Annotated in this window: 50 protein-coding genes and 2 rRNA genes; 28 read left to right on the forward strand and 24 right to left on the reverse strand. The window is 54.6% G+C overall.

What is annotated here, in order from left to right:
• The first annotated feature begins 559 nt into the window (after positions 1-559).
• The 3 genes from LAO76_25765 to LAO76_25775 all read left to right on the forward strand — a co-directional run bounded on the left by LAO76_25765 (position 560) and on the right by LAO76_25775 (position 3,379).
• On the forward strand, positions 560-2,410 hold the full coding sequence (locus LAO76_25765; protein MBZ5494347.1) for an ATP-binding protein: 1,851 nt from the start codon (positions 560-562) through the stop codon (positions 2,408-2,410).
• A 359-nt stretch (positions 2,411-2,769) separates the two neighbouring features.
• A complete protein-coding gene (locus LAO76_25770; GenBank protein MBZ5494348.1) occupies positions 2,770-3,051 on the forward strand; it encodes a type II toxin-antitoxin system RelE/ParE family toxin in 282 nt (93 codons plus the stop codon).
• 13 nt (positions 3,052-3,064) lie between these two features.
• A complete protein-coding gene (locus tag LAO76_25775) occupies positions 3,065-3,379 on the forward strand; it encodes a HigA family addiction module antidote protein (protein MBZ5494349.1) in 315 nt (104 codons plus the stop codon).
• Positions 3,380-3,737: 358 nt separating this feature from the next.
• Here the strand turns inward: LAO76_25775 and pyrH are convergent, their stop codons facing one another.
• The 5 genes from pyrH to LAO76_25800 all read right to left on the reverse strand — a co-directional run bounded on the left by pyrH (position 3,738) and on the right by LAO76_25800 (position 8,277).
• Entirely contained in the window at positions 3,738-4,448 is a 711-nt protein-coding gene (pyrH, locus tag LAO76_25780; protein MBZ5494350.1) for a UMP kinase, read from the reverse strand.
• A gap of 164 nt (positions 4,449-4,612) precedes the next feature.
• Positions 4,613-5,743: a metallophosphoesterase gene (locus tag LAO76_25785; GenBank protein MBZ5494351.1), complete on the reverse strand. Its 1,131-nt coding sequence runs from the start codon at positions 5,741-5,743 to the stop codon at positions 4,613-4,615.
• Between the two features lie 140 nt (positions 5,744-5,883).
• A complete protein-coding gene (locus LAO76_25790; GenBank protein ID MBZ5494352.1) occupies positions 5,884-6,678 on the reverse strand; it encodes an SDR family oxidoreductase in 795 nt (264 codons plus the stop codon).
• A gap of 47 nt (positions 6,679-6,725) precedes the next feature.
• Positions 6,726-7,922: a tRNA preQ1(34) S-adenosylmethionine ribosyltransferase-isomerase QueA gene (gene queA / locus LAO76_25795; GenBank protein MBZ5494353.1), complete on the reverse strand. Its 1,197-nt coding sequence runs from the start codon at positions 7,920-7,922 to the stop codon at positions 6,726-6,728.
• A 154-nt stretch (positions 7,923-8,076) separates the two neighbouring features.
• Positions 8,077-8,277: a cold-shock protein gene (locus tag LAO76_25800; protein ID MBZ5494354.1), complete on the reverse strand. Its 201-nt coding sequence runs from the start codon at positions 8,275-8,277 to the stop codon at positions 8,077-8,079.
• 206 nt (positions 8,278-8,483) lie between these two features.
• Here LAO76_25800 and LAO76_25805 point away from each other — a divergent pair, with 206 nt between their 5' ends.
• The 5 genes from LAO76_25805 to LAO76_25825 all read left to right on the forward strand — a co-directional run bounded on the left by LAO76_25805 (position 8,484) and on the right by LAO76_25825 (position 16,069).
• Positions 8,484-8,864 carry a holo-[acyl-carrier-protein] synthase gene (locus LAO76_25805; GenBank protein MBZ5494355.1) on the forward strand — a complete coding sequence of 127 codons (381 nt, stop codon included), beginning with the start codon at positions 8,484-8,486 and terminating at the stop codon, positions 8,862-8,864.
• 197 nt (positions 8,865-9,061) lie between these two features.
• Positions 9,062-11,503, forward strand: a complete 2,442-nt coding sequence (locus tag LAO76_25810; GenBank protein ID MBZ5494356.1) for a hypothetical protein — start codon at positions 9,062-9,064, stop codon at positions 11,501-11,503.
• A 124-nt stretch (positions 11,504-11,627) separates the two neighbouring features.
• A complete protein-coding gene (locus LAO76_25815) occupies positions 11,628-12,701 on the forward strand; it encodes an MlaD family protein (GenBank protein MBZ5494357.1) in 1,074 nt (357 codons plus the stop codon).
• Positions 12,702-12,788: 87 nt separating this feature from the next.
• A complete protein-coding gene (locus LAO76_25820) occupies positions 12,789-14,819 on the forward strand; it encodes a M13 family metallopeptidase (GenBank protein MBZ5494358.1) in 2,031 nt (676 codons plus the stop codon).
• 89 nt (positions 14,820-14,908) lie between these two features.
• Positions 14,909-16,069 carry a hypothetical protein gene (locus tag LAO76_25825; GenBank protein MBZ5494359.1) on the forward strand — a complete coding sequence of 387 codons (1,161 nt, stop codon included), beginning with the start codon at positions 14,909-14,911 and terminating at the stop codon, positions 16,067-16,069.
• Here LAO76_25825 and lipA read toward each other — a convergent pair.
• Positions 16,066-16,998: a lipoyl synthase gene (lipA, locus tag LAO76_25830; GenBank protein MBZ5494360.1), complete on the reverse strand. Its 933-nt coding sequence runs from the start codon at positions 16,996-16,998 to the stop codon at positions 16,066-16,068. The two genes, LAO76_25825 and lipA, sit on opposite strands and share 4 nt — an antisense overlap.
• A gap of 113 nt (positions 16,999-17,111) precedes the next feature.
• Here lipA and LAO76_25835 point away from each other — a divergent pair, with 113 nt between their 5' ends.
• A complete protein-coding gene (locus tag LAO76_25835) occupies positions 17,112-17,609 on the forward strand; it encodes a hypothetical protein (GenBank protein ID MBZ5494361.1) in 498 nt (165 codons plus the stop codon).
• 1 nt (position 17,610) lies between these two features.
• Positions 17,611-17,937, forward strand: a complete 327-nt coding sequence (locus LAO76_25840; protein ID MBZ5494362.1) for a hypothetical protein — start codon at positions 17,611-17,613, stop codon at positions 17,935-17,937.
• A 21-nt stretch (positions 17,938-17,958) separates the two neighbouring features.
• On the opposite strand, the gene LAO76_25845 is transcribed toward LAO76_25840, so the two are convergent.
• A complete protein-coding gene (locus LAO76_25845; protein ID MBZ5494363.1) occupies positions 17,959-18,318 on the reverse strand; it encodes a cytochrome c in 360 nt (119 codons plus the stop codon).
• A 65-nt stretch (positions 18,319-18,383) separates the two neighbouring features.
• Between LAO76_25845 and LAO76_25850 the strand changes: the two genes are divergently transcribed.
• Positions 18,384-18,812: a DUF488 family protein gene (locus LAO76_25850; GenBank protein MBZ5494364.1), complete on the forward strand. Its 429-nt coding sequence runs from the start codon at positions 18,384-18,386 to the stop codon at positions 18,810-18,812.
• Positions 18,812-19,582, forward strand: coding sequence for a DUF3891 family protein (locus LAO76_25855; GenBank protein MBZ5494365.1), 771 nt, complete (start codon positions 18,812-18,814; stop codon positions 19,580-19,582). Before LAO76_25850 ends, LAO76_25855 begins: the two co-directional genes overlap by 1 nt.
• A gap of 123 nt (positions 19,583-19,705) precedes the next feature.
• Here the strand turns inward: LAO76_25855 and LAO76_25860 are convergent, their stop codons facing one another.
• Positions 19,706-20,494 (reverse strand): hypothetical protein, encoded by a 789-nt coding sequence (locus LAO76_25860; protein MBZ5494366.1) that lies wholly within the window; start codon positions 20,492-20,494, stop codon positions 19,706-19,708.
• A gap of 124 nt (positions 20,495-20,618) precedes the next feature.
• Here LAO76_25860 and LAO76_25865 point away from each other — a divergent pair, with 124 nt between their 5' ends.
• Positions 20,619-21,176, forward strand: a complete 558-nt coding sequence (locus LAO76_25865) for a hypothetical protein (GenBank protein MBZ5494367.1) — start codon at positions 20,619-20,621, stop codon at positions 21,174-21,176.
• A gap of 7 nt (positions 21,177-21,183) precedes the next feature.
• Here LAO76_25865 and LAO76_25870 read toward each other — a convergent pair whose 3' ends face one another.
• Both LAO76_25870 and LAO76_25875 read right to left on the reverse strand, forming a co-directional pair.
• Positions 21,184-22,707: an ABC transporter permease gene (locus LAO76_25870; GenBank protein MBZ5494368.1), complete on the reverse strand. Its 1,524-nt coding sequence runs from the start codon at positions 22,705-22,707 to the stop codon at positions 21,184-21,186.
• A gap of 13 nt (positions 22,708-22,720) precedes the next feature.
• Positions 22,721-23,038, reverse strand: coding sequence for a PadR family transcriptional regulator (locus tag LAO76_25875; protein ID MBZ5494369.1), 318 nt, complete (start codon positions 23,036-23,038; stop codon positions 22,721-22,723).
• A 177-nt stretch (positions 23,039-23,215) separates the two neighbouring features.
• Here LAO76_25875 and LAO76_25880 point away from each other — a divergent pair, with 177 nt between their 5' ends.
• The 3 genes from LAO76_25880 to LAO76_25890 all read left to right on the forward strand — a co-directional run bounded on the left by LAO76_25880 (position 23,216) and on the right by LAO76_25890 (position 26,790).
• Positions 23,216-23,983, forward strand: a complete 768-nt coding sequence (locus LAO76_25880) for an ABC transporter ATP-binding protein (GenBank protein MBZ5494370.1) — start codon at positions 23,216-23,218, stop codon at positions 23,981-23,983.
• Positions 23,980-25,728, forward strand: coding sequence for a hypothetical protein (locus LAO76_25885; protein MBZ5494371.1), 1,749 nt, complete (start codon positions 23,980-23,982; stop codon positions 25,726-25,728). Before LAO76_25880 ends, LAO76_25885 begins: the two co-directional genes overlap by 4 nt.
• Before the next feature lie 108 nt (positions 25,729-25,836).
• The gene (locus LAO76_25890; GenBank protein ID MBZ5494372.1) at positions 25,837-26,790 is read left to right on the forward strand and encodes a S1/P1 nuclease; all 954 of its coding nucleotides are present in this window, start codon (positions 25,837-25,839) and stop codon (positions 26,788-26,790) included.
• Positions 26,791-26,802: 12 nt separating this feature from the next.
• On the opposite strand, the gene LAO76_25895 is transcribed toward LAO76_25890, so the two are convergent.
• Together LAO76_25895 and LAO76_25900 are read right to left on the reverse strand one after the other, a co-directional pair.
• The gene (locus tag LAO76_25895) at positions 26,803-27,867 is read right to left on the reverse strand and encodes a D-alanine--D-alanine ligase (GenBank protein ID MBZ5494373.1); all 1,065 of its coding nucleotides are present in this window, start codon (positions 27,865-27,867) and stop codon (positions 26,803-26,805) included.
• A gap of 57 nt (positions 27,868-27,924) precedes the next feature.
• Entirely contained in the window at positions 27,925-28,941 is a 1,017-nt protein-coding gene (locus LAO76_25900) for a putative zinc-binding metallopeptidase (protein MBZ5494374.1), read from the reverse strand.
• Positions 28,942-29,079: 138 nt separating this feature from the next.
• On the opposite strand from LAO76_25900, the gene LAO76_25905 reads away from it, so the two are divergent.
• Positions 29,080-30,072, forward strand: a complete 993-nt coding sequence (locus tag LAO76_25905; protein ID MBZ5494375.1) for a hypothetical protein — start codon at positions 29,080-29,082, stop codon at positions 30,070-30,072.
• Positions 30,073-30,076: 4 nt separating this feature from the next.
• Here LAO76_25905 and LAO76_25910 read toward each other — a convergent pair whose 3' ends face one another.
• The gene (locus tag LAO76_25910; protein MBZ5494376.1) at positions 30,077-30,334 is read right to left on the reverse strand and encodes a hypothetical protein; all 258 of its coding nucleotides are present in this window, start codon (positions 30,332-30,334) and stop codon (positions 30,077-30,079) included.
• Positions 30,335-30,584: 250 nt separating this feature from the next.
• Between LAO76_25910 and LAO76_25915 the strand changes: the two genes are divergently transcribed.
• Together LAO76_25915 and LAO76_25920 are read left to right on the forward strand one after the other, a co-directional pair.
• Positions 30,585-30,845, forward strand: coding sequence for a hypothetical protein (locus LAO76_25915; GenBank protein ID MBZ5494377.1), 261 nt, complete (start codon positions 30,585-30,587; stop codon positions 30,843-30,845).
• Between the two features lie 106 nt (positions 30,846-30,951).
• Entirely contained in the window at positions 30,952-31,449 is a 498-nt protein-coding gene (locus LAO76_25920; protein MBZ5494378.1) for a hypothetical protein, read from the forward strand.
• A 103-nt stretch (positions 31,450-31,552) separates the two neighbouring features.
• Here the strand turns inward: LAO76_25920 and LAO76_25925 are convergent, their stop codons facing one another.
• Positions 31,553-33,937 carry a hypothetical protein gene (locus LAO76_25925; GenBank protein ID MBZ5494379.1) on the reverse strand — a complete coding sequence of 795 codons (2,385 nt, stop codon included), beginning with the start codon at positions 33,935-33,937 and terminating at the stop codon, positions 31,553-31,555.
• A 430-nt stretch (positions 33,938-34,367) separates the two neighbouring features.
• Here LAO76_25925 and LAO76_25930 point away from each other — a divergent pair, with 430 nt between their 5' ends.
• The 4 genes from LAO76_25930 (at position 34,368) to LAO76_25945 (ending at position 38,162) form a co-directional block, all read left to right on the forward strand.
• Positions 34,368-36,299: a DUF2207 domain-containing protein gene (locus LAO76_25930; GenBank protein MBZ5494380.1), complete on the forward strand. Its 1,932-nt coding sequence runs from the start codon at positions 34,368-34,370 to the stop codon at positions 36,297-36,299.
• A 105-nt stretch (positions 36,300-36,404) separates the two neighbouring features.
• A complete protein-coding gene (locus tag LAO76_25935) occupies positions 36,405-36,818 on the forward strand; it encodes a hypothetical protein (GenBank protein ID MBZ5494381.1) in 414 nt (137 codons plus the stop codon).
• Between the two features lie 220 nt (positions 36,819-37,038).
• Complete coding sequence (locus LAO76_25940) at positions 37,039-37,530, forward strand: RNA polymerase sigma factor (GenBank protein MBZ5494382.1); 492 nt, start codon at positions 37,039-37,041, stop codon at positions 37,528-37,530.
• The gene (locus LAO76_25945) at positions 37,527-38,162 is read left to right on the forward strand and encodes a hypothetical protein (protein ID MBZ5494383.1); all 636 of its coding nucleotides are present in this window, start codon (positions 37,527-37,529) and stop codon (positions 38,160-38,162) included. The genes LAO76_25940 and LAO76_25945 overlap by 4 nt, the downstream gene beginning before the upstream one ends.
• A gap of 114 nt (positions 38,163-38,276) precedes the next feature.
• Here LAO76_25945 and LAO76_25950 read toward each other — a convergent pair whose 3' ends face one another.
• A complete protein-coding gene (locus LAO76_25950; GenBank protein ID MBZ5494384.1) occupies positions 38,277-39,416 on the reverse strand; it encodes a succinylglutamate desuccinylase/aspartoacylase family protein in 1,140 nt (379 codons plus the stop codon).
• Positions 39,417-39,444: 28 nt separating this feature from the next.
• Here LAO76_25950 and LAO76_25955 point away from each other — a divergent pair, with 28 nt between their 5' ends.
• Positions 39,445-41,076: a long-chain fatty acid--CoA ligase gene (locus LAO76_25955; GenBank protein MBZ5494385.1), complete on the forward strand. Its 1,632-nt coding sequence runs from the start codon at positions 39,445-39,447 to the stop codon at positions 41,074-41,076.
• 5 nt (positions 41,077-41,081) lie between these two features.
• Here the strand turns inward: LAO76_25955 and LAO76_25960 are convergent, their stop codons facing one another.
• The 3 genes from LAO76_25960 to LAO76_25970 all read right to left on the reverse strand — a co-directional run bounded on the left by LAO76_25960 (position 41,082) and on the right by LAO76_25970 (position 44,399).
• Positions 41,082-41,297 (reverse strand): YcxB family protein, encoded by a 216-nt coding sequence (locus tag LAO76_25960; protein MBZ5494386.1) that lies wholly within the window; start codon positions 41,295-41,297, stop codon positions 41,082-41,084.
• Between the two features lie 339 nt (positions 41,298-41,636).
• Positions 41,637-42,992 carry a cytochrome P450 gene (locus LAO76_25965; protein MBZ5494387.1) on the reverse strand — a complete coding sequence of 452 codons (1,356 nt, stop codon included), beginning with the start codon at positions 42,990-42,992 and terminating at the stop codon, positions 41,637-41,639.
• An 831-nt stretch (positions 42,993-43,823) separates the two neighbouring features.
• On the reverse strand, positions 43,824-44,399 hold the full coding sequence (locus LAO76_25970) for a hypothetical protein (GenBank protein MBZ5494388.1): 576 nt from the start codon (positions 44,397-44,399) through the stop codon (positions 43,824-43,826).
• Between the two features lie 409 nt (positions 44,400-44,808).
• Between LAO76_25970 and LAO76_25975 the strand changes: the two genes are divergently transcribed.
• Positions 44,809-45,540 (forward strand): DUF4440 domain-containing protein, encoded by a 732-nt coding sequence (locus LAO76_25975; protein ID MBZ5494389.1) that lies wholly within the window; start codon positions 44,809-44,811, stop codon positions 45,538-45,540.
• Positions 45,541-45,735: 195 nt separating this feature from the next.
• On the forward strand, positions 45,736-46,656 hold the full coding sequence (locus LAO76_25980; protein ID MBZ5494390.1) for a hypothetical protein: 921 nt from the start codon (positions 45,736-45,738) through the stop codon (positions 46,654-46,656).
• Between the two features lie 286 nt (positions 46,657-46,942).
• Here LAO76_25980 and LAO76_25985 read toward each other — a convergent pair whose 3' ends face one another.
• From LAO76_25985 to LAO76_26000, 4 genes are all read right to left on the reverse strand, one after another.
• Positions 46,943-47,305 carry a hypothetical protein gene (locus LAO76_25985; GenBank protein ID MBZ5494391.1) on the reverse strand — a complete coding sequence of 121 codons (363 nt, stop codon included), beginning with the start codon at positions 47,303-47,305 and terminating at the stop codon, positions 46,943-46,945.
• A gap of 78 nt (positions 47,306-47,383) precedes the next feature.
• A complete protein-coding gene (locus tag LAO76_25990; protein ID MBZ5494392.1) occupies positions 47,384-48,193 on the reverse strand; it encodes an SDR family oxidoreductase in 810 nt (269 codons plus the stop codon).
• Between the two features lie 147 nt (positions 48,194-48,340).
• Positions 48,341-48,502, reverse strand: coding sequence for a hypothetical protein (locus LAO76_25995; protein ID MBZ5494393.1), 162 nt, complete (start codon positions 48,500-48,502; stop codon positions 48,341-48,343).
• Positions 48,503-48,809: 307 nt separating this feature from the next.
• A complete protein-coding gene (locus LAO76_26000) occupies positions 48,810-49,223 on the reverse strand; it encodes a YdeI/OmpD-associated family protein (protein ID MBZ5494394.1) in 414 nt (137 codons plus the stop codon).
• A 277-nt stretch (positions 49,224-49,500) separates the two neighbouring features.
• Here LAO76_26000 and LAO76_26005 point away from each other — a divergent pair, with 277 nt between their 5' ends.
• Positions 49,501-50,568: a hypothetical protein gene (locus tag LAO76_26005; GenBank protein MBZ5494395.1), complete on the forward strand. Its 1,068-nt coding sequence runs from the start codon at positions 49,501-49,503 to the stop codon at positions 50,566-50,568.
• Between the two features lie 389 nt (positions 50,569-50,957).
• Positions 50,958-51,986, forward strand: a complete 1,029-nt coding sequence (locus tag LAO76_26010) for a sel1 repeat family protein (GenBank protein MBZ5494396.1) — start codon at positions 50,958-50,960, stop codon at positions 51,984-51,986.
• A gap of 98 nt (positions 51,987-52,084) precedes the next feature.
• On the opposite strand, the gene rrf is transcribed toward LAO76_26010, so the two are convergent.
• Together rrf and LAO76_26020 are read right to left on the reverse strand one after the other, a co-directional pair.
• A 5S ribosomal RNA gene (rrf, locus tag LAO76_26015) occupies positions 52,085-52,201 on the reverse strand.
• A 437-nt stretch (positions 52,202-52,638) separates the two neighbouring features.
• A 23S ribosomal RNA gene (locus LAO76_26020) occupies positions 52,639-53,177 on the reverse strand; the annotation flags it as partial.

The following is a 53,177-nucleotide window of genomic DNA, read 5'->3' on the forward strand; positions in this document are numbered from 1 at the left end:
GCAATTTGCTGGAAACTCGGATGAAAATCACAGCCTATAATCTTCATTGGCGGCTCCTTTCGTTCCGAGTCTTGGTTTTCGTCAACTCAAGTTTACTCGGCACTCGTTAGGAGCCGTCGTTGTTATGAAATCAAGCCGAGCGCTGCTCAGCGACGTGGATCGTCCACAATCTTTGGGCGCGCAGGCGAGGGATCGGCTCCGCTGCTCTAATGGGACACCGAAACCTTTTTCGCTTTTTGCGAAAGGGCACGAATTCAACGCTTAACCTCAAAGGGAAAGAAGATGCGCTACCAGACGAAGATGCAGCGCCGTTAGGCGCGACAGCGAGTAGGTCTGGGCTTTAGCCTGGACTGAGCCCGAAGGGCGAAACGAAGCGTGGTCCGAGGTGCAACGCGCTGAAGGGGTAAGCGCTGGGTAAGCAAGTAAAAAAATCTTTCCTTGCGCCGCAGGCCCGGGGCCCCGACGCGCGATTCGCGTGAAGGGGTGGAGATACACGCCCAGCACAGCGGAGCGGCAGACTTCAAGTATTGCTGCGCGCTGGATAGAATAAAAACCAATTATGAAAATTCGCGCGTTTGCGGCGGGTAACTACAAGAGCATTTACATAATGGAACCATTTGCGCTCACCAATGGCTTTAATATTGTCATCGGCCAAAATGCGGCGGGTAAAACAGCTCTTTTAGAAATATTGAGCCTTCAACTTTCACCAAAACCACATCGCAGTGAAAAGACCGTTCCCAATAGAGGTGACATTACTGAAGGCCATTCTATGGCTGATGTCGAATTGGAATTTGCTAATTCGGAAATGAAGAGGCTACTCAGAAATACCCGAGCGAACGTGAATCTTCCAGTTCCAGCTGCAGGAAGCGATTTAGCTGCTGAGCTGGGAGTCAACATTTGGGATGGCCCCGCTGTCGACAAGCTAATACGTTGGTGGCTCAACCAGCCGATTTATGTTTTTAAATTGAAATTTAGCAGTTCCGGTGAAGTTCTTTCTAACCGTAGCTATCAGTCTTTTGTCACATACCCGCTACTCTTAAATAGTAGCAGGGATTATCTTCATATACCTTTTCAGCTCGATCTAGCTGAAAACCTAGTGCTCAGTGGGACGCGCTGGAATTCTAGCCTCCCTGATCTGGGGGCGAATCTTGCCAATAATTTTCGGCAGCTTATATACCGATTCAGTTCAGAACGTCCGGTTAAGGCCCGGTCGCCACATGGCATAAATCCTCAGCTCGCATCCAACGCCGAAAACCTCGCTGAGGTTTTGCATGTTCTGCAATCGAACGCTGTTGTATTTGAAGAATTCAACAGTTTGGTTTCTGAAATTTTCCCTCAGGTGAAGTGGGTTAGCACGCGGCCTATTACCTCCGGGAATGAAGTAGTTATATGGAACCTTGATAAAGCCAAAAGGAGAGACGATCTGGCTGTTCCCTTAGACGAAACTGGGACGGGAATAGGTCAGGTGCTCGCAATTCTTTATGTGGTATTTACGTCGAATGAGCCCAGTGCAATCATTATTGATGAACCGCAGAGCTTCTTGCACCCAGCATCAGCAGTAAAATTGATTCAAGTGCTGCGAAGGTACTCTCAACATCAATTTATTCTTGCGACTCATTCACCTTCAATTATCTCAGCTGCTGGCCCGAGCAATATCATAGCTCTAACATATGATGGTGAAACTCACGTCGAAACATTTGATCTTACTAAAACAGCTTCTTTCCAATCTTTTTTGGATGCAACGGGACTTGAGATGCAAGATACGTTTGGGGCAGACAGAATTCTTTGGGTAGAAGGTCCGACGGAGGCGAAGGCTTTTCCTGAGATTATTGAGCGGCTTTGCAATGCTCCTTTGATGGGGACACGGGTCTTACCCGTAAGTGCGACTGGCGATTTGGAGGGGAAAGATGCAGTCCGAGTCTTTTCCATGTATCGGACACTCACCCAAGGCAATCCGCTTCTTCCGCCTGCGCTCGCGTTCATACTAGATCGAGAGACACGTAACCAACAACAGATCAATGAACTTGTTCGTCAGAGCAATGACAAGGCGATGTTTTTGCCAAGGCGTATGTTCGAAAATTATTTATTGAGACCAGTCGCAATTGCAGCCGTAATGAATTCACTTCAGGGCTTCAGCCCCGAACCAATCACTGAGGCCGTAATTCAGGATAATCTCAATAGGATGGCGACGGACGCTCGCTTCTTCACTCCATTAACTGTTCAAGACCAATGGGAAGCAACGATTCATGCTGGTAGGGTCTTAGAGTTTCTCTTTGGCGATCTTTCCGAGCACAGAGTTGAATATCTTAAGACTCGCGATTCAGTAGCGCTGGCAAAATGGTTGCTTGAAAATCATCCTGAGGACCTGTCGGAGGTGGCAGGAATCATAAAGACAGCGTTGACACGGTAATTCGCTGATGCCATTTTTCGCATTCAGCAAAGCCGCTGGGTACCCCATCCCTTCGCAAAAGCTGGCTCTTGTTTTTTTAGGTTCTACGGTAAGGGTGTCGCACGCTTCAGTCCACGAGCCAAGTGTCAGGGCACGACTTTAGCGTTTTGCTTGAGCCGAGCGAAGCGATGCGAAAGCAGCGTAGTCGTGCCGTAAAGACGGGCTGAAAGCGATTCTTCCTTGCGCGCAGGCCGTCGCGCAGCGCAGCGGAGCGACCTGAGAAGCTTCCGCAGGCCCGACGGGGGGCACAATAGTCATGAAACGCATGCATCATGCTTGACATGATTAGTCCTACCGGCTAATATCATCCGGGATCAACCGTGATTCACTCGTTTGCCGATGAAGGAACTCGGAAATTCTGGGAGACTGGCAAAGGTGGCAAGACGCCTCCAAATTTACGTTCTGTTGCCAGGCGAAAATTACAGATGGTCGATGCCGCAACGCGGTTGGATGATCTCAAAGTTCCTCCGGGGAATAAGCTTCATTCCCTTAAAAAGGATCGCGCAGGGCAACATGCAATTTGGATCAATCGCCAATATCGCGTCTGTTTTCGCTGGAAAGATGGGCACGCTTATGACGTGGAGATAACTGATTACCATTAGCAGGGAGATCATGATGGCCTATGAAAGACGAGGGTCCGCTGCCTGGGCCGTGCATCCGGGCGAGATTCTAAAGCATGAGTTTCTCAAGCCCATGAATATAACCGGATATCGGCTTTCCAAAGCAATCGATGTGAACGCCCAGAGAGTCAATGACATTCTTCTGAAGAAAACCGGCGTCAGCGCTGATATGGCCATAAGGTTGGGAAAGTTTTTCGGGACATCCGCGGAGTTCTGGATGAACCTGCAGGCCGCTTACGAGCTTGTCACGGCAAAGAAGATATTGGGCAGCAAAATCACAAAGATCAAGACCATGACCGGCGCTGCATAAAATTCCGGCAGCTCGGAAGAGCCTGTTGAGACAATGAAAGAGATCACTGTCGCGTGTTTGCCGGTTGTATAATCCGCCCTAGTGATCCTCAAACTTGCCTTACTCATGTGGTTTATTGCCCTGTGCATCTCTTTCGTGGCCACAGGCAAGAGCAGGTCTTGGATGCCGCGGCTTTTTCTGGGCGGATTCATTCTCCTGTTGCTGGGCTTTTTTCTGAAGCTTATTTCGCGGGTGATCTGACAGGGCGTGAAGACAGTACGCGCTACGCCGAAACCAGCGATCCTACCTTGAGCCGACTTGCGGGCGTGAGCGCAGCGGGAGCCCGCAGGCGAAATCCTGAGCGCAGCGAAGGATCTTCCTAAGCGGAAACCAGCGATCCTACCTTTTCACCCGTAACCACGCGCTTGATATTGCCGTGGACATTCAGGTTGAAAATCACGATCGGCAGGCTGTTTTCCTGGCAGAGAGAGATTGCGGTGGCGTCCATCACGCGCAGTCCGCGCTTGAGCACGTCAAGATAGCTGATGGATTCGATCATCGTCGCGGTGCTCACCAGCTTGGGATCGGCGTCATAGATGCCGTCCACCTTGGTGGCTTTCATGATTACGTCAGCCTTGATTTCCATGGCGCGCAGTGAAGCCGCTGTGTCCGTGGAGAAATAAGGATTGCCGGTGCCGCCGGCAAAAATCACCACGCGGCCTTTTTCCATGTGCCGCAGCGCGCGCCGCCGGATAAATGGCTCCGCCACCTGGTTCATCTCCAGCGCGGACATCACGCGGGTATGCACGCCCTGTTTTTCCAGCGCATCCTGTAAGGCCAGTGAGTTGATTACCGTGGCCAGCATGCCCATGTGGTCGGCAGAGACGCGGTCCATGTCGCGCGCCTGCTCGGCCACGCCGCGGAAAAAATTGCCGCCGCCCACCACCAGCGCGATCTCCACACCGAGTTCGTGCACTTCCTTGATTTCGCCGGCGATGGAGTGAATACGGCTGGTTTCGACGCCAAAACCTTTGTCCCCGGCCAGGGCTTCACCGGAGAGCTTGAGAAGAATACGTTTGAAGGCAAGCATGCTGATTCAGTATAGAGCAATCAGCGATCTTTCCGCAGTCCTGGAATTCGCAAGGGTCTTCTGTTTGCCTCGGTCGCCATCTGGCAAAGGTTCTTGTCGGAATACGTAAAGGGCTGAATGCTGACTGCTGAGTGCCGAGTGCTGTTCTGGCCAATTGCTAAGTGCTAATTGCCGGCTGCTTCGAACGTGATCAGCACGATTTCCGGCCGCGTTCCCACCCGCAACGGCGGACCCCATGTGCCGGTGCCATAGGTTGTGTAAACCTGTAAAGCGCCGAACCGTTGCAGTCCGTGGATGAATTTTTTCCAGACACGCTGGGCAATCAGCGTCCACGGAAAGAACTGCCCGCCATGAGTATGGCCGGAAAGCTGCAATGATATGCCTTCTTCCTCGCTGATAGGTAGCCGCACCGGCGCGTGCAGCAGCAGAACGCTGGCGCGGTTGCGATCGAGGTTCATGCGCCGCAGTATTGAGCGGTACTGGTCTGCGTTTACGGCATCACGATAGTGCACACCGATGAGCTGCAGCCCATCGACCTCAACTTTTTCGTTGTTTAAGACACGTATGCCTGCCCGCAGCAGTGGTGGCAGATATTCCGCATTGCGATAAAACTCTTCATGATTTCCCGCGATGTAATAGACGCCCAGCGCTGCCGCCTTGGGTGACGCGACCAGGTCCGCCCACGGTCGCGCTAGCTTTTCAAAGTCTCCGGCAACGCCGTCGTAGAGATCGCCCGCCACAAAGACGATGTCATTCTGAAGTGCCAGCAGCTTGTTCACCATGCGCCGCACAAAGCGGCCATTGCGCACATGTCCCAGATGGAGATCGCTGACCAGCGCCGCTGTTCGTCCGCGCCACTGCGTTGGCAGGTTAGGCAGTGTGACTGAAATGCGCACCACCCGCGGCCACGCCGCATTCAGAATTCCGTAAAGACCTGCTGCCATAGCGGCGGCGAATGTCGCATCGGCGATCCACGCCGGGGGCCAGTTCAAGCCGCCGACGGCGCTCACGCCATATACGATCCAACTGGCAATGGACGCGAGAAAGAAGTAACTGGCAAATCCCATCCAGAGCGCGGAGATCAGATAGAAGAAACGCACCGGAGGGCTATACGAATACCAGCCAAGCAGAGACGCCGCCACAAAGCTCATGGAAAGCAGCGCGAATGCCAGCTTCATCTGCCATGATGCGGCCCAGCCACCCCAGAAGCACGCCACCGTGGCGTACACGAACCAGTGCGCTGAAAAGAGAATCGCCTGCACGATGCTGACAAAGACGAAGAGCCGGGATCGCAACCTGTTATGGGTCCTTTATTGAAGAAGAGAGAAGCCGCCGCAATTTGAGTCTACAAGCTTAGACGATGAAGGCGTCGACCACGATTCACAAAGCTGCGCGCGAAAGTCCATCAAACGGCCCTCGACCAATTTCTACATTTCTACACGATTGCCCTCACTACGCCGCCATCCACGCGCACTGCGGCGCCAGTCGTTGCTGATGCCTGCTCAGACGATAAATAGACCACCATGTTCGCTACCTCTTCATTCGTTGCAAACCTCTTAAGCAGCGATGACGGCCGCATGGTGCGAAAGAAATCTTTTTCCGTCTGCTCAAAACTCTTGCCCGATTGCTTTCCCACTTGCTCCACAAATTTTTCCACGCCCTCAGACCGCGTAGGGCCGGGCAGCACCGCGTTTACGGTAACGCCGGTCCCGGCAACCGTCTCCGCGAGCCCGCGGGAAACCGCAAGCTGCGCGGTCTTTGTCATGCCGTAATGAATCATCTCCGCCGGAATCTGCACGCCAGACTCGCTGGAAATAAAAATCACGCGCCCCCACTTGCGCTCCACCATGCCTCTCGTGTAATGCCGCGCCAGCCGAACGCCGCTCAATACGTTCATGCGAAAGAAGCGCTCCCAATCTTCATCGGGAATATCGAAGAACGGCTTGGGCTCGAAGATGCCCAGATTGTTGATCAGAATGTCAGCTTCAGGCACTTGCTTAATCAATTCCTGCGCGCCTTCGGCTGTTCCAAGGTCGGCGGCAAGACCTTTTACGTCGGCCTTTGGAAGTGCGGCCTTGATCTTCTCGACCGCTTGCTGCACTCGCTCCTGCGTGCGCCCGTTTACGATCACCGAAGCTCCGGCTTCCGCCAGCCCATGCGCAATTGCATGTCCGATCCCCGCCGTTGACCCGCTCACAATCGCGCTCTTATCCTTGAGATTGATGATCATCTTTATTCCTTTCGACTAACAGAAGATGTTCTGCTGTAAGAATCGATTCATTCCACAAACATGCAATCGCCATAGGAAAAGAACCTGTATCTCTCCTCGACGGCATGAGCGTATGCCTTCAGCACGTTTTCCCGGCCGGCAAAGGCTGCCACCAGCATCAGCAGCGTGGATTTGGGCAGATGAAAGTTCGTGAGCAGTGCGCCGACCACGCGGAATTGGAATCCAGGATAGATGAAAATGTCGGCTTCGCCCGAACCGGCGCTGACAGTCGCTGTTCCCGCCGAACTCAAAGCATTTTGCGAGGCCGCAAATTCCAGCGTCCGTACCGTCGTCGTCCCCACCGCCACAACGCGGCGTTTCTCCGCCAGTGCCCGATTGATCTGCGCGGACGCAGTTTCAGAAATCGAATAGCTCTCGCGATGCAGCTTGTGCTCTTCCACATTCTCCACATGCACTGGCTGAAACGTCCCCAGACCGACGTGGAGAGTCAGTTCGGCAATCTCAATGCCGCGCTGGCGTATGTCGGCAAGGACCTGCGGCGTAAAGTGCAGGCCTGCGGTGGGCGCGGCTACGCTGCCAGTAGTTTCTGATCGTGCATAGACCGTCTGGTAGCGCTCGCGATCTTCCTGCCGGTCTTCACGCGCGATATAAGGTGGCAGCGGAACATGCCCCAGCTTCTCCATTATGGCAAAAAAATCAGGCACGGGATCAAAACGCAAAGTGCGTTCCCCGAACTCCCCTCGGGCAATCACTTCCGCAGTCAATTCCGCGGCCTGCGCCGTCACCGCCGCATCCGGATCACCAGGCCGCGATGCGAACATGGCTGCGTTGTCCCTTGCGCCCCCGCGTTGAGGGTCTTCCAAAGAAAAGAATATTTTCTCTCCCACCCCTATCTTCCGGCCCGGACGCACCAATGCCTGCCACTCCAGTAGTCCCAATTGGCGAGTGAGCATCACCTCGACGCGGCCATGAAGAAAATCGCGAGATGCGGGATTTCTGGAGCTGAGCGGCTGCGCGTGCAGCCCGGCGCGGTGGCCGTAAAGGCGCGCCGGAAAAACGCGGCTGCTGTTCAAAACCAGCAGGTCGCTGGGACGAAGCAGGCCGGGCAAATCAGTGAACTTTCGATCTTCAAAATGGCCGCTCGACCGCGAGAGATGCAACAGGCGGGAGCTGCTGCGGTCGGCAAGGGCCTCCTGCGCGATCAGCTCTTCCGGGAGGTAAAAGTCAAAGTCAGAAACCAGCACCAGATCGATTATAGGTCGTGAAGAAGAAAGTTTCGGAAAAGGTACCAGCCGATTGTCCGGGAGCGCCCGCGCATTGGAAAGACTGTTGTCGCTCCCTCCAAACTGAAAAAGGCGGCCCATTTCTGGCCGCCTCAATCTCAAAATCTGTTGCGTCTTACAACACCTGTACGTTTTCTGCCTGCCACCCTTTTGGACCTTTGACGACGTTGAAAGTAACTGGCTGGCCTTCTTTCAGGCTGCGAAAACCGTTGGACTGAATCGCGGAAAAGTGAACGAACACGTCCTCACCGTTTTCCCTGGAAATAAAGCCGTAACCCTTTGCGTCATTGAACCACTTCACTGTTCCTTGTTCCATGTGTCGCACGCATTCCTTGTTTCTGAAATTTGCGCCTTTCTGAGGGTAGTGCAGACAGGTTGCAGGGGGTGCATTGCTGCTGTACAACGCTTCTGAAACAACGCGAGGGGTATTATACCCTCGAAAATCCTGAGTTGTCTCTAATAAATAAGGCTTGGCTTAGAACCGGGTAACCAACGATATGGTACCTTGGCATAGGGACCTAAATGATTGTAGGGACTGGAGTTGACATCACTGAAGTGGATCGCATCCAGGCTGCCGTACAGCGCTTTGGCGACCGTTTTCTTAAGCGTGTCTTTACTTCAGCCGAGCTGCGGTACTGCATGGCCAAGCCCAACGCCGCGGAGCGTCTGGCCGCCCGTTTTGCCGCCAAGGAGGCCGGGATGAAGGCCATCGGAACCGGGCTGCGCCACGGCGTAACCTGGCAGGATGTAGAGGTCGTCCGGATGCCCGGCCAGCGTCCGCTGTTGGAATTTCACGGCAAGGCGGCGGAGTTCGCTGCGAGACTCGGCTGCAAGCGTACACATCTTTCGCTGAGCCACACTAAGGAGCAGGCGATTGCTCACGTGATTTTGGAAGGTGAATGAAATCCCGACCTTGAGCCTGTGAAAGAGGAGGGATCTCTACATCCTTTCAACCTGCCTGCCTTGAGCCAAAACCCTTCCTGCCGATTTCGCTTTGGCTCCTTCTCGTTTGTTGCTCAAAGGCTTTTTAGCCAGCAGCGATCCTCCGCCTTCGGTGTCGGGATTCACAAAAACTCTTCCCTGTGAGAACCTGAATCGAGATGGCCCAATCCACCTTCGCTGCTGATCCTCAAATTGCCCCGGTCCAAACGTTGTCAGGTTCCACCATGCTGGCCGTCGCCCTTGTCAGCCTTTCCAGCCTGCTGCTGGAATTGGCGCTTACGCGGCTATTCAGCGTGGTGCTTTTCTATCACTTTGCTTTTTTTGCCATCTCCGTGGCGTTGCTGGGTCTGGGATCGGGCGGCGTGTTTGCCCACATTCGCCAGGAATGGCTGACGCGCTTTGATATGCGAACCCTGGGCGCATGGCTATGCCTGCTGAACTCGATCTTTATCCTGTGTTCGGTGGAAGTGGTGCTGCATACCCCGGTTTCGCTTGAAGTTACGGGCCGGAACTTTGGCAAGCTCACGATTATTTATATCGCAGCAGCGGTGCCCTTCTTCCTCACCGGACTTTTGTTCTCCGTGCTGTTTGCCAGGTCGTCTGATCACATCTCGCAACTTTACGGCGCCGATCTTGCCGGAGGCGCAACAGCCTGCCTGGCAGTTGTGCCATTGCTGAACTTTGTTGGCGCGCCAAATGCGCTGCTCCTCGCCTCGGCTTGCATGGCCATGGCCGCTGCTTTATGGGCAGATAAAATCAAGCTACGCCGTGCCGCTTATGCTTTGGCCGCGATATTTGTTCTGCTGATGGCCGCCAACTATTCCGGCAAGATCATTGACGTGATTTATGCCAAAGGCGTCTTTCGCGATCCCAAGTGGATTGAGTATTCGCGCTGGAACGCCATCTCCCGCATTGAAGTCAGCACACAGCTTGGCGGGCGCTACGTTGTGATTGACGCGGACGCAACCACGGCAATCATGAATGTGGATCCGGCGCGCTGGGAGCAGAATGCTTCTGCAACGCCAATGTACACGGGGCTTCCAGAGACGTCTGGGTTCAACTGGAAGAAGAGCCTAATGTCCGCTGCGCCTTCCGTCGCCAATGTGCTGCGTCCTCATGGCGACTTTGCCATCATCGGCCCCGGCGGCGGCGTGGACGTGATGCGGGCCGTCGCCAACGGCAGCCCCAGCGTCACGGGAATTGAGATCAATCCAACGATCGCCAACAACGTAATGCGCGGCCGCTACGCGGACTACTCTTTCCATCTTTACGACCAGCCTCAAGTCCACATTCACGTACAGGATGGCCGCTCGTACATCCGCAGCTCGCACGATAAATACGATGTGGTTCAGATGACGCTCGTGGATACGTGGGCCTCGACGGCGGCAGGCGCGTTTGCGCTGAGCGAAAACAATCTGTACACCACCGAGGCTTTCCGCGAGTACTTCGATCACCTCAAGCCGGACGGCATGATTGCGATTACACGCTGGGAGTTCAAGCAGCCGCGCGAGGCGTTGCGCGTGGTCTCACAGGGGATTGAAGCGTTGCACGCGATTGGAGTACCTGACCCGCGCCACAATTTTGTGCTGATTGCCGATGGCGGACTGAATGAAGACGGGCGTCCAGTGCTGGTGCTGGCCAAGAAAAATCCGTTCACCTCCGCAGAGTATGCTGCCGTCGCGGCGCACGTTCGCGAAAATCCGAATCTGTTCTGGCTGAATCCCACCGCCGAGTATGCCGGTTTGCAGCCTCTTCCGCCTGCGGCTGCGGCCTTCCGCAACCTGATCGAATCGAATGATCCGGCGGGTTTCGCCCGCAACTACGCTTATAACGTTTCGCCCGTGAGTGACAGCGCTCCATTTTTCTTTTTCACCTTAAAGACCCGGCACGTGATCGAAAACATTCTGGCCGGAACTGGCCGCGGCATGGACTGGCGCATCAACCTGGGCGTTGTCGTGTTGGGAATGTTGCTGATCATCTCGATTGTGGCCGTTCTTGCCTTCTTGATTTTGCCTTTAGCTCTGCATCGTCACCGCCAGGGCGCGCCCAAGACCGGCATAGTTGCTCTCCTTTACTTCATTGCCGTGGGCTTCGGTTTCATCCTCGTCGAAATTTCTCTTATCCAGCGCTTTGTGCTTTTCCTCGGCCATCCCACATATGCTTTGACCGTGGTGGTCTTTCTGCTTCTGCTCTCCAGCGGTGCCGGCAGCGTAGCAGCACGGCACAAGATTGGCAGCGGCAACAAAATTCTTCCGCTGCTTGGAATCATCGCAGCCATCATTGCGATAGACGTAGCCCTGCTGCCGTGGCTACTCTCAGCCGCCATTGGGCTGCCCTTTGTGATTAAGCTATTTGTAAGCGGGATAGTATTAGCGCCGCTCGGCTTCCTGATGGGCATGCCCTTTCCCACCGGGCTGCGTTTGGTCAAGACCGTGGAATGGGCCTGGGCGCTCAACGCCGCTGCCAGCGTCCTGGGATCTGTCATGGCCATGATTATTGCCATTCACTTTGGCCTGACGATCACTTTGCTTTGCGCGGCGGCAGCGTACCTGCTCGCGGGTCTCTGCTCACGGACGTGGAAAGGCGCCGCCATAGCTTAGAAGAACTTTAGAAGTTTCGGCATTGCCGTCGCGCTTTTCAACCCCCTAAGTTCGCCGAAAGCTGCGGAATTTTAGTGACTTACGCGGGCATCTGCTATTATTTTCGCGTAGTTACTTCATTCCATTGCCAAGTCAAAAGCAGCTCAGGTGGTCTGAACTAAAGGTCGGAATCACCGTAATTGTCGGTTCAGTGACCTTGGCCCTGCTTGTCTTCCTGATCAGCGGGACTGGCGGCATTTTTACCAGCAAAATTACTCTCATCACGTACTTTGATAACGCTGAAGGCATACGCACAGGGCAGCCTGTGGACTTGCAAGGCGTGGCGATCGGCAACGTGAAATCGGTCAAGGTTGTCCCCGGAAAGCCGCTTAGCCCTGTGCAGGTAGTGATGCGGGTGAACAGGGATTTTCAGCAGTTCATTCACACAGATTCCAAAGCGACTATCGAAACTGCCGGCGTGCTTGGCGAATCGTTTGTCGATATCGACAGCAAAGACGCCAAGGGGCCGATCGTAAAAGACGGTACGGAATTGCCTCCCGGCAACGCTCCTGGCATTCAGGATGTCGTGCGCACGAGCCAGACATCGCTGCAAAACATTGACGTGCTGGTGAAACGCGCGGATTCCATTCTGGCGGAAATACAGAATGGCAATGGTTCGCTGGGAAAGGTCATTTACGATCCCGCAATGGTCAACAAGGTCAATGCCATCCTGAATCAGGTGCAGGCGTTGCTGAATGACGTGAACAACGGTAAAGGCACTATCGGAAAATTTTTCTCCGATGACAGCCTGTATCGCAAAGCGGACTCGCTGGTGACCAAGGCCGATCAGTTGGTGGATGAGATCAATCAGGGCCATGGCAGCCTGGGCAAATTGGTAAAGGACGACGCCCTTTACAACAACGCAAACCAGGCGATTGCCACAGGCAACAAGTTGCTTGCTGACCTCAATGCCGGCCACGGCGCTGCGGGAAAATTATTGAAGGACGAAGAACTTTCCCGGAAGCTGCAAAATATCATTGAAAAACTTTCTTCAATTTCAGACCGGCTGGAAGCAGGCGAAGGCAGCGCGGGCAAGCTGTTTAAAGACCCATCGCTCTACAACAATACTGATCAGATGCTGATCGAGACGCGGAACCTGGTGAAGGCGATCCGTGAAAATCCCAAGAAATATCTCACTATCCGCTTCCGCGTGTTTTAGCCCGTGCAAGTGGTTCTGTTTTTTATGTCCTGCACCTCGTTCATTGTTTGCCATGAACTCTAATCAACTTTATTTGAGGCTGAACAAATGCGCTTATCTCGAATCTTGATCGCAATCGTTTTCTTCACCGCCGTGGCCCTGCAGCTTCCGGCACAGGAAAGCAAAATGACCGCCAACTCAGTTGCCTCCTCACTGGACAAGAGCGCTGACCCTTGTGTGGATTTCTACCAGTTCGCATGCGGAGGATGGATCAAGAACAATCCCATTCCCGCAGACCAGTCAATCTGGAGCCGCTTTGGAGAGCTGGCGGAACGAAATCGGGAGGAGTTGCGTGGAATCCTGGAAAGCGCGGCCAAGGCCCAGAATCGTGATGCCAATGAGCAAAAGATCGGTGACTATTACTCCACATGCATGGATGAGGCTGCGATTGAGAAGAAAGGTGTGGCTGTCCTTAAGCCGGAATTTGACCGCATCAATGCCCTGCGCGATAAGTCCACGCTGCCGGCGCTGATTGCATATTTGCATGGGCAGGGCATCAGTGCGCTGTTCTCCTTCGGCTCCGGCGCGGACTTCAAAAACGCCAAGCAGGTCATCGCGCAGGCGGACCAGGGCGGGCTCTCCCTGCCGGACCGCGACTATTATGTGAAAGACGATGCCAAATCGGTTGAACTGCGCAAGCAGTACCTGCAGCACGTTACCAACATGTTCAAGCTGCTGGGCGATTCACCAGACAAGGCCGCCGCGGAAGCCACTACCGTGATGAACGTGGAAACGTCGCTGGCCAAAGGCTCTGGCGATCGTGTGGAACGGCGCGAGCCCGAGCGCGTTTACCACAAGATGCCAGTCAAGGAGTGGCAGTCTCTCACGCCTGATTTCAACTTTTCCAGGTATCTCACCGGCGTGGGCGCTCCTCCGCTGGACAGTCTCAACGTAGTGGAGCCCAATTTCTTTAAGGCGCTAGATGCCGAGCTGAAGGGCATCAGCGTGGATGACCTGAAGACTTATCTTCGCTGGCAGTTGGTGCACTCTCAGACTGAGTCGCTGCCAAAGGCGTTCCAGGACGAAAATTTCAACTTCTACGGCAAGACCCTGCAGGGCGCCAAGGAGATGCGCCCGCGCTGGAAACGCTGCGTCGCGGCCGTTGATAACGATCTGGGCGAAGCTCTGGGCCGGATCTTTGTCGAAAAGTATTATCCGCCGGAAGCCAAGGCACGCACGCTGAAAATGGTGAACCAACTAGAAACAGCACTGCACCAGGACATCACCGAGCTTCCATGGATGTCAGAGGTCACGAAAAAACAGGCGCTGGTAAAGCTGGCCGCCATCCAGAACAAGATCGGTTATCCCGCCAAGTGGCGCGACTATACCCCGTTGAAAATTGAACCCGGTGATGCGCTGGGAAATTCGCTGCGGGCCAACGCGTTTGAAATGCATCGCGAGCTGGCCAAAATCGGCAAGCCGCTGGACAAACAGGAATGGCAGATGACCCCGCCAACGGTGAACGCCTATTACGACCCGACAGAAAACGATATCAATTTCCCCGCCGGCATTCTGCAGCCGCCATTTTATGACTTTAAGGCCGACGACGCGCTTAACTTCGGCGGCATGGGCGCCGTGATCGGCCACGAACTCACGCATGGCTTTGACGATCAGGGCGCGCTATTCGATCCTGAAGGCAACCTCAAGAACTGGTGGACTCCGGAAGACGAAAAAGCCTTCAAGGCACGAACACAGTGCATTGTGGATGAATATGACCAGTTTGTGGCGGTGGACGATGTTCACGTTCGCGGCAAACTAACGCTGGGTGAAAACACTGCCGACAATGGCGGCCTACGCATCGCTTACATGGCGCTGATGAAATCCATGGGCGATGCCGGCAAGCAGCCCGAGAAAATTGACGGATTTACGCCGGAGCAGCGTCTCTTTATTGGTTGGGGACAGATCTGGTGCCAGAACCAGACAGACCAGATGGGACGCCTGCTGGCACTGAATAACGAGCACTCACCGGGAAAATATCGCGCGAACGGTGTAGTGCAGAACATGCCGGAATTTCAAAAGGCCTGGGGATGCAAAACCGGCCAGCCCATGGTCAGGGCAAATGCCTGCCATGTATGGTGAGCTGGTTAACAAAATAAAGTCAGCAAAGGCCCTGCAAGAAAGCAGGGCCTTTTTCATTCTGGGAGGGTTACCGCATTTTCAGGGGGTATATGAACGCAAGTAGAACTGTATCCCTTCTCTCAGTCATCGTCACGCTGTTGTCTTACGCAGCCATTGCGCAGGAGTTCACAAGGGCAGAAATCGGAGCGGAAACTTCGATTCTTTTCCAAAATCGCATTTTCTCGCTCACCGATGTCGGCATGGGAGAGCGATTTACATACAACTTCACTCCCAGCGTCGCCATTGAGTCCGAGGTTAACGGTTATTTTACAAATACCACGCCGAAGAGCCTTCAGGATGGAGGCAGGGCTTTCGTCGGTCTCATTGGTCCCAAGGCCGGAATTCGGCGGGACAGATTCGGCGTTTTCTTCAAAGCGCGAGCGGGGGTAATGAGCTTCAGCAACGTCCTTACCAGCGCCGCTGTTTTCGGAAGCCGGGACACCGCACGAAAGACCCATGCAGCCCTGGACTTGGGAGTGGCCACAGAATTTTATCCTTCAGCCCGCACTATTCTGAGATTCGATATTGGACGCTTGCTGGTCCGTTATGGCGACTCGACCGAATTCAGATCTCCCGACGGTGGCTTTATCGTAACTGCCGCTGGACGTATCGTGGCACCTTGGCACCTTGAGGTGGGAACCGCTTATCGTTTGGGCAGCTTGCATGATGGGCGCGAAAGGTCGCCTGCGTCACAGCGATTCGCGGCAGGCGTGCAGTATTCACTATTTTCGTCCAATCGCGGTTTTCAAAAATTCGTTCGTGATGAATCGGGCGGCGGCGGCTGGCTTACCTGGAATTTCAGCAAGTATGTTGGCCTGGACGCAAGCTCCACGTTCTTTCCACGGGTGATTCATCTGGCTGACTTTCAGCAGGGCGGAAGGATGTTTCAACTGCTTGCCGGCGTGCGCGCCGGAGTAAGGAGAGGTCGATTGGGCGTCTTTGGAAAATTCCGGCCTGGAATCCAGCGCTATAGCGCAACTGAGCCGGATGCTGTAACTTTCACAAACGCTCCCTTTACTGATATCGCGCTCGATGCCGGCGGAATCATCGAATATTACGCGGCCCATCACAGCGTGTTTCGGTTTGATGCTGGGAATACGAGTATCCACTATCGCTCAAGAAACATTGTCGTGCCGGGAGGAACTCTTCACGCGCCGGCATTCGCTAACAATGCAATTCAATTGAGCATTGGTTTTGGATTCCGGTTTTAGTTACGCTCGGCAACAATTGGACTGATCAGCCCGGTTGACTCAGCCTGCTCATGCGCATGATACGACGAGCGCACCAGCGGCCCCGATTCGACGTGGCGGAAGCCCATCTTGAGAGCTTCAGTCTTCAGGAAGGCAAATTCTTCCGGAGTGTAATAACGCGTCATGGGCAGGTGGTCTTTAGAGGGACGCAGATATTGCCCGACGGTCAGGATATCGACTTTGCGCGCGGCCAGGTCGCGAAAGACTTCCAGCAGTTCGTCCGTGGTTTCGCCAATGCCAACCATCACCCCGGTCTTTGAAACCATGTCTGGCGCAAAGCGCTTTACGTTGCTGAGGAGGTCCAGTGTGCGTTCATAGCGCGCGCCAGACCGCACCGCGCGATAGAGTCGCGGAACCGTTTCAGTATTGTGGTTCAAAACTTCTGGCTTCGCATCAATCACCACTTTAAGGCAATCTTCACGGCCCTGAAAGTCCGGGATGAGCACTTCAATCTGGCAGCCGGGCGCCTGCTCGCGGACTTGGCGGATAGTCTCCGCAAAAATCTTTGCCCCGCCCATATTGTCGTCGTCGCGATTCACGCTGGTCACCACGGCATGCTTCAAACCCAGGGTAGCCACGGCTTCAGCCACGCGGCGCGGCTCGTCCCAATCCAGCGGCTCCGGCTTGCCTTTGGGCACGGCGCAAAAGCCGCAGCGCCGGGTACAGAGATTGCCCAGCAGCATGAACGTGGCGGTCTTGTGGTTCCAGCACTCGCCAATGTTAGGACACTGCGCTGACTCGCAAACCGTGTGCAAATCCAGCGTCCGCGCCAGCCTCTTTAGATCGTGGTAATTGTCGCCCATGGGGGCGCGCGCCTTGAGCCACTCAGGCTTCTTGTGCGGACGCCGCGGCGCAAGGTCAATCTGGACGAGTTCTATGGAGCTGGCCATTAGGGTATTAGATGTGAATCTCTATTGTACGATGCACAGGCCGTTCCAGCCTGGATAGCGCACCGAGGTAACTTTTAATCGTCCGAAATTGGCTCTAAACTCCAGATTCTGTGGTGGAAAACATACGCACAATCATTCGATGGCTATCGTCTTTGCATGCTCCGCTGGGACGGTGGGCGCCACTGGCCGGGGCTGGCTTGCTTACCTGCACGCACCTGTTTCATTCCGGTTTTCTGAAAGCTCTGGCATACTCTGGCGCGGCGGTTTTAGCCGTCTTGATCGCCTCTGACATTGCCCATTCCTTTATTGATCCGCATGCATTCCCGGATCGAAAAAAGAATCGTGCCCCTGTTTCATTTCCCATGCAGGCTGTGAGAGTAGTTCTGTCGGTCGCTCTGGGCAGCCTCTACAGCTTCTTGATTTTTGCCGGTATCGGGTTGTGGATGCCACTCATCTTTGTGCCTGCTATCTTTCTGATGTGCTGCTTTATCGCGTGGCGGAATGTCAGTCTTTGGTATCAGCAGGGCGAGGAGTTTGAGGAATCGCTGGTAGACGCTGAACACAAGAAAAACACAGCGCTGCCGAAGATTCCTGGACTGCACGCGCAATAGAGTGTCGAGTTCCCTCTATCATCGACGGGTGAGCATGAAAAGTATCTGGGCCAGACTCTTTTGGAAAATCATTCTGCCGTTTGTTGTGGCGTTCGCCCAGGCGCTTGTTTGGGTGCTGTTCGGTAGAATACCTACCTTCGGTATCTCCTCTAGGAGTCCCGATATCAGCGTTTATGTTAGTGCCGCGACCTTTGTCGTGTGTCTGGCCGTCGCCTTGAGGAACACGCTCCGCTGGAGCAAGGAAGCGGAAGCATTTGAATCCGAGCTGAGAGAAGCGGACAAGATCGAAAAAGAGCGCCGGCGCCGCGCTGAATGGATCGAACGCTGAGTCAACAATCTGGACGGTAGCTCACAGCGTGTGAAGGTACGCAATCACTTCCTGCAGCTCCTGCTGATCAAGCTGGCCGCCGAATGGGGGCATCATGCCGCGACCGCGAATAATGCTTTGCATCACGTGTTCGTCAGTCGCGGTCAGGCCGCTGGGCAGGTAGGGCTTTTGATACAGCTTTTTCAGCCCTGGTCCCTTGTTCCCGCTGGAGGAATACGCGGGATGGCAGTTAACGCAGTAAATGTTGAAGATCTTGCGCCCGTGGGATTGCTCTGCATTCAATCCCAATTCAGCATCGGTCATCTTGGCGGGATCTTTGCCGCAACCGGACAGCAGTCCGGCCAATACTGTCATCAGAAGAATGGACGCTATTCGGCTCAAGTGACTATTATGTCTGTAGTGTAGCGTTTTGAAAACCCCCTGGAGACAGAACTGCGGCCAAGTCCATGCCGGTTGAAATCAAACGCGCTTATGACAAGCCTTCTCTCGCTGACGGCCAGCGTGTGCTGGTGGATCGGCTCTGGCCGCGCGGAATCAAGAAAGAGAAAGCCCGCATCGACCACTGGCTGAAAGAGCTCGCTCCGTCTGACGGCCTGCGCAAATGGTTCCACTCCAGCGCAAACTGGATCATTTTCAAGAAACGCTACTTCAAAGAACTGAATACGCCCGCCGCTTCAGCCGATCTGGAAAAACTGTACGGACTTTTGTTCGAATATGAGCGCGTGACGCTGGTGTATGCGTCGAAAGACTCTGAGCGTAACAATGCCGTCGCTCTGAAAGAGCTGCTGGATGGAATGAAGAAGCCGCCTTCCAGCAGCGGTCCCGCCAGGGCCATGGCGGTGCCGCGACGCATGGCCAAGAGACGTTCAAGCTGATGATTCTGCGTCCGCTCAATCCCATCCCCGCCACCAGCACAGATTTTCTGCCGGCGTGGAGCATGGTGGAACAATCTCAACGCCAGATCGCCGGCGATTGCTGGATGATCACGCAGCCTTCTCACGCTGCGCTCTCCGGTGAGTTCGCCGCGCGCATGGCCGGCGCGAATCTGCCAAACCTCGATGCTTCCGTGATCCGCGGAATCGCTTTGCACGATGCTGGCTGGGGCATGCCTGACGCGCAGGCAATCATGCAGAGCAGGTCAATCGGCCAGGGCGTACCAAGATCCTTTGTCGCGTGCGGCGTGGGGGAGTTTGTGAATGCGTGGGAAAAATCCATAGACGTGGCGGCCTCTGCCAGCGCAACCGGCGGATACATTGTGAGCCGCCACTTTGAGCGGATCGCGAAAGCAAATTCATCCAAGACTTCTGAAAGCTCCCACGCGACAATAGAAAGTTTTTTTCAGAATGAAGCTGCAAGGCAAGCCAAGCTGGCGGCGAAGCAGGAGCGCACGCCGGAAGAATTGGAAGCACTCACCGACGTTCTGCAGTTTTGTGATCTGCTGTCTCTTTATGTTTGCTGTGGCGCGCGGCAGAACGTTGAGTTCCCTGAATACTGTGGCACAAAAGTGCGGCTCACCGTAGAAGCAGATAGCTACCGGCTCGATCCGATCCTGATTGAACCAGGAACAACCTTTGTTGTGGCGGCGCTGCGGCATCCTGCGACGAAGGAAGCGTCGGGCAAAGAGATTGAGATCAGGATTGGGTAGCTTGCCAAAGTTCCGAGCGCAGCGAGGAACCTCTACTCGCTCCCATGCATTCATTTCCTAAAGATAGCGCCTTACCGCCGCACAGGCAGAAGAAACTCAAGCATGTCGGTTGACTTTCGGATGTTATTTCATGTCTCCGTGATCATGATGCTCATGCTCTGATCCGGGCTTGTCTTTCAACTGGCGTTCAACCGACCAGATCTCGTCCGGCGTTTTTTCCCATGGATACATGTGCACCATCCAGCCAAAGACGTGTGGCATGAACGTGCCGCCGGCAGCCTCACAGGCTTCTTCGGTTGAGATGGAGCCATTCAATCCGAATCTGGCATCTTTGCGCAACGCCTCAATTTCGCGGCCTTTGGGCGGCTTGCACAAATTCACGTGCTGGTGCCATTGCGTCATGCTGAGCGGAATCCGCTCGTCAAGTTGCTGCTCACTGAAGCGGACCGGGGCGGTGTACATGGCGCCGATCAGCTTGTAATCGTCTCCGTGCTTTTCATACAAAAGAGATGTTGGCTTCGTGGGATCAAAGCGGAAAGCTTCACCAATGGCATTTTCATAATTAGTAAAGTGGTACATCTTCTGCGGGACGTTGGGCAGGAAAATTCTGAAGCCTTCTGCAAGCGCCACTTTGTAGTCGCGATATTTCTCCAGTGCCGGGCGCGCCTGCTCCACAACTTGTTGTGCCTTGGCTGCGTCGCCCGCGTGGGCAGGCCTTAACTCAGTCATGTACATATGTGCGGCCATGTGCTGGTGTTCTTCATGGTTGTGGCCGCGTCCCATGGCTTCTGTAGTGGCATTTAATTCGCTTTGTCCGACGGGTGCTTGCTGGCCCTGGCTGTGATCATGTTCCTGAGCGAAAAGGAAGGTCGCTGCAAGACTGAGCGCCACCGAAATCAGATATTTCTTCATCGCCAACTTCCTCCCGCTATCACACAACCGTAGCAAACCCGAAATAAACGCAAAAGTTACCTTCGGGTGGTCGAAAAGAACTTCACCTACCCCTGCGGGTTAGTATGAGGCGGGAGGAAAGACCATGCAACGGTTTTGTCATCGTATTGCAATTGCGGCACTTACGTCGCTGATGTTCATACCGCTCGGGATGCAGGCACAGGAACAGGGCAAAGACCAGAGCAGCCAGCCGCAAAGTGGCAGCCAAACCGGAGGCCAGAGATGGCAGGGGCGCCGCGCCGCCGCGCAACGCCAGCGCCAGCACATGGCCATGCTGGCCGAGAAGCTCAACCTCACTGAAGCGCAAAAAACGCAGTTTCAGCAGATCGGCCGGGACATGCGGAAACAGGGCATGACTATCCGCCAGGACAGCTCACTGACCGACGATCAGAAAAAAGCCAGGATGCAAGAGCTGCGCAAAGAGTCGCATAAGCAGATGTTTAGCGTCCTGACGCCGGAACAAAAAGAAAAGCTGAAACAGATGCGCGAGGAGCACAAGCAAGAACAAGAGAAAGACAAGACTTCAGGCGATCAGGCGTCAGCGAAAAAGAAACCCGGCCCTGCCAGTGACGATGACGATCCTTTTGCCGGCATGACCAGCGACGATGACGATGGCCCAGGAAACGGCGGTAGCGTTCAGTAGCGTACGGTTACGGAGTATGCACCGGCTCTTCATGCTCGAACAGCGGCTTCCATGATTCGTCGAGTGAAACCCACTGGTCAAATTCCTGCCAACTGGATTTCATCTCCGGAACGTGGAGCAGGCCGTGACCATCGGAGCAGACAAGCTCCGTTCCCCACCAATCCAGCAGCAGGTAACTTGGCGTCCCCACGGACGCTTCATTGCCGAGCCGCCGCAGGCAGAGTCGGCAACGGCGGCCTTGATCGTGCAATGACCAGGAAAGTGCCACCATCGCTGTGACGAGAAAAAGCCACGTGGCAAATGGTCCGACCAGAGGATGAACCGATCCTGTGAGTATGATCGAAGCGCGTCCCGTAAGCTCCAGCGAACCCACAAAGCAAAGTGCAAGCAGCAGCAATGTTTTGAGAGAGAAGAATCCCCACCACCGGAGCGTGTGCCACCAGCTCAGTTTGAGCTTGCGCGTCTTGGCGCCACCCAATCGGCTGCTGCCCAGCGCGATTCCGCCGAACAATGACAGCACCGTGAAAAACAAATAAAGCTTCACGCCCTGCCGTGCGCGCGAAACAAATGATTCAAGCTGCGGTTTTGAATATTCGTTGATCTGGGCGAACCGCCGAAACTCCTGTTGGGCTTCAGAAAGAGACACATGAGGCCCCATGCGCAGGACTGCGCCGGTCCGATCAGCGAAATTGTTGGTGGCTTTGCCCCAGCTCGGCAGCATCCAGACAGACACTTCAGGAAAGGTAAATACAAAACTCTCGGGAAGCACGCCGATCACGATGCCCGGGCGGTCGTCCACGGAAATCGTCTTGCCTACGATGTTGCGATCTGAATTGAGTTGCGCTTCCCACAAGCGATGGCTAATCACCACGCAGCCCGCACATGTGGTTTCATCTGCCGGGGTAAAGAGCCGGCCCCTTGCGGCGTTGTTGCCCAACAGGTCAAAGAAGTTTGGCGAAACGCGAGCGCTGAAATCATTGATCTGATCGTGCCCGAACCTGAGAGAGACGGGGTGCCAGGAGTACGCGGCAACCATTTCTGCGGTTTTGCTGCTCTCCGCCCATTTCGCGGCTTCACGAAACAAATTTTGTTCGTCGTATTTAGTAAAACTTGCGTGCAAGGAAAGGTACGCCAAACGGTCCGGCTGAGGGAACGGAAGGGGCTTGAATCCTGCCCGAATAGTGGGCGCAAAACCCGTGACTAAGATCAAGCCAAGAACGGCGATCAGGATTGCACTCAGGCAAAAACGTGCGGAGCGCGGCTCTTCGTCCAGCACGCGTGTGACTTTCTTGTGATCAAAGCGATGGAACGCCGCATCAGGGAACGCGCCCCAGCAGTGCCGGGTCAGTTCCATGGTCGTATGCGAATTCAGCCGGCCGGACTCTGCCAAAAAGTGAAGCCAGTGCCATATCTCGCCATACCACTCCTGGTACCAGGCGGCGCGCTGCGCTTTGGGAACCAGCAAACTTGCGCTGCGCAGCAGAAACTTACATTGCCAGATCAGGAGTCGGATTTGAGGATTGGGCTGCACAACATTTCCTTCGCTATCGGCGCGTTACCTTCTCTTCCGGGGCCAGCTTAGCCAGTAGCGGATAACGCTCCACGGCATTGATGAGCGCGTCTTTGCCCTGGCGCGTAAGTTTGTAATAGCGGCGGGGCGGACGGTCCTGGCGCAGCGCAATTTTGCTGTCTTCCCAATCGCCGCTTATCAGCGATTCCTTTTCCAGGCGGCGCAACGCGGGGTAGATGGTGCCGCTGGGCAGGCCGGTGACGTCCATAATGTCAAAACCGTAAACATAGCCTGACCGGATGGTTTGCAGGATCAGCGCCGACGTGTGGGAAATTCTTGCCGCAGTTTCCATGTTCCGAATGCAACCCTATGTAGTATTCTTTATATGTAGTATTCTCGTATAGCACGCCTTACACCCTGATTTTACCGGAATACCTTCGGCCCCGGACAGGAATATTTGTCGCCATTCTCGGGAACCCGCAAGCGCCCCGCGGTGTCTTTCCTGAAATGGCGTTGATGAGGCGACCTTATGCTTGAAGCAATCGGTCTCACAAAGTGTTACGCCAGCCTTCCCGCCGTAAGTCAGGTGAATTTTACCGTCCGCCCGGGAGAAATTCTGGGCTACCTGGGACCTAATGGCTCCGGCAAAAGTACTACGGTAAAGATGATTACCGGCCTGATGGAGCCCACCCGAGGCAAAGTCCTGTTCCACGGCAACGACATCAAAGATGATCTGCCGGGCTACAAGAAGGTGCTGGGCTACGTGCCTGAGGAAGCGCTGCTTTATCCCTACATGACGGGATGGGAATACCTGGAGTTTGTGGGGATATTGCGCGGGATGGACCAAAAGCAGCTCCGCAAACGCGCCGATGCGCTGCTGGAACTGTTTCTGCTGTTTCCATTTCGCCACGCCACCATCGCTTCGTATTCCAAAGGCATGCGGCAACGCATTCTCTTGATTGCCGCCCTGATGCACGATCCTGAAATCCTGGTTTTCGATGAGCCGCTTTCCGGCCTGGACGTGACTTCAGCCATGATCTTCAGAAAAGTAGTGAAGTCGCTCAGTGAGCAGGGCAAGATCATTTTGTATTGCTCGCACGTGCTTGAGGTGGTGGAAAAACTTTGTTCCCACCTGCTGATCCTGAGTAAAGGAAAAGTTGCGGCGCATGGATCAGTCAGCGAGGTGAGCAGAATGACCGGACTTGCCACGCTGGAAGACTCCTTCTCTCATCTGGTCAAAGAGCAGGATGCGGAGCAGATTGCGCATGACATTGTAGAAGTGATGGCCGCGCCGTGATCACCATCGCGCGCGAAACCATCCACAAGCGCTGGACACACCTGCTGGAGCGCCCGTTCTGGCGGCTGGTGGCGCACTTTGGCATGAAGCTCTTTTCCGGCGACGGAGAGGGCGGGCTTGAGCTCGGGGCTGGGACGGTGCTGGCGCTGCTGGCCGCTCCTGGCGCTTTCATTTCCATCATGCTGCTGGATAAGTACTCGGGCTTGCTGCGCTTTCTTCGCGGCAATCACAACTTTGATCCTTATGCCACTTCCATACCCGACCAGTATTTCTTTCTCACGTTTTCCATGGCCATCACCGGCATTGTGACAGTCCTCAAATGGGACAGCATCTTCCCTGACCGCCGGGATTACATGAATCTTGCGCCGCTGCCGATCGCCACTCGCCGAATATTTCTGGCCAACGTTACCGCCATTGTTTTAATCGCCATTGCTTTTGCCGTGGATGTGAATGCCGTCTCATCATTGTTTTTCCCGATGGTAGTCACGATGGAAGAGCCAAAGTTCGCCGCGTATGTACAGTTCGCTCGCGCGCATTTTGCCGGTGTGCTGCTTGCCAGCCTGTTTGTGTCATTTGCCTTGTTCGCCCTGATTGGCACCCTGATGGTGCTGCTGCCGGACAGCATCTTTCGCCGGATTTCCATTTACGTCCGAGTGTCCATAGTGATTCTGCTGCTGGGCCTGTTGTGTTCGACGTTTGCCGTTGCACCTTTGCTTAGCGCGCTTCACCCAGGTGCTTCTTCTTTTTTGCGATGGCTTCCTCCAGTCTGGTTTCTTGGCTTGTCGCGCATGATTTTGGGCAAGGCCGATGCCGCAATGGCGCAGATGGGAACGATTGGCCTTTGGGCCGTAATTGCCGTGGCTGTTCTAGCGCCGCTGGTATATGTGCTGAGTTATTACCGCTACTTCATACGCGTTCCGGAAACGCTGGACACCACGCTAAGAAGCCGCGCTCCGCGAATTCTATTTCCCATGCGGCTGATGGATCTGGTTGTTTTGCGGTCGGCTTACGAGCGCGCCACTTATCGCTTTGCCATGAAGACGCTTTTGCGGAATGACCGTCATTCCCTGATTTTCGGCGGGTTTGCCGGCCTGGGCATTGTGATCGCTTCGCAAACGCTGCTTTCCGCCGTGAATCAAGAACCGGGCGCAGCGCCAAGCGCGGCGATAATTTCAGTGCCGTTTATCCTGGCGTATTTTTTGATTTGCGGACTGCGCTTCGTGTTTGATCTGCCGGCGGAACTGCGGGCCAACTGGGTGCATCGCGTGATTCTGGACAATGAACAACGCGCGCCTGCCGACGCAGCCAGAAAAGTTATTCTGACTTTTGTGCTGCCCTGGATTCTTTTGGTCTGCCTGCCGCTGGATGTGTATTACTGGGGCTGGGCAGCAGGAAGTGCGCTGACCGCGGTGTTGATTGCTGGATGTTACCTGCTTGCGGACATTCTGCTACGCCGCTTCGCAAAAATTCCTTTTGCCTGTGCTTACCCGGCCTGGAGCCAGAATGCCACCGTGATTGTGTTGTTCTATGTCCTTGGCTTGTGGGTGTTCTCTTCCATACTGCCCAGCCTGGAGCATGCATTGCTGGTCAAGAGCGTCTGGTATCTGTGGGGACTTGTGCTGGCACTGCTGGCCGCCCGTTTTGCATTGCGAAAACTGCGCGATGATGATCCTAGATCCAAAATCCTCGTCTTTGAAGAAGTCCCCGATACTCCATTTGAGCTGCTGAACCTTTCCGGGCACTGATCAAAATCTATATTCCTTGAAACACTGGAGGATGTCCGGTCACTAAGAGAATAGGACAAACCAAGAAATCTGCTGCGTCCAACCGGCGCACCCTCTAAGGAGTTGTTTATGTCAAAGTTGCGTCCACTCGTCGCCGTTACGCTGTGCCTTGTTCTTTTCAGCTCAACTTCACAGGCATGGTTTGGATTTGGCCACATGGCCGTGGCCTATGTGGCGTACCAGAAGCTTACGCCGGAAAAAAGGACACGTGTCGCGCAGCTTCTCAAGAAGAACCCTTATTACAAGACGAAGTGGAAGGCGATGATTCCCGCAGGCACACCGGCAGACCAGCAGGACCTGATGTATTTCATGATCGCGGCCACATGGCCTGACCAGATAAAGGACAAGAACTCAGGCTACAACGACGATGGTCCAGGCGGCGGCAACATCCCTCCTGCAGGACCTACAGCGTGGCAAAACACAGGATACGGAGATCTGGCCCGGCACAAGTATTGGCACTTTATTGATACGCCTTTTAGTCAGGACGGAACTACACGGCTCCCAGCCATTCCTTCACCGAACGCGGAAACCGAAATTGCCATCTTCCGCCAAGCTCTGACATCCAGCGCTTCTGACAAAATCAAGTCTTACGATCTGGTGTGGTTGCTGCATTTGGTGGGCGACGTTCACCAGCCGTTGCATTCATCTACGCGAGTTGGCGCGACTGATCTCCATGGCGATAACGGCGGCAACAACGTTAAACTTTCTGACCCCAGCAAAGAACTGCATGCCTTGTGGGACGGATTGCCGGGCGATAGCTCGAATGTGGCCGATGTAATTACTTATGGCAAGACGCTGACGGCCGCCGATTCGCTGCTGGCGCAGAAAGTCGATGCTTCTGACTGGATCAAGGAAAGCTTTGATATTGCAGAGACCACCGCTTATTCGGGCCCCATCGGCACGGGTGATGGACCTTTTACTCTCACGCAGGAATACAAGGAGAAGGCGAAGAAGATCGCGGATGAAAGAATAGAGCTTGCAGGTGAGCGCCTGGCCAACCTGATCAATAACGAACTGAAATAACGGCGACGCTCTCTAGCCGTTCATGTGCAGCTTGTCGCGCTTGCGCCGGTCTGTGCGCGCAAACTCGATGATTTCTGCGATCATGTCCGCATAGGAGCGTCCGGATTTTTTTGCCGCCATAAAAAACTCTGAGTTGCTGGAAAGCCACGGATTGGGATTGGCCTCAATCACATAGACTTTTCCTTTGTCCGTGAGCCGCATGTCAATGCGGCCATAATCGCGCAGCTTGAGAATGCGATACGCGGTGAGAGCTGTGGATGAAAGTAGCTCCTGGGTATCTTCGTCCAGGTCTTCTACCGGCGCGGACTTGGTGAGCTTGTAGGCTTCGCTGTCTTTCTCCCACTTTACTTCCATGCCGGCGACCTTGGGCATGCCCTCCGGGAGTTTTGAGAGGTCAAGCTCCACGAGCGGCAGCACTTCAGGATTCTGGTTGCCCAGTATGCCAGCGTAAATCTCACGGCCTTCAATATATTCTTCAATCAGCGCGGGCGACTTGAATTCTTCCTGGACATAATGAATGCGCTCCATCAATTCCTTCACGCTTCCCACGACTGAGCCCTGGTCGATGCCAAGCGATCCGTCTTCGGACTCTGGTTTCACAATCAAGGGGAAAGAAATTTCCTGTGAGTGGTCCAGTTTGCCCTGATAGCAGGTGGCAAAGTACGGCGTGCGGATGTTGTAAAACTGAAATAGTTTTTTGGCCAGGCTCTTGTCCTGCGCCAGATAAAGCCCCTGCGGGCCCGCGCCCGTGTAAGGACGGCCCAGCAAATCCAGAAACGCCGCCACGTGCATTTCCATGGTGTCATCCCCGGCGTAGGATTCCACCAGATTGAAGAAGAGGTCGGTTTCCTGGCGGGCCAGCGCCAGTAGGGATTTATCTTCTCCATCCAGCATCATGTAGCTGGGTTCGTGGCCCAGCTTTTCCAGAGCTTCAAAAATCTCTTCGCGGTCGTGCTTCTCTCTCTTCTTGCGCCGCTTCTTGGCGCCGCGCTTCTTTTTTTCCGGCTCTGGAGTTATTTCTTCTTCTTCGTCTCCCCAGCTTTCGTAAAGCACCGTGATTTTCAATTTACTGTCCATATTGCTTCCCATACAGATTGTTTGCCTTGCATATCAATCTTGCAATCCTTGCCGGTATTATGTCTGAACAAATTTTCCTCGCGTCACGTAATTCATGGCCAATGCCGTTGCGTAAACCGTCAGCTCCGTGAGGCACTCTCTTTCCTGCTTTATATTGACACGCAGGTCCATTTCAGCCACGCGCGTTTCAATGGACTCCACCAGCTTCTTAATCAGCGATCGCGGCACGCCGCTCCAGTACGTAAGCTTATCCACCAGAGATTTATGGTTCTCTCGCAGCAGGTCTGCTGCGGGACGCACACCCTTCTTCCGCCTGCGACCGGCGTTGAAAATGTCTTGAAGATCGGTATCCAGCGGCAGATCGCCCGGCGATGGCTGCTCGCTCAACACTGCTTCATAGAAATCTCCGACCGTGGTATCCATTTCTTCTACAGTGATATCGGTTCGTCCGCGGGGACGCACGGGATCAAGGCTGCCAAGCTTTCTGAAAGTGCGGTCCACATAGCGCAGCTTTTCCAGCGCAGGCCAGCCTTTATATTTTTGCCGCCAGCGTGAGCCGGGCGTGAGCCACACGGCAAAGGTTTCGGCAAAATCTTCATCGGGATGTTTCTGCGCGTACCAGCCTTCCATGTGGCGGACAAAGCTGCGGGAAAATGGAATCGGCCGGTAGGCGTCTCGATAGGGCTTGCGATATGGGCCAAACAAATGTTTCCACTCGGGAGTCTTGTGCAGCGCGTAAGCGTAGTTGATGGCGTGCCCGGCCTCATGGCGCAGGTACATCATGATCTGGCGGGAATCTTCCAGGTCATTCATTTCTTTTTCCAGGCGCGCCAGCTTGGGATCGGCCAGGTAGAAAGGAATCCCAATGATGGGTTCGCCCGAGGGGCAGCCCCACTCATCGGTGAGATAGCATGCCGGGCGGAATTTTTTCAGCCCCTTGCGCTCGAGTTCGAGATAGAGCTGCTGCACAAAGCGCTCCAGCGGCGATCCTTCCAGCTTCAGCCCCAGATCGCGTATGGGCTTGCCCAGAATTTCCTGGACTTCCGGCGGTGCTTTTTCAAAGGCGGCGCGCAAGCAGACTCCGCGAGAAGATTAGCACATGCCCAATTTCTGGAGCAGTGCCTCCCGGCATACTCCAAGGGTAATCTGCGCAACCGGATAGCGACAGCAAATCATTTGCGCTGTCGCGGCCGATCAAGCAAAATGTGAACAATGCGTCCTTCCATATCTCTTCTTTCAATTTTCCTGCTGGCCGGTTTTTGTCCAGCTTTTTCCCAAAGCACCATCAGCGATCCTGGCGCCTTAAAGATGTGCGCTTCTGTTAAGGACGTTGAGCTTCCCTCGGCTGACCGTCCGACACCAGCCGAGGAAAAGGCCCTGGCAACGTGTGTCTCTGCCGACCTTTATTTTGGTTTTGGACAGCCCGCCGATCCGGTGAAAGCGCGGAAGTGCGCGTATGCAGAGATGGATCGCAACGCCAAAACGCCGATTGGGGGAAAAGCCATCCTGATGATGATCTATGCCAACGGCAATGGCGCGACGCGTAATTTTGACGCCGCCATCAAGCTGGCGTGCTCGATCGGCGGAGCGCCGGGAGATGATGCCGGCCGCGTATACCAGCTGGACCGCCTGAAGAAGCAAAACTGGACCGGCAAGAACTTCAGCGTGTGCGACCACAGCAGCGGCCGCGAAATGTACGAACAATGCGCGATCCTGAGTGAGCGTTTTGACAAGATCGAACGCGACCAGAAATTCAACGATCTCATTGCCGGATGGAAACCGGCGGAGAAAAAGGCCTTCCACACTTTCATGGAGGAAGCCAACAGGTTCTATGAGGTCCAGGCGAAGAACGGCGTGAATCTGGAAGGAACCTTTGAAATCCAGGAAGAAATATTCTTCAAAAATAATCTGCTCTCTTCCCTGCAAGCGCTTGAAGGCGGCGAGCTACCCAAATATACAACCGAAGAATTTCAACGCGCTGAAGCCGACGAAAACGCTACCTACCAGCGCACGCAAACGGGCGACGTTACGCAATGGGGAACGGTGACGCGGCAAAGCGTCCAAAAAAGCGAAGACGAGTGGCGCCGCTACCGAAATGCGTGGATCGCTTTCGGCCGGCAAAAATATCCAGGCGTTTCCGAGCAAAGCTGGAAAGCCTGGCTTGATATTGATCGGACGGTAATGCTGAAGAGGTTTCTACACTAGGTGATTAAGCCGCGCTGGGGCTGGCGTCATCGTCATTATCGAAAAATCCGCGGTTTCCTGAAAAGAACTTCCTCAATATAGCTTTGGCAGAGTCAAGGAGCGATCTGCGCGACGCGCCGGATACCCCGGCGGCCTTCTCATTTTCATTGTTGCTCTTGCTTTCCCATTCATAACGCGAACTGCGCACCTTTTGGGCTTTCGCCGCGGGGCCCTGGGCGGCCTGAACGGGGACGTTCGGTGTTTCACGTTTTGGTTCGTTCATCAACTAATTTCCTGGCTCCTTCACAATCATTTTCGGAAATTTTGATGATGCATCAGAGCTGCTGAGTTGTATTGAGAGTAACTGGTTGAAAACAGGCAATTTGGCTGCGTTCCATTTTGCACCTGCAATAGCTGCAAGAATTTACACAACTTAACTGCCCACCAGCAGCATCCAATTTGCGGTTGGTTCGGGTCCCACAATGAGGAACGGTAAGCGGAAATTGCGTCTGCTCAAATCGCAGGAAAATTTATTGAAAAGCGCAAAGCAATTCCGCTGCGGTGACAAAATACTGGAAAGCGGCATTTACCGCGTCTATCACCGGAACCATCGGCTGGCGCATGAAGTTACACTCCTGCGCGACCAGTTATTTCCCAAGTGCATCAAGTGTGAAGACTCAGTCTACTTTGAACTGGTACGCAGCGCGCCAGATATCACACTTGCGCCATTCAAGGTTGCGCTCTACGCCCTGCCAGAGAACGACGAAGAAGAAGATTTCACCATCGCTTTGTAATCGTCAGCATGACGCCCGCAGAAATATTGTGCCCGCCGCTTGACCTACGCCATCTATTTCAGAAAAGATCACTTGCTGATCCAAGTATTCCACATGAGGAGCGACCATGGCGGCGACATCTCAAGCAGCAAATGAGTCCGGGCGGCAACTTCTGCGGCACACCCTGGCAACGCTGGCCTACCGCGCGGGAAAGACGCTGCGCGATGCGCCGGAAAGCTTTGCCACGTTCAATACGGGAGAAAAGGGCCGTACTCCCGTCCATATACTGGCCCACATGGGCGATCTTTTTGACTGGGCGCTCTCCATTGCGCAAGGCAAGCAGGCATGGCATGATTCCGATCCGCTACCGTGGCCGCAGGAAATAAAGAGATTTTTCAAAGCTCTGGAGGCCTTCGACCGCTACCTGGCGTCAGACGCTCCGCTTGCTGCATCGCCGGAGAAACTCTTTCAAGGTCCCGTTGCGGACGCGCTTACGCACACCGGACAGATGGCAATGCTGCGACGAATGGCCGGCTGTCCCATGCGCGGAGAAAACTATTATCGCGCAGAGATAGTTGCCGGGCGGGTAGGCCATGATCAGGCTGCGCCGGTACGGGAGTTCTGAGCCGCAAGCGCACTGCGGATCTTTGGCAATGCCTGTTAGCGGTTGCAGGAAACGGCCAGCCCCGGAGAGGCTGGCCTCTTATACCTTATCTCTATGGAAGAGATTACTTCGAGCGATCGTTCGGCGATTTCTCCAAAACAAAATTTCTTGGATGTTTCGCTTTCAGCAGAGCACGCGAATGTGGTGTTGAAGGATCGGCCGGTCCGGACACAATCTCCACATCCTCCGGGTCGTCCGTTTTTGGTCTGGCGATAAAAACGGCAACCTCTCCGGTAGCCATGCCCGCTCCAAATGCGACCTCTCCACCATCATTGACCTGAGGCAGGTCGGCGAAAGTTAAAGAATTGCGAGGCGGGATGCGGTCCCCCGGTTTCGCCACTGTGACGACCTTGCCGTTCGAATAAAGAAACACGCCGAACCCATTTAGGGTTTCGCCCGAAAAGGCAACTTGCCCTGAGGCGTTGATAGTGGGAGCATCAACAAAGAAAAAGGTTGAGCCGTCCGGCGAAGGATCGCCGGGCCCGGCAATCCTGGTGAGAGTTCCGTTAGAGAACAAGAACACACCACGACCTCCAGTGGAAAGGTCGGCGGCGAAAGCCACGTCGCCATTATTACTGATGGCCGGTCCGAAGCGCGGATCAGGAAACCCCAGGCTGAAGGCTCCTCCGCCTGGGGCCGCATCGCCATCGCGAGCGATCGTAGTGAATTGTCCGTTCGTCAGCACATACATTCCGTTGGGATTGGGAAATGACTGGGCCAGAAACGCAATTTGGTCCAGGTCATTGATTGCGTTCAGAGAGATGGTCCCAAACGGCCCTCCACCTCCTGGAAGGGGTGTATTCCCGTCAATGGCCAGGCTCAACTGTCCGTTGGCGGAGAGGTAAATGCCGCTGTTGAAGCTGGCAAATCCGGAGAAAGCCACATGCCCCAGGTTGCTGATCGAAGACTCACGCACACCGAAAAAGGTTCCACCTCCGGGAGCGGGCGACCCATTTCCGTTAAATGACGCCCGCACTAACTGGGTCAGCGCACCGGATGAACTGACAATGATGCTGGATACGCCGCCTGAAAGATCCGAGTTGAATACCACCTGGCCCTGACCATTCATGGCAAAGTTTTCAAAGAAGCCCTGGATCACGCCGTCACTGCCTACGGACTGGCCCACATGCGCGTTCAAAGTCACCGAACCTGGGGAGGCAGAAAACAAGCCCGTGCCCCCGGGGAACGTTGAATCAAAAACAAGCGCTTGTTCCTGATTGCTTAAACCGAAAGCGAACGGGAACTCAAATTTCGGCTGGCGCGCAACCGTGTCACCCTGCCCGGCAATCCGGATCGTCGTGCCGCCGGAGGAGAGGAAAAAAGCATCATTGTGCTCGATCAGACGCGAAATAAATCCTACTTGGCCCACATTGTTGACTTGTGCGCTGAAGGCACCGCTAAAGGTGTCGCCATCGGGCGAGCTTTGACCCGGCGTCATGGTTTGAGTGACATCTCCGGCGGAGAAGACAAAAACAGAAAGTCCAAAACCCGGCGAACCTATTTTCTGGCTGATGAAAGCGATCTGGCCTGTGTTGTTTAGGGATGCAGACTGTGGCAACAACAAGTCACCGCCCAGAGATGCGATCGAAGTAAATGCCGGGACAACTACGCTCAGATGGCCACCGCTATACAAATAAAGCCCAGAGTCAGCACTGGGCCCGTTGGCCAGACCGGAAAAAGCAACGTCCCCGGCATCATTAATGGAAGGATCGCCCAAAGCAAAGAAGAACACACCGCCATCCGGGAAGACATCGCCCTCGGTAATAATTTTGGTGATTGTTCCCGCTGAAGCTAAAAAAATCCCCTGACTGCCCGTCGATAGAGAGGCAGTGAAAACTACCTGGCCGGCATGGTTGATAGATGGTGAAGAGAAACTAGAGAATGTGCCGCCGCCAGGAGCAGGATCTCCAGGCCCAGCCAGCTTGCTGATGGAAGCGTTGGACGAGAGAAACAACCCGTTGCCGATGAAGCTTACGAACGCTACCGCGCCCCCGTCATTGATTGACGGAGTGTCCGGAAAAACAACATCGCCGCTGGCCGCCAAAGCGCCGTCGGCAATGAGCTGGGTGACTTTCCCGCCGGAGAACAGGAACAAGCCTGATGAACTTGGTGAACTGACTTCTCCACGGAACACAATCTGTCCCGCGAGGTTGATCGAGGGCGCGCTGACGGAGATGAAGCTACCGCCTCCGGGAGCAATGTCGCCAAAAGCCGCCACGATGGTGTTGTTGCCACCCGAACTCAAAAAGAGACCGCCATCGCCGATGAAAGCACTTTGTCCCTGGGAATTGAATGAAAAACTGGAAACAAAACTTAGCTGCTGCGGGACCGGCGCATTGGTTCCTGTTTGCACTACTTCCCGAAGCTTGAATTGTGACTGGGCAAATACTGTTTGAGCAGCAAATAATGCCGCCAGGAAGACTAAAACAGCAATTCTTCTTGATCTCATAACTATCCCTCAACTAAAGCCGGTTGGCTAGTTTTTCAAGGAGGTGTGAAGTTTAATAGCTGTGGAAAAAGCGATTTCATTCTATATCAATCCGGATAGTTTAAATAAAAAAATCTAGCCAAACTACAACTCAACCTATATTGCAAATGGCTTATATTTTCTTGAATGGCTTATGCAACCATGAACATTCAACAATAAACAGCTAACGGTTATTCACTAGCCATGTAAGCAGATGGTTTTATCCACACCAGACAGATCGCCGCTATGCCCCTCATGGCGGACTGTCACATCCCTTGGGAATTGCTATCGCGCGGAAATCTTGCCAGACGGGCGGACAGGGAGCAGGCTTCGCCGTTACGGGAGTTCTGAGCCAGACAAATTTGTTCTTCCCGCCGATTAGAAGCAGCGATATAGTCAATCACTGAATTCCATGAAGAACACCCTTAAACTCTGTCTGCTGGTCTTGCTGGCGGCCGTTCCGGCTGCCGCCCAGACCGAGGGAATCCGCTCGTTTGACTCCCGCATTACCGTGAATCCCGATGGCAGCATGCAGGTGGTTGAAACCATTGCGGTTGAGTCTGCCGGCGTCGATATCGTTCACGGTATCTATCGCGATTTTCCAACGCGCTACAAGGACCGCGCCGGCAACGGCTATTCCGTCCTTTTTTATGTGGTCAGCGTGCGCCGTGACGGCAATTCAGAGCCCTACCACACTGAGAATTTGAGCAACGGCATTCGAGTTTACTTTGGCAGTTCCAGCTATGACCTGCCGGCCGGCGACCACACGTACCAGTTTTCTTACCGCACCAATCGCCAGCTTGGTTTCTTCCGCGACCATGATGAACTTTATTGGAACGTAACCGGCAACGCGTGGAAGTTTCCCATTGACGTGGCCACAGCCACGGTATTGCTGCCGCCAAATGTACGGAGCCAGGTAACAGACCTGAGCGGTTATTCGGGGTATCAAGGCGATAAGGGCCATGCCACGGCGCAGAAGGATGAGGACGGCAATCCCACCTTTCGCGCAGAAAATCTTGCACCCCAGCAAGGGCTTACGATTGCGGTGAGCTGGCCCAAAGGCCTGATCGCCGAGCCCACGGCGGAACAGAAGCGCGCATGGTTCATCTCTGACAACAAATCAACCTTCGTCGGACTCGCTGGCTTGATCGTTGTCCTTCTGTATTACGTGATGATCTGGAGCATGGTGGGCAGGGACCCTGCGAGTGGGACGATTGTTCCGCTTTACGAGCCGCCGGACAACATGTCCCCCGCCGCCATACGTTTTCTGGAGCGCATGGGCGGTGACGAAAAAGGGTTTACGTCCGCAATCATGGGCCTGGCTGCCAAGGGCTGTCTGACGATTGAGCAAGATGAATCCAAGACCTACAAGCTGGTACGCCGAAAGAACGCCACAGCCAAAGACAGCAGGCTTTCTGGGGACGAAAAGAATCTGGCATGGACTTTGTTTGAAAATGGTAGTCCTTTGGTGCTGGAGAACAAGAACCATGAAGTGCTGTTGCGTGCGCGGAAAGGACTGGAAACAAATCTCCACGCCAACATAGAGACGACCAGTTTTCGCACCAACGCGCGCTATCTCTGGCCCGGGATTATCCTGTCACTGCTTACGATTGTGACCATGATTTTGCTGGGCGGTGATTCGCGCCTACCCGTAGCGCTCTTCATGTCAGTCTGGCTTACGGGATGGAGCTTTGGCGTTTATGCGCTCGTCAGCAGCGTGATTCGCGCGTGGAAGAGTGCAAGGGCTGAAGGCGTGCTGGGATTTGGACAGGCCGGGTTTATTACTCTTTTTAGTATCCCCTTTGTCATTGGGGAATGCCTTGGGCTGGGTATGCTGATATGGTCCTGCGGTGTGGCTGCCTCTGGTTTGATTGCCGCCGCCATCGGGATCAACGTGCTTTTTCACCATCTATTGAAAGCGCCCACACTCGCCGGACGCGCCCTCATGGACCGCGTGGAAGGCTTCAAAATGTTCCTGACGGCTGTGGATAGCGATCGCCTGCAAACCATCGCGCGACCCGATAAGACGCCTCAGCTCTTTGAACGCTTCCTTCCCTACGCTTTTGCCATGGGAGTGGAGCACGCATGGGCCCAGCAATTCTCCCAGGCGCTGGCGCAGGCCGCTACTGCCGGCGGCACGGGAGGAGGTACGGCTTATTCGCCTTCGTGGTATTCCGGCGCGTCCTTTGGATCATTTTCCGCGACGGCTTTTACCTCGAGCTTTAGCAGTTCATTTTCCAGCGCGATCTCTTCGTCTTCCACTGCTCCAGGATCATCTTCGGGTTCGGGAGGGGGCGGTTCGTCCGGCGGAGGTGGTGGCGGCGGTGGCGGCGGGGGCTGGTAAAGCGAAAGCCGCTGGCAATAAAACACAAAGAATTTCAGGTCGTGTGACAGCGGTCACAGCTGAAAAACCCACCTTCACGGATACTTATGCTTCGTGGAGGTTGCGATGAAATTCACCAGAGTCGTCTTAGGGATATTCGCGCTGCTTCTGTCAGGGGCGGTAATTACTCTTGTTTCCCAGGAAAAAAACTCGCCGACGCATGTGAGTTATACCTACGCGCCAACCAGCGAGCAGACTATGCGTGGCTGGGTGGTTGAGACAAAAGATTTTGAGTGTCCCGTGACCGGCACCGTGGGTTCGCACATCACGGTAAAGAATGAGACCTCAAGCATTGAGGTCCATCTGGCTCCTGCCTCATTCATGAAGCAATATGAAATCAAGTTCCGCAAGGGCGACAACGTAACGGTGATTGGCTCCAAAATTACGTTTGAGGGCAAGAGCGCGCTGATAGCGAAGTCCGTAGCAATTGGGAACGATACATACAACTTCCGCGACCAGTCAGGGAAACCTCTCTGGTAGTGGATTGCTGCTGCTGTTTCCTGGGGGAGGAAATAGCATAGACAAAGGCCGGGCTCTCCGTGAGTCCGGCTTTTGGTTTTGGAGCCGTTTAAAAGACGGCCTTCTCCGGGCGGTGACCCGCCAGAATTTTGCCCACTGCCTGCCTGATTGCCACCGTTGATTCAGTCCGCTGCGTAACTTCTGCGGCATTTCTGCGTATCATTACCGTCCAAGGCCGCCGATGATGGATTTCCATAGCCTCTACCAAAGCTATGCGCCGCAGGTGCATCGCTTTGTGCTGTTCCTTTGCGGCGACGCGGCCCTGGCGGACGACATTACTTCAGAGACATTCGTGCGCGCGTGGACCTCGCGCGGCAAGATCAGGGAGGCGACGGTCAAAGCCTACCTGTTTACGATTGCCCGCAACCTGTACCGCGACCATCTGCGCCGCAACAACCGGCTCACGGAGCTGGAAGATTCCATTCCCGATCCGGCAGTGGGCCTGGCCACACGCACGGAGCACAAGGCTGAATTGAGCGCCGTGATAGATGCCCTGCGCCAGCTCTCTGAAGTTGACCGCGCCGCTCTGCTGATGCGCGTGCAGGAAGAAATGCCGTATGAAGAAATTGCCCAGACCCTGAATCTCCCCGTAACCACAGTAAAGGTCAAAGTTCATCGCGCGCGATTGAAGCTGATGCGCGCCAGAGAAAATTTCCAGGAGGTGCGCCCATGAAAATAGAGCGCGAAATCATTGTCGATCTGTTGCCAGCCTATTTTTCCGGCGAGGCCAGCGCGGCTACACGCGCGCTGGTGGAAGATTTTTTTCGCGAGAACCCGGATTTTGAAAAGTCAGCCCGCTCCGCTGCCGGGCCGCTGGAGAGCCTGAAGGCTGCTCCGTCCAGACTGGGTGCTGCACTTGATCCGGAAAAAGAAAAGCTGGCCCTGGAGCGCGCCCGGCTGGTGACGGAAACGCGAACCTCATTCTTCTGGCTGGCCGTCATCAGCACGCTGATGCTGTTTCTCTTCCGCATTCAAAATGGCAAGCTCATCTGGATCGTCTGGGGTGGTTCGGGTTCCGGTTTCGGGGGCCGCGGGGCATTATTCATCGCAATGGCGGTATTTTTCTGGCTCTTCTATTTTTATGCCCGCAGCCGTACTACCCCACTGCCTGCTCATACAAAGTTTTTGTGGATGGCAACTTTTTATAGCCTTCTGGCCGGCCTATTCAAAATCGAAAACCATAAGATCGTCTGGGTTTTGTTTCAAGGTGACCCGAGCGCGGGGATTTTTATCGCGGCGTTTGCTGCCGCCCTTTGGGGTATCTATTTTATCCAGCGGTGGCAATTCAAGCGCACAGAGAAATAGGTATGTCTCAATCTTCAATAGCCGGGAGGCCCGTGGCCGCCGAGCGGCAAATAACAAGGCAACAGACCGAAGGCAAACAAAAATGATGCCTAAGCGGTTTGGAGCGAAGCGACATTATGGATTAGCTGTGATCTCGCCGATATTGGCCACGGTGTCGCCTTTCTTCATCGACGGCACGCCGCAGATGTAAAGCACCACTCCAGACGCGGGCGCGTGGGCTTCATAAATCGTCTTGCCAAAATAATCGGTGACGTAGCCAATCTTCATTCCCGCCTCAGCGTAAGTTCCGCGCTGCACGAGAGGATAAAAAATTCCTGGCTGATCGCTGGCAACAGTATCAACTTTGCCAAGCCACACGGGATGTTCCACCATTGCGGGCGTTCCTGACAGCATTTTTAGATAGCGCATGAGGCTGAGAGTGCCGTTGGCCAGCAGCGCGACATCATCGGTCTCGACAGTCCCAGAATATCCAGCTTCCACGGCAATGGCGGGCTTGCCGCGCGTGTTGGCGGTGTTATCCAGGTAGCGAGAGGCTGCTGGATCTTTAGGGCGATCACTCCAGACGATAACGTGGTCCAGGCCAAAGGCGAGCACCATGTCATGCGTGGCGGCGTCCATTTTGGCATTGCCGGATTTCGGCCAGTAAGCGTAGGGTCGAAGATTTTCATCGATATCGCCGCCGTGGTAATCGACAAGATAATCGCAGCGTTCGACGACCTGTTTGGTAATCGCATAAGAAACGCGCTCTGTCTGCGTGCCGTCCGGCTTGCCAGGATAGAAACGGTTCATGCTCTTGCCGTCCACGGGATTCACGTGCGGGACTTTTTGCTCAAAGGATGCGATGTTGACCAGGGGCAGAATGATAACAGTACCGGAAACCTGCGCGGGATCGAGCAACTGAATCACTTTTTCCAGCGCGATGATGGACGCATATTCCGTGCCGTGCGCGCCGGAAACCAAAGCCAGCACCGGCCCGGGCTTGCTCCCGCGAACAACCACAACGGGAATCGACGCTGCTGCGTCAACACCGGCAGGGATTTCCAGCGTGCCGGTGGCTTTTTGTCCGGGTCCGGCTGTGGCGGTGCCGACAGTAAAGCTGTTTTGCGCCAGCATGGCAGTTGAGCAGAAGGCGACGAGAGATAACAAGCAGACAGCGCGAGTGAGTTTCATGCCGGGAGAAGTATAAGCCAGCCGTGACAGAGTGCGTGCAGGAATCGTGCTAGTATAGGCGCGTTTCGCTGGTATCAGAATCAATCGTCAGCGTTCCGGAGGGCTTTTCGCAATGAAGGGATCCATGATGGATTACCCGCTCACCCTGCAAGCTATCCTGGAGCGAATCCCAAAGACTTATCCTAATGTTGAAATAGTTTCGCGCCTGCCGGATGGCGGAGTGCAGCGTTACACGTATCTGGATTTTTATCGCCGGACCAAGGCGCTGGCGGAGGCATTGCACGGCGCGGGACTGCGGCCGGGCGATCGCGTGGCTACCCTCTGCTGGAACCACTCTGCGCATCTTGAAGCTTACTTCGGGGTGCCAAGCGCCGGCGGCGTGGTGCACACGCTCAATTTGCGGCTGCATCCGCAGGAGCTGGCCTTCATTGTGAATCATGCGCAGGACCGTTTTCTGATTGTGGATGACGTACTCCTGCCGCTGTTTGAGCAGTTCAAGGACAAGGTTAAGCCGGAACACGTGTTTGTTGTTGGTCAACAGAAACAGGCTTTGCCGCCCGGTACGAAAAGTTATGAAGAGCTGTTGGCGTCAGCAAGCGGTGACTATGAATTTCCACGCGCTGACGAAGACGATGCAGCCGCGATGTGCTTTACTTCCGGCACAACCGGCAATTCCAAGGGAGTGCTCTACTCACACCGCGCATTAATCCTGCATGCGCTGGCTTTTTCCCTGCCGGACGCTTTCTGCGTTTCACTGCATGACGTTTGTATGGCGCTGGCACCGATGTTCCACGCTAATGCCCACGGACTGCCGCACGTGGCCATCATGCTGGGTTGCAAGCTGGTGATGCCCGGACGGCAGCTTGATGCACCGTCCATCCTTGATCTGTTCAGCTCAGAGCAGGTCACGCTGGCCACGGCCGTCCCTACGGTCTGGGCGGGAATTCTGGAGGCGCTGGAAAGAGAGCCCTCACGCTGGAAGATAGCGCCGAAATTTCGCGGCTTTGTGGGCGGGACAGCGGTGCCGGAAGCGTTGGTGCGTAAGCTGGACGCACGCGGCCTGCCGCTGATCCAGGTCTGGGGCATGACAGAGACGACGCCTGTGGCGGTCTGCTCCACGCTGAAATCGCACATGCTGGAATGGACCGAAGATGAGCGTTACCGCGTGCGTGTCCGGCAGGGACGGGCGCTGCCATTTATGGAGGTACGCGTAGTAAATGATAATGGCGAAGCTCCGTGGGACGGCACAACGCTGGGTGAGTTGCACGTGAAGGGAGCATGGACTGCGGCCAGCTACTTCAACGCCCCAGGCACGGAAGATCGCTGGACGGCCGACGGCTGGCTGCGTACCGGTGACATCGCCACGATCGATGCAGAGGGATACGTGCAGATTGCTGACCGAGCCAAGGACCTGATCAAGTCCGGAGGCGAATGGATCAGTTCAGTCGATCTGGAAAATGCTTTGGTAGCACATCCTGCAGTGCGCGAAGCGGGCGTGATTGCTGTGCCGCATCCAAAGTGGGACGAGCGCCCGGTGGCCGCAATAGTGCTGCGCTCCGGGGCGACGGCAAGTCCCGATGAGTTGCGCGAGTTTTTAGCGTTGCGCTTTGCTAAATGGCAACTGCCGGATGCTTTCGTATTTCTTGATGAACTGCCGCATACATCGACGGGAAAGTTATCCAAGCTGGAATTGCGCAAACGGTTTGCGAAATGGCAGTGGGAGAAAACCGGAGCGACGTCATAGTGGCATCATGCTGGGCGGATCTTAGAGGCAATTAAGTCTCTGAATTGCCGAAGATCTGCCGGATCGATAAACACGCGTTTGGGCACTATACCAACAACGTCCGTGCTCTGATAAAGCAAAAAGAGGTTCTGCGTTTCGCGAAATTTCTCGTACATGTTCCATGTCGCTTCCACGTGACCAAGCTGATGGTCGGCGACAATGCCCCGGTCGCTGATATTCACGGTTCACATACCAAACATGCGAATATTGCGCCGGTAAAACCGGCGGAATACCAAGGATGGAATCACCAATTGCAGAAGGAGCAGGAAAATGGAGAAACCAATCAGTATCAGCCCTAAACCATGATCTGAGTATATATAGATGACAGATCCCAATAGGAGCCCTGCTATGCCGACGCAGATACCTATGATCCAGCGAATGGACGAACGATGGCGAAGCCAGGCCATTTCGCTGAATTCGTGAGGGGTAATTTCATATTTCAGCTGCACGGCTAAATAATAGATGATTCGTTGAGAATTTCCCTGGGATCCTTGGGATTCGTCTTCATCTGTGGTGAGGTTTTACACTTTTTCCAGGCGCACCGGAATCCCCGGCTTCGGCTGCAGAGTGACCGACGGCTCGGGATGCACTTTCGCAGGATCAATCGCCAGCGTGATGCGGAAGCGCTGCAGGATCAACGTAAGCGCGACCAGAAGTTCCGTCATGGCAAAATTCAAGCCGATGCACGTGCGTGGGCCGGCGCCGAATGGGAGATAGGCGTAGCGCGGGCGGGCCGCGGAATTTTCCGGCGCGAACCGTTCCGGTCGAAAGACATCCGGGTCCTGCCACCATTTGGGATGGCGCTGCGTGATGTAGGGAAAGATCAGGATTTCCGATCCGGCGCTGATGCGATAGCCGCCAATTTCATCCTCATTCACGGCAGTGCGCGCCAGAGTCCACACCGGCGGATAGAGACGCATGCTTTCTTCCAGCACCATGCGTGAATATCGGAGCTTCATCAGGTCTTCATAAGTTGGAATGCGTCCGTTGAGAAAGGCCGCTTCGGCCTGCATGCGCTCCACAACGTCCGGTCGCGTGCCGATCAGATAACAGGTCCAAGCCAGAGCCAACGTAGTTGTTTCGTGTCCAGCGGTGAGCAGGGTGATGACTTCATCGCGCAGCTGCTTGTCAGACATGGCTGCGCCGTTCTCGTCGCGGGCTTCCATCAGCATGGTAAGCAGGTCAGAGATGCGCTGGGATTGGCTCCGGCGACCGGCGATGATGCGGTCAATGATGCCGTGAATGTTGGCCAGCGCAGCGCGATATTCACGGTTGCGCCGCGTGGGAATGCTGAGCGGCGGAGGGAAGATCGACCATGCTCGGTCGACGGAATAGTCGCGGCCAATATCAAGCGTGCGGCGAATCGATTCGGCATCGGCCTCAAGGTTAGTGGTAAAAAGCACCTGTGAGGCGATGTTCAGCGTGAGCCGCATAAAGTCCGGCACCACGTCAAAGACCTGATTGTCTTTGGCAGCGGGTTCCCATCGGCGCAACATGGCCAAAGTATTTTCCGCCATGGTGCTGACGAACGATGCCACCTGCTGGCCTTGAAATGACGGCTGCGTCATTTTGCGCTGCCGCTGCCAGAGCGCGCCTTCACTGGTAAGCAGGCCTTCACCCAGCGAGAGTTTGAGAATCCTGTAACCGCGGCCTTTGCGGTAATTGGCAAAATTGCTTTGCAGGACTTGCTGAATGTGGTCCGGATGACTGAGCTGGTGCGTCACCCATACGCCGCGATAGCGAACTACATCGCCATACGTGAGGGCCGCACGAAAGAAGCCCCCGAGCGGGTCTTTGCGAAATTGCGGCAAGTCCAGAAAAAACTGAAAAGTATGAGGACCGGGCGCGTAACTGGACTGGCGGGAGCGATTCAACACTCTTGATTCTACCCGAGTGCGAGGCAGGCAGAAATGAAGGCGCAATTCTGCGCGCTGTCATGGTTAGACGGTGAAGGCGGCAAAAGGTCAGCACAGAAATCGCCAGTAAATATGCGGCTTGGAGCTGGTGTTCATTCGCGAACAGTACGATGCCGAAAGCGAACACCCGCTGCATCCGGCGTCAGCAGGCAATGGCCCCGCGGCTGAGTAGATTCAGTGGTTTACGCGCTTCGGCGCGTTTGGCATGGCAGGTGCGATTACTTTTGGCAGGAAGGAACAGCACAAGAGCTGGCAATTCCCAAATTGAAACTCGAAAGATCAGGAGCTTATATGTTTGACGGCAAAAATAATCGTCTGCTTGATAGTTTTTCATTCCGGCTGGCGCTGACGGCAGCAGTTTTCGCGGTGTGGTCCGGCGCGGGATACGTATTGCTTTATCTGGCATAAACAGAGGTGATTTTCGTCACCAATCACATTAAGAAGAAAGCTTACATTGATATTTGTTGCGGCCGGGATTTCACATTCATAAAAAAACGTTCCGGCACGATTGCTGGACGGCTCGGCACAGAGGCATTGAACAAAGTGGAAATGCAAGCCAACGGCAAGCCCCGAGTGAATTCATAAGGCGGAAAATCGGCCGCGTAAGTTTTTCGAAGTTGAGGGCGTCGGTGCAACGTTAGAGTTAAGGCAGGATGTCGCGCAGTGTCCGGTTCATTAACTTTCACGCGACGGTGCACGGGCGCCCACAACACAAACAGTCTTCCACAATCCTGGGCCTAACCTGACCTTAGTTATTCCAAGATCTTCATCGAAGCTTAAAAAGAATTGCCTTTAGGCCACCTGGGCGCGGGCAAAGCCCTGGCTTGGGCGAACATACTCGCGGTCTGGAGATAGAACTTCCGCGGCCGATTGGCCCGCCAGGCACTGCAGCGCCCAAGATTTTGCCGTTATAACATCCTGCACAGGGCAAGCCAGAAGGGCAGCACACTCGCGGAGCCCATAGCCTTCCAGCACCGCCATAACAAATACAAACCGCTCAAATGGCTCCCATGAGGCAACGACAGCGGCAATGCTCTCAACATCATTCCCATTCTGCCACTGCGCTTCTGCCGCTTGCGGGAGCGCGCCGCGGCGTATTGGCGTGGGTGCAATGGCTTTGATAGCACTCTGAATAATGGCGCGTTTGCTCCACGCGCGCGCCCATTGCCGGAAAACAGGGTTGCCGTGGATGCTATCTTCCAGGCCGGCCACAAAGCATTGCTCGGCTTTGGCGTGGTCGGCAGTCAGCAAAAAGGCGAGACGGTGCAGCCCGACCATATCTTCAGTGAAAATTTGCCTGAAATCTTTGCAGCTGGCGTATTCGGTGGCCCGTTCAATAGTTTTCTGTTTGTTTCTACTGCGGAACATCTAAAACTCCCTCATTCTGGTGAACGTACGTAAAAGAGGCGCAAAACGGTTTTAATCCGGGCCAGCTACTTATCTGAGGTGTTAGACACAACAGAAGTTACGCAGGGTGCAATAAATTTTTTGCAGAGCAGCACAAAAGAGCGGGGCTTCTCACCGGAAGATTCACTGTAGGAATAGTGGCAGTAGCAGCCCGGGCGTTTCATTGAATCGGTTAGAAGCGATGATAAAAACGTAAGCTGCTCTGGACGGAGCAGCCGAAAAACCATCAGCGCCTATCGAGTGCGTTCCGTCCCTTTGTTGCAGGAGGTGGCTTGGTTGACGTTACCCAACTGGAGCACGTCCAATTTGTGATGAAGGGCGGCGAAGTGGTGAAGAACAGTTCGCCCAAGAAGTAATCAGGAGATTGCGGATGAAGCGCAAATATTCTGCATTGATGGCAGTGTTGCTTGGGACTGCTTTGGTCCTCGGCGGATGGACTAAACAAGCCACGATCACCCAGGGCGAGCTGGTGCGGAACACGCAGGAGCTTTTTGATGCTGTGGCCGTCGGCGACCAGTCGCCATTCAAGAAATACTACGCCGATGACGTCTTGTTCTCCGATGAAAAAGGCAGAAATATGGACAAAGCAGCACTCGTGAAAGATGTGACGCCGCTGCCGCCAGGGTACTCAGGAACCATTAAGATTGTTCGGCCGCAAAGCCGTATTGTGGGCGATACTGCGATCCTCAGCTACGACCTTGATGAAACTGAGACTATTTTCGGCCAGAAATTGTCTGCCCGCTATCATGAGATTGACACGTGGATGTATCGGAGCGGCAAATGGCATATCATTGCCACACAGGTGCATCGATACTATGAAGACCCGGCACCGGGCAAGGCGGATACAAGCAAGTTCGAAGATTACGTCGGAACGTATCGGCTGGGACCGGAACGAACGATAACCATCGCCACGGAAGACGGCCATCTATACGAACAGCGCAAAGGCCGAGAGCGGGAAGAACTGATTCCGGAAGCCAGCGATATTTTCTTTCGCAAAGGCGTGGAAGGCCGGACGCTTTTTGGTCATGGCGATGACGGCAAGGTGAACTCGCTCATTGATCGCAGAAACAATGAAGACGTGGTGTGGACGAAAGCGAAGTAAGGCCGGAGCGCGAGCTGCTTTTGCATTTCACAATTCAGCCTGAACTGTGTCACGCGGCACACACTGTGTTTTCGGCATCACGCGCCGCGCTATCTGCGAGTACCGCTAACCCGCATGGAATCAAGCGATTCACGAATGGCGGCCTCCGTGCCATAGAGAAGAGTGCTGCCTGAGGGCGGCGGAGGTGAAACAACCATGGCAGACCTGAAATCTTTCAACGCAATTCCAGTCAATAGCAGTTCAACCAGGCGGGCACGGATGATTGGCGGCGCAGCAACCGCAGCGGCAACGGCGGTGCTGGCGCTGATGGTAGTGCTCGACTTCAACGGCTGTTCCAAAGCCAGCAACAAGAGCGAAGCGAGTCCTGCAAGCCAGAACGTGTCCGGCCCGAACACGGCAAGCCCAGTGGCGGCGACAAGCCAGCCGGTGGACCAACTGGAGAAGAAAGTGGAAGCGGTGATCGCGAAGAAAAAGACGATCAAGCGCGCCTCAACCGCAACCTACAAGAACAGCATGTACGGGATTTCATTCCGCTATCCCAAGACCTACACCATGCTGACGCCGGACGCGGACAACAAGGACTCAGCGTGGCCTGATCCGGTGGCAATGAACTTTGCCGAGCCGGGCGGCGAGACACTGACCACGCTGGTGCTGCCGGGAACGCGCGCTTCATCCTACTTTAAGACGAGCGTGAACAAGGGCCTGACGGCGGAGCAGTGCAGCAAGTTTGCCACTGTGCCGGAGCCGGCGGAAGCCTCAGTCAATCCTTCGACGGACACCACGGACGCTTCCATCAATCCACCGGTTAACGCGGACGATGACTCGATTGTGCCGGTGAAGACCAACGTTCTGGGCGTGGAGTTTGCCAAGACGGAAAGCTTTACCGACCAGACCGAGGCGCGCTACTACCATCACTTTGAAAACGGCGCGTGCTATGAGTTCGCGCTGGGTGTGGAAGACGCTCCGGGAACCACGAAGCCGGTGGACCACCTGCAGGTCTTTGACAAACTGGAACGGATCATGACGACTGTGAAAATCAAGTCTGAGCCAGTTCCAGTGGTAGCGACCAGCGAGCCGGCGACGCCGACAGCGCCAGCCAGCAATCCTGAGCAGTAAGAGGGAGTGAAATGGTAAAAAATAGCGGTGACACGCAGGCCAGGTTCTTGGCAAAGAGCCTGGCCATTTTTACTGGCCGCGAATTGCGCGAATGGACACGAATCAAAAAATCTTTTCGCCGCAGAGTTGCGCTGATGCACGCGGATGGTTTGGGTGCGCCTATTTTTGGAGAAGAGAATTTACCGCAAAGGAGGCGAAGAGGCGCAAAGGGAAGCGCCTTAGAACCTCTCAACAATAAAGAGAGGTCGAATTAGACAAGCAGCGGAATCCTTCATAGAGCAAAATTTTAAGCGATCCTGCGCCGTACAATCGTCCGTCGTTTGGTTTTAGGGCGAGACTTTTCCGAGACAACTGTATCGACTACCGCACCGGGCACAAGGCGTTTGATGCGACGCTTGGTTGAAGTGGAGGATCCACCAAGGGTGTCAGGGCTATCGCCGAACAAGGCGGTCATATAGGTGGCACGGCATTCATCGGAACAGAAATGAACAGCCAATGATTCAACAGCGCGAGGGCGGTCCCAGGAACTAGCAATCGAGATTTCACGGCGGGCGGAAGTCACACCGATATTTTCGGCGGCAAAGCCAAGAATCCAGGTCTCTCCGTCCCCTTTTAAACGCCCGCAACTCTCACACTGAAAACGAATCATGGTGCACCCCTTAAGCTTTTTAGATGGCTGGAGAGCACCGTGGTTTGCACTAGAAACAGCAGCAGCTTTGGAAAAACATCATTTCAGCTTTGCCTGATTGCGCTGTCCGGTGCGCATCATGGAGCCGGCGAACATATTGGCGAGCCCGGGAAAGCTGCCAGCAGCCTTGGCCAGCAGACCTCGCCCGCGAGGCAGAGCCATTTCTGCGGGACGTTTCACCAGAGCTTGATCGACGATGGCATGCACGACCTGATCGGTCGTAAGCAAGGGCCCGACGAAGATCAACGCCGCTTGCGTCTTGTGCCGGTACGGCTCAACCAACGGCGTGTCCGCGCCGGAGGGGCAGATAACGGTCATTGAAATTTTATATTGCTTGAGTTCGTGAGCAATCGTGAGCGAGTAGCCGCGCAGAGCAAACTTTGAAGCGCTATAGATGGACATGCCGGGTACCGGCGTAATGCCAGCCATGGAAGCCAGGTTGATGATGTGGCCACGGCCGTTTTGATCGGCTTGGTTGCGCATCGCGCGAAAAGCGGCCTGGGTGCCGTGGATTGCGCCTTTGGTGTTGACGTCGAAGGTGAGATCGATATCAGCCGGCTTGATATCGGCAATGAAATCCGGCCGCAGGACTCCGGCAACGTTCATCACCGTGTCGATTCTGGGCCAGAGCTGGACGGCAACCTGCATGGTTTGTTCCCACTGCGCGGGATCGCGGACGTCGAGTTGGCGAGTGCTGAGTTGAGCGGGCGCTGTGGCGAAGGCGCGGAGCTGTTCCATGGGGGCAGGGTTGATGTCGCAGGCGAGGACGGAGTCGCCACGGGAAAGCAGCGTGCGCGCAAGAGCAAAGCCGAAGCCGCTGGCGGCGCCAGTGATGAGGTGATGTTTCATGCGGAGAATGATAGTCGCGGGTAGGGCACTCAGCAATCAGCACTCAGCATGCAGCCATTGATTCACCGCAAAGGGCGCGAAGAACGCAAAGGAAAAGCACTAGCCAAAATCCTGGTTGCCTTGCCAAGACGGCGTGCTGCAGGCCAATTAGTGGACACCCGAGCAGCCATCACACAGCAGCGCGAAGAGAATGGCGAGCACGGCTGAGAGCAGTACTGTCCATCCGATGCTGCGGGTCCAGGTGCGGAGCATGGGGACAAGGCTTCTCTGGATTTGGTTCAGATTGGTTGCTGAGTCGGTGTGCGTCATGGCGTTTTCGCCCTCCTACCCGTGAGTAAAGCAGGCAGGGCGCCAATGGCTAAGTGGCTGATTTAGCGAATAGTTAATGGATCGACGCTGGTGGCGTAATGTGGGTGGGCGAAGACACTGTGGCTGGAGGCACACGCCGAACAAAATCTTTACCGCGGATTTGCGCGGATGCTCGCGGATTACGGATTTTCACTGACAGGGTAAGAAAACACTTTTACCGCAGAGGGCGCGAAGGACACAGAGGAAGAATGCAAAAAACTTACCGCGGATTGCGCGGAAGGTCGCAGATTACGGAGACGTAGCGGTGCTACGTCTCTACGTCCGGGTTCGTGGCGTTTCCTGCGCGTCTGTCGGCGTATTGGGCGGCATCCAGGATGGTCCGCTCGATGTAAAGGGCGCGCGTTTCAGGATAGCGGCCGCGGAAGATGAAGATCAGGTATTGGCGGCGGAGCGATTGCGGCATGAGTTCCCATCCCTGGCGGGCCTGGGCGTTGCGGCGGAATGCAGCTTTCATCAGCGGCGGCGGGTCGAGCTCGGCTTCCATGGCTTCCATCAGATATTCAGCGGCGAGCTGCGCGCGGCGCAGGCGCGTCTCTTCTTTTTTAACTTCGCGGACCTCACGGTCGATCTGGTGGCGCGAGGATTCGGGGAGGGAATCGAAGAATTTCTGAAGGCGTTTGGACTGGCGGAGTTCGCGGGCGAGAACGGGGTGGATGGGCATCGGGAACTAACGTTAACACTGATGGCACTGATTATAGGAATTTTTACGACAGTTACTTTCGCTGAGAGTTCTTTATAAAGCTCTGGCTCTAATCGAGCGCGATAGGTGTTATTTATTCCTGAAATGGAAACTGTCTCAACCATCTCTAGCTGAGTAGCTTCTGGTTAGCTCAATAAGAACTATAGTTGTGTCCTGGTCAGATATCCTTTGACAACCTGCTATTACCGATGGGCATCTTTTGCAGCATCCCCTGGAGAAAGCGTGAAAGATACCCTCCATGAAACGTTATTTATTCCTTGCAGCAACAATTATCCTGTCGGTTGGCACTTCGTCAGCATCCGTCTGGAACTATCCTCAGGACGGCGCCACAGTCGGGAATCCTACACTTTTTGATTGTACAGCCCCAGTCACGCCTAACTATATGAAGCTATGGATCAATGGAAGCAGCACGTCGATTTGGACTGTGCACAATACTAATCATCTGGTCTTTGTTCATTTCCTGCCAAACGGCACCTACACAATGGATTGCCAGTATAACGACGGCACCACGCATGACAACTTTATTACCATCACGGTCACCAACAATCTTTATGACACGGGCCAAGTCGACGATGACCCCTTTAATAACACTAATCCCAACTGGGAGGAAACACCGGGGTGCAGTTCGCCTTGCACGCAGGCCAACGGCAACAGTGTTCTGGATACGAACAAGTCAACGGACGGACAGTCACGCGAGTTTCTTGCCACACTGGCTTCAGGAGGTGGTAGTTTCCAGGACGATTTCTTCTATGAAAAACGCTGCGGAGGAACGGCGGTAATTGGAAAGGCCGCCGGCCATTACATGGTCAACGTCAACGTGGAGCAAGGCAACCAGCCGCGAGCTTTTGAGTTCGGTTTTACGCAGTGGTTTGGCGGACACAACTATCGCATGGCCTTCCAGGCGGATTTCGCTGACGGTTTCTGGCGAGTTTACGATCCCACAGGCAATGCCTGGCACGCTACCAATATTACGACTGCCCAAGCCCCCCTCCCCACGACCGAGTTCAAGAGACTCTACCTTGTGGGCCACCCATTTACTGACAGTAGCGGCAATGCCCGCACTGCGGTTGACATGATCCAGGTAGGCGAGTGTACGACGACTCCATGCGCAGATACTGACCCGGACCCGATTCATGCGGTTGCGATTACCTCGGTCTCAGGCGAACCGAGCAACAGCGTCGGCACCGTTGCAGGGGACTGCTTTGGCACGGAGGGCAATTCACAGTCGCTGCAACTCGATCTTGATTCCACCCGTACAGCAGGCGAGATCTGGACCGACAAGTACCTGATACACCTACTGCCGTAGTTTGGCTGACAGTGCAGAGGATTGGACGACAGCGTTTGGTTTGCCACAAGACAAGTGGTGAACAAAACGCTGTCGCTGAGCTGTTGGCGCGTGGACTTGGAAAAGAATGGAAAAGGCCTACCACTGATAGCACGGATTTTCACTGATACAGTTACTCGTCCAAGCAGTCGCTGGTTTTGTCCGCAGCCGAGGGCGGCTGCGATCCACGAATTTCTTGAGCCCCCCTGAATCGGCATTTAAGAACCTGGCATCTTCGGGATCCTTCGACTCGTTTTCAGTCCCCTTTGAAAAGCCCAGGGGCCTTCATGCTCGCTCAGGAAGACAGGGGTGAAGTTTTTGGCATTCGATAAGTTCATCGTTGAGGTACGGGCGCACAGGCAGGAGTGCCTGTGCCACAAGATCCTTCAGCGCAGCCGAGGGCGGTTGCGGTCCAGATCCCTTCCACAAGCAGGTATTCAACATCGATTGTTGTCATCAACAGCATCCAGTACAATTCGCGCGTGCGTGAGCTAAACATTCTGGAAAAGATTCGTCAGGCGGCCAAGGACGGCGATCCATTTGCACAATTTGAGCTCGGGCTCGCTTTCGATTGGGGCAACGGGGTCGAACAGGATTTTCGGAAGGCAGCCGAGTTCTACGCCAAAGCTGCCGAACAAGGCCATCAAGCCGCGGAACAAAATCTTCTATTGCAGCATGTTTTCGGTCAAGCCAAAATCTATCCGCCAACCGCTGTTTTCGCGAAGTTGAAGAGCCTAGCCAAGGCCGGAGAGCGCGATGCACAAAATAATTTGGGACTCTGTTTTCAGCACGGCTATGGAACGCCGCAGGACTACACCCAGGCTATGGTTTGGTTTCGTCGCGCTGCAGCGAGTGGACTTGCCACGGCGCAATTTAATATCGGGGGTTTGTATTTCGAGGGGAAGGGCGTAGAAAAGGATTTGGGCAACGCAATTGAGTGGTACACCAGAGCAGCGGAACAACGGGAGGAATTGGCGTTACTGCAGCTAGGTCGGCTCTATCAAAAGGGGATGGGAGTCGATCTGAATTTGCAACGGGCCTTTCTGCTTTATCTTATCGCGTACAAGCAGGGCTCAAGTCGGGCTGCAAACCACCTGGGCTTCATGTTCAAGAAGGGTCTAGGTGTAGACCAAGATGACTCATTGGCGTTCCAGCTTTACTTGGAATCAGTCAATTCCCCGGACAGTGGCATGACGCTTGTGAACGGCGACTCTTATCACAGCACTGCCTGCTTTTGGCTGGGCTACATGACAGAAAAAGGTGAGGGAACCAAGCGCGACGCGCGAGCTGCGCTCCGGTGGTATAAGCGCGGCGCGGATCTTCGTGAGTCCAGTTGCATTGCTGCGGTTGCTCGATTAAGGCCTGCGCGAAAACGGCGCTTGAAGAAGTTCATTCATTGACTTTGGAGTAATCAGAAAATTCAGGCCGTCCGGGGTTTATCACCAGACTTAAAAAACACAAAAGGCCACGCTCATTTCTGAACGTGGCCTTTGATTTAATGCGGCGACGACCTACTCTCCCACACACTTTCGCGTACAGTACAATCGGCCCTGCGGGGCTTAACTTCCGTGTTCGGGATGGGAACGGGTGGAACCCCCGCGGTAAGATCACCGCAAATTTAGCGCGCCTTTGGCGCGGCTGCTAGCTGCTGGCTTCTAGCTTAGTAGCTAGAGGCTAGGAGCTAGCCGCAGATATTGTCATTGCGCGGCGCGAGTCAGGTTCTACGTCGTGTTAGTCCGCGCAAAGGGTCATTTCACGTAAGGAAAGACCAAAGATCGGGAGCAACTGGCAGCTAGCACCTGGCAAATAGCCGAAAGCGTATCGCTTTGGCTAAGTGCTAATTGCTTATCTGCTAATTGCCAGATTTCAAAGATCGTGAGGGCGATGCCTCACAACTGAATAGATTGATTTGGTCGAACTAACTACATTGGCGCTTGCCATTGCCAGGAGCATTCTGCCGGGCCGGAAATGAATCCGGTCTGGCTGGTTGCTAAAGGCTAATTGCCAAGGGCTGGCGCTTCTTGCGAGGCGCGTATGCCCTGAGTAAATTTTATGGTCAAGCCGAACGGGCGATTAGTACACGTAAGCTGAAGCCATTGCTGACCTTACACTCCGTGCCTATCAAACAGATGGTCTTTCTGTGCCCTTCATTACCCTTGAGGGTTGGGAGATCTAATCTTGAGGAGTACTTCACGCTTATATGCATTCAGCGTTTATTACAACCGAACTTCGCTACCCAGCCGTGCCATTGACATGACAGCTGGAACACAAGAGGTTCGTCCATCCCGGTCCTCTCGTACTAAGGACAGGCCCTCTCAAATCTCCTACGCCCACACCAGATAGGGACCGAACTGTCTCGCGACGTTCTGAACCCAGTTCACGTACCGCTTTAATAGGCGAACAGCCTAACCCTTGGAACCTTCTACAGCTCCAGGATGCGATGAACCGACATCGAGGTGCCAAACCGGAGCGTCGATATGAACTCTTGGCTCCGATCAGCCTGTTATCCCCGGCGTACCTTTTATCCGTTGAGCGATGGCCCTTCCATGCAGAACCACCGGATCACTAAAGCCTACTTTCGTACCTGCTCG

Source organism: Terriglobia bacterium (genome assembly GCA_020072645.1).
Taxonomy (GTDB): Bacteria; Acidobacteriota; Terriglobia; order Terriglobales; family Acidobacteriaceae; genus Angelobacter.

What these genes read in the sequence shown, in the direction of transcription:
- LAO76_25790 (MBZ5494352.1), bottom strand. Translation starts at nt 6,678, where the DNA reads ATGATCATCAATCTCAAGGATAAGAGCGCGATTGTGAGCGGGTCAACG.
- LAO76_25765 (MBZ5494347.1), top strand. Translation starts at nt 560, where the DNA reads ATGAAAATTCGCGCGTTTGCGGCGGGTAACTACAAGAGCATTTACATA.
- LAO76_25955 (MBZ5494385.1), top strand. Translation starts at nt 39,445, where the DNA reads ATGAAGGGATCCATGATGGATTACCCGCTCACCCTGCAAGCTATCCTG.
- LAO76_25975 (MBZ5494389.1), top strand. Translation starts at nt 44,809, where the DNA reads ATGAAGCGCAAATATTCTGCATTGATGGCAGTGTTGCTTGGGACTGCT.
- LAO76_25905 (MBZ5494375.1), top strand. Translation starts at nt 29,080, where the DNA reads ATGCGTCCTTCCATATCTCTTCTTTCAATTTTCCTGCTGGCCGGTTTT.
- LAO76_25935 (MBZ5494381.1), top strand. Translation starts at nt 36,405, where the DNA reads ATGAAATTCACCAGAGTCGTCTTAGGGATATTCGCGCTGCTTCTGTCA.
- LAO76_25925 (MBZ5494379.1), bottom strand. Translation starts at nt 33,937, where the DNA reads ATGAGATCAAGAAGAATTGCTGTTTTAGTCTTCCTGGCGGCATTATTT.
- LAO76_25800 (MBZ5494354.1), bottom strand. Translation starts at nt 8,277, where the DNA reads ATGGAACAAGGAACAGTGAAGTGGTTCAATGACGCAAAGGGTTACGGC.
- LAO76_25825 (MBZ5494359.1), top strand. Translation starts at nt 14,909, where the DNA reads ATGAACGCAAGTAGAACTGTATCCCTTCTCTCAGTCATCGTCACGCTG.
- LAO76_25995 (MBZ5494393.1), bottom strand. Translation starts at nt 48,502, where the DNA reads ATGACGCACACCGACTCAGCAACCAATCTGAACCAAATCCAGAGAAGC.
- LAO76_25970 (MBZ5494388.1), bottom strand. Translation starts at nt 44,399, where the DNA reads ATGTTCCGCAGTAGAAACAAACAGAAAACTATTGAACGGGCCACCGAA.
- LAO76_25810 (MBZ5494356.1), top strand. Translation starts at nt 9,062, where the DNA reads ATGGCCCAATCCACCTTCGCTGCTGATCCTCAAATTGCCCCGGTCCAA.
- LAO76_25775 (MBZ5494349.1), top strand. Translation starts at nt 3,065, where the DNA reads ATGGCCTATGAAAGACGAGGGTCCGCTGCCTGGGCCGTGCATCCGGGC.
- LAO76_25910 (MBZ5494376.1), bottom strand. Translation starts at nt 30,334, where the DNA reads ATGAACGAACCAAAACGTGAAACACCGAACGTCCCCGTTCAGGCCGCC.
- LAO76_25920 (MBZ5494378.1), top strand. Translation starts at nt 30,952, where the DNA reads ATGGCGGCGACATCTCAAGCAGCAAATGAGTCCGGGCGGCAACTTCTG.
- LAO76_25940 (MBZ5494382.1), top strand. Translation starts at nt 37,039, where the DNA reads ATGATGGATTTCCATAGCCTCTACCAAAGCTATGCGCCGCAGGTGCAT.
- LAO76_25805 (MBZ5494355.1), top strand. Translation starts at nt 8,484, where the DNA reads ATGATTGTAGGGACTGGAGTTGACATCACTGAAGTGGATCGCATCCAG.
- LAO76_26000 (MBZ5494394.1), bottom strand. Translation starts at nt 49,223, where the DNA reads ATGCCCATCCACCCCGTTCTCGCCCGCGAACTCCGCCAGTCCAAACGC.
- lipA (MBZ5494360.1), bottom strand. Translation starts at nt 16,998, where the DNA reads ATGGCCAGCTCCATAGAACTCGTCCAGATTGACCTTGCGCCGCGGCGT.
- LAO76_25865 (MBZ5494367.1), top strand. Translation starts at nt 20,619, where the DNA reads ATGCAACGGTTTTGTCATCGTATTGCAATTGCGGCACTTACGTCGCTG.
- LAO76_25945 (MBZ5494383.1), top strand. Translation starts at nt 37,527, where the DNA reads ATGAAAATAGAGCGCGAAATCATTGTCGATCTGTTGCCAGCCTATTTT.
- LAO76_25930 (MBZ5494380.1), top strand. Translation starts at nt 34,368, where the DNA reads ATGAAGAACACCCTTAAACTCTGTCTGCTGGTCTTGCTGGCGGCCGTT.
- LAO76_25860 (MBZ5494366.1), bottom strand. Translation starts at nt 20,494, where the DNA reads ATGAAGAAATATCTGATTTCGGTGGCGCTCAGTCTTGCAGCGACCTTC.
- LAO76_25980 (MBZ5494390.1), top strand. Translation starts at nt 45,736, where the DNA reads ATGGCAGACCTGAAATCTTTCAACGCAATTCCAGTCAATAGCAGTTCA.
- LAO76_25985 (MBZ5494391.1), bottom strand. Translation starts at nt 47,305, where the DNA reads ATGATTCGTTTTCAGTGTGAGAGTTGCGGGCGTTTAAAAGGGGACGGA.
- LAO76_25820 (MBZ5494358.1), top strand. Translation starts at nt 12,789, where the DNA reads ATGCGCTTATCTCGAATCTTGATCGCAATCGTTTTCTTCACCGCCGTG.
- pyrH (MBZ5494350.1), bottom strand. Translation starts at nt 4,448, where the DNA reads ATGCTTGCCTTCAAACGTATTCTTCTCAAGCTCTCCGGTGAAGCCCTG.
- LAO76_25880 (MBZ5494370.1), top strand. Translation starts at nt 23,216, where the DNA reads ATGCTTGAAGCAATCGGTCTCACAAAGTGTTACGCCAGCCTTCCCGCC.
- LAO76_25850 (MBZ5494364.1), top strand. Translation starts at nt 18,384, where the DNA reads ATGCCGGTTGAAATCAAACGCGCTTATGACAAGCCTTCTCTCGCTGAC.
- LAO76_25895 (MBZ5494373.1), bottom strand. Translation starts at nt 27,867, where the DNA reads ATGGACAGTAAATTGAAAATCACGGTGCTTTACGAAAGCTGGGGAGAC.
- LAO76_25890 (MBZ5494372.1), top strand. Translation starts at nt 25,837, where the DNA reads ATGTCAAAGTTGCGTCCACTCGTCGCCGTTACGCTGTGCCTTGTTCTT.
- LAO76_26005 (MBZ5494395.1), top strand. Translation starts at nt 49,501, where the DNA reads ATGAAACGTTATTTATTCCTTGCAGCAACAATTATCCTGTCGGTTGGC.
- LAO76_25990 (MBZ5494392.1), bottom strand. Translation starts at nt 48,193, where the DNA reads ATGAAACATCACCTCATCACTGGCGCCGCCAGCGGCTTCGGCTTTGCT.
- LAO76_25855 (MBZ5494365.1), top strand. Translation starts at nt 18,812, where the DNA reads ATGATTCTGCGTCCGCTCAATCCCATCCCCGCCACCAGCACAGATTTT.
- LAO76_25875 (MBZ5494369.1), bottom strand. Translation starts at nt 23,038, where the DNA reads ATGGAAACTGCGGCAAGAATTTCCCACACGTCGGCGCTGATCCTGCAA.